This window comes from Streptomyces sp. M-16 (assembly GCF_052114405.1).
Lineage (GTDB): Bacteria > Actinomycetota > Actinomycetes > Streptomycetales > Streptomycetaceae > Streptomyces.
Window position 1 is genome coordinate 1 of sequence record NZ_JBFRER010000081.1, and the last position, 47777, is coordinate 47777.

A 47777-nucleotide genomic window follows, 5' to 3' on the forward strand; every position below is an offset into this window, starting at 1 on the left:
CCCGTAGGCCCGCGCCCGCAGGCCGATGCCCGTCGGCCCGCGCCCGCACGCCCTGCCCCGCCCGGCCGCAGCCGCCCCCCCCCGGGACCCGTCTGACGGGTGATCAGGCGAGTCCCGCGTCCTTCCGGCCGTCCCGAAGTCACCCTCCGAGGGCGGATCTTGACCTGTCTGCCGCGTGTCGAACCGGCGCCTTGATCGTTTCTTCAGCCGTAACCCTCATATCGGCTGCCGAATCGGGAGGAGCGCGGTGACGGCTTGGCAGTACTTCGCCGGGGCGGGTCTGGTGGCGGTGCTCTGCCCCCTGCACGGCCATGTGGCGGTCGCGGGCGACACCGACGGCCACGGGCACGGCCACGGCCACGGGGCGAGGGTGGACGTGTGCGTGCCGGGCGGGCATCCGGAGCCGCCCGTCGTACGCCCGCCCGTCCCGCCGCCGCCCGAGGTGCCGGGGCCGCCCGTGACCGTTCCCTCCGTGCGGGTGACCCTGCCCGGCGTGCAGCGGCCCACCGTGCACCACCCCGGGGAGGCCCCCGGCCTTCCGGGGACGCCCGCGCCCGACGTTGCGGTGCCGGGCGCCCCGGCGCAGCCGCCCCCGGCTCCGCCGGCGCCCGGGCCCGGACCGGAGGCGGTCCCCGCGGCGGCCCCCGCCCCGCCCCCGGTGAGGGCCGCCGCGCCCGCGCACGCCTTCCACGTGCGCCCGTACCGTTCCGCGGCCCTGGAGCGGCGCGGCCCGAACGGCCTGAGYACGATGATGCTCATGGTGGTGGTCACCACCCCGGCCGTGCTCGCGGCCGCCGCGCTGCGCCCCCGCTCCAAGAGCCGCGGCTGACGCACCCCATGCACCCACGCACCCACGAACGGGAGATTTCTCGTGTCCGAATGGCTGGTCCTGGCCATCGCCATGGCGCTCGTCTGCGCCGTCGTCCTCGCCATCACCGCGATCCGGCACCGCCGGGTCGCGGCCGACGAGGACACCAGCGAAACCCCTGACGTCATCGAGTACATGACGATGATGGTCGGCGTGGTCTACGCGATCGTCCTGGGTCTGGCCATCGCGGGAGTCTGGGAGGCGCGCGGCGGCGCGGAGGACAGCGTGCGCCGCGAGGCGCAGTCCCTCTACGAGGTCACCCAGCGCGCCGACGTCTACCCGGCGCCCGTCCGCGACCGGATCCGCGGCGAGGTGGACGCGTACGTCTCCCACACGGTCAACGTGGACTGGCCGCGGCTGGTCTCCGGGCAGGGCGCCTCCGACGAGGGGGCGCAACTGCTCGGGAAGCTGCGCGGCGACGTCACCCACCAGAGCCCCGCCAACGAACTGCAGGCGCAGGCCTACCAGCCGCTGCTCGACCACATCGCGGCCGCCGACGAGGCCCGCCACTCGCGCACCCAGAGCGACGAGTCCACTCTGCCGAGCGTGGTCTGGGTCGGGCTGGTGGTCGGCGGCCTCGTCACCATCGGGCTGATCTTCACCCTGCAGATCCGGCGCTCCGGCCGGGAACTGCTGCTGGCGGGCCTCTTCAGCGCGCTGATCGTGTTCCTGCTCTTCATGGTCTGGAGCTTCGACGCCCCGTACGGGCGGGACGGGACCGATTCCGCCGGGCCCTTCCAGGACCTGTTCCCGGCCGTCACGGTGACCGCCTCCCGCTGAGGGACCCGCACCGGGGGCCCGGTGGGGCTCCCGCCCGGTCCCGGCCCGGTCAGCCCCCGGCCCGGTCAGCCCCCGGCCGGGGCCGCCCGGTGCCGGGCCGCGGCCACCAGCGGGGAGTGCCGCAGGGCGTCGGAGATGCGGACGAGGTCGCGCGGACCGTCGGCCGTCACCAGCACCCGCTCCCCGTCCGTCCCCCCGTCCGCCGTCCCCTCGGGGGCGGCGGAACTCGTCCGGACGGCGGCCGCCACCATCGCCGCGTCCGCGACGGCCCGGGCGGTCTCCTCGTCCGCGCCGGCCGCGCGGGCCCGCTCGTAGGCGGAGTCGCGGTGGCGGCGGTCGAAGCAGGGTCCGAGGCGCAGGAACCCGTCGTGGATGTCGGACTCCCGCTGGATCACCCGGATCTCGGCCGGGGACCACCAGGACATCCGCACGCAGGGACTGCCGCCGGGGGCGGTGCTGCGCACCTCGCGCCACAGCGCGCCCAGGCGCCGGTACGTGGTCCAGGTCTGCCAGCTGTCCGACACCCGCTGGCAGACCAGGGGCAGCACGAAACCCACCGCGCTGACCAGCGCCGCGGCGGAGGCCAGGGGCGGGGCCACGTAGGTGCTCAGGAAGTCCAGGTCGTGACCGGACCAGCGCGCGCAGACCGCGGACAGCTTGGTGGCGTCGTAGGTGAGGCTGATGGAGTACCCGGACACGATGATCACCAGCCCGGTCCGCAGCCAGCCGTGGACCTGGACCGACCAGCGCCAGCACATGGCGACCATGGTCGCGGCGGCCACGCTGTGCGCCAGGAGGTAGGAGACGATCATCAGGCGGACGTACGGGGTGTTGGCGTAGTACGTGTCGAAGTCGCGCAGCCGCTCGACGGACGCCTCGCCGAGGAGGAAGAACACCACGATCGCGACGACCACGACGGAGTAGCCCATGATCAGGCGCGCCGAGGTGCGCCGGATCTCCTGCGGCGGACCGCCGCGCCAGTTGAACATCAGCACCAGGCACGAGGCGCTGAATGCCGTCATCAGGCAGTACACCAGCGGGGCGGAGAAGTTGGGGATCCCGGTCCAGCGGTTGACGGCTTCGATGGTGGGCGGGGCGGCGAAGGTGAACACCGCCGTGGCCAGGACCAGCAGTACGCAGACGGACCTCAGGAGCGGATCGCGCCAGTGCGCGCGCAGGGCCGGCAGCTTGCAGACGAGGGAGACCGCCATCGCGGCTGCCGGGATGTAGTAGTCCTGTCCGTTCAACGGTCGTTCCTGTGCCCCCGGTAGCCGAGGGAGGTTTCGATGCGGCCCGCCAGCTCGTCGCGCTGGGCCGGGGCCCGCAGGCCGGAGGAGCCGGCGAGCCAGGTGCGGCACCTGCTGCCCAGCAGGAGCCCGAAGGTCTCGGCGTCCGTCTCCTCCTGGACGTCGGCACGGGTGCGCGCCGCGACGCTGCGGACCGTCTCGCCGAGGTCGGCGCCGTCGGCCAGGAGCCGGGCGGCGACGGCGGCGCCGTCGACGTGGTGGCTGCAGTGGCCGGCCTTCATGTGCCACAGCTCGTGGCCCAGGATCACCAGCTGGTGGTCGGGCGCGGTGCGTTCCTCGATGACCACAAGATCGCGGTCCGCCATGTCGAGCCAGAGGCCGCTGGCCGTCCCCTGCGGGAAGGCGGCCATGCGGAACTCCACCGGGCGGCCGCGGTGCCGGCTCATGCCCTCGCAGAGGGCGGCGTAGAGGTCCAGGGGCTCCACGGGGGCGGGCAGCTTGATGCCGGCCACCAGCTCCCCGCACAAACGCCGCTGTGCTCTGCCTATGCTCACCGTTCTCCCCGTCGGCGCGGATCCGGATCAGGACTCAAGGATCAGATCCAGACTTTCGACTGGGTCATGATTCGTTCGGTTTGACGCTTTCGAGAAGCATGTCCAGCCATTCGGTCACCTTGTCCCGGTGCTTGTCGCTGGGCAGTTGGGCGGCCCGCCACGCGATGCCGCGTACGCCGTGGTTCTGCAGGAGTCTTGCCAGCGGATCGCCCGCCGAAGCGGTCTCGGCCGGTACGGTCTGCCGCTCGCGGCCCGCGAAGTCCTGGAGCAGCTGCTGCTCGGTCCGCTGGAGCGCGTCGGTGAGGGCGTCGGCGTCGTGGGCGGTGAGGAAGCCCGCGTGCACCCCGAAGAAGCGCTGGATGGCGTCACAGTGCTCCATGGTGGGGCGGCGGTCGCCGTTGATCAGGGCGCCGGCCTGCTGCCGCGACATTCCGGCGCCGTCCGCGATCTCCTGCTGGGTGTAGCGGCGCCCGTTGGGTTTCACCCGGGTCCGCCGGAGCAGGTCCAGGCGCTGGAGGAAACGCGCCTGGAGATCGGGTTCGCCGGCCGGGCGCCCGTCGAGCAGGGTCTTGATCACGTCGGCGGGGACCCCGGAGGCTTCCGAGAGCCGGCGGAGGTCGAAGACCTGGTTCCGGGCGCGGCCCAATTTATTCGCGAGTTCGGCGACCCGCGTGACGGTCGCTGCCAGGGGCGCGTTGGCCACCGCGACGGGAGCCGGGAAGCCGTCTGTCACCAGTGGTTCTCCTAGATCGCGCGAGGTCAGTGGGCACGTGGTCGGCCTCAGGGAATCTATCCGGTTTGTTTTGGGAGAGCTAGAACTTGCCACAGCTGTGGCGGGAATGAGCTGTCGCAAGGCTGGAATTGCCACAATAGTTGACACTCGAATGAAGTCGGTAGCAGGATCGCCACACGGAAATGAAGATCCAGACCGTGAGGAGGGGGAGCTCTCGGTGCCACATCTCGCAGCGGTGGGCCCGTCTGATGGCCTCGTCCGAGCCGGTGAGGAACGCCTGGCGGGCGAGGAGTCCGCCCGTGGCGCAGTGCGGTCGGAGCGACGCAAGGAGATTTTGCGCCAGCGCCGCGAGGAACTGGGCCTGAGCCAGGAAGACCTCGCGTCGCGACTGCGCATCAGTGTGCGGGCGTACGGAAACTGGGAGCGCGGGCTCGTCAAGGAATGGACGGACCGCAAACTCCTCGCCCTGTCCGAGGCCTTGGAGATGAGCGAGCGGCAGTGCTTCTGGCTCTTCCGGGTCATGGTCGACCGGGACCCGCCGCCCACCTGGCGCGCGGCCGAGGAGAACCGGCTGCCGCAGGATCCGGCCCAGCGCGACTACCTGTGCGACTACGCGGCCCTCATGGAGGCCGTCCCCTACCCGTCCTTCCTGGTGGACCACCGGTGGGACGTGGCCCTCACCAATTCTGCCTTCGACCGGCTGTTCCAGTCGGTCAGGCCGCATCCGACGGCCCTGCCGGACGACAACTTCCTGCGCTTCGTGCTCTTCCACCCGGACGCCGCGGCCGTGCTGGAGGACCACGAACCGGCCTGGTGCGTACCGCTGCTGGCGCAGTTCGCCACCGCGCTCGGCGCGGCCCCGGACGACGAGGGGCTGCGGAGCATCCGTCAGGAGGTGGCCCGTGACCCGTTCATGGAGGCCGCCTACCGGTACGGGGTCCCGCACTGGCTGAGCGCCCACGGCGAACTCGCCGCAGAACAGGACGGCGCCGTCCGGACGGTCCGTCACCCGGACCCCGGACAGGGCGTGGTGCGGTGCCGCATGGTGGCGGAATCCAGCCGAATGCTGGAGGGCATGGGACTCACCCGGATCACCCTGGTGCTCTCCGCCCCGCAGGGTCTGCCGACGGGTCCGGTGCGCGGTGTCACCGGCTTCCCGCAGCAGCAGGGGGCCCGCTTGCGGGCCGTGCCGTCGCCGGTGGACTGAACGGGCGGGGGACACTGGTGCCCTGAAGCGTGTGCCGCGGGACCCCCGGCGGGGGTGCCGCCGGGTGGATGCCACGATCCGCGTCATCGCGCGGATGTCACGGATCGTGGCATCCGCCGCGGCGCCGGGGCGGACTTCCGCCCGGCGCGCGGTCGTGGTCCGTGGCACCGGTCGTGACGGCGAAAGGGCGGTAGGGGCGTGCGGTTGACCATCCTCGGCGGGGGCGGATTCCGTGTCCCGCTCGTCTACGGAGCACTCCTGGGGGACCGCGGCGAGGGCCGGGTGTCCCACGTGACGCTGTACGACGAGGATCCCGGCCGGCTCACCGCCGTGGCCCGGGTGCTCGCCGACCAGGCCGCCGCGGCGTCGGGCGCGGCGGACGCCCCGGCCGTCACCGCCACCGGCGACCTCGACGAGGCCCTGCGCGGGGCCGACTTCGTCTTCTCCGCCATCCGGGTCGGCGGACTGGAGGGCCGGGCCGCCGACGAACGGATCGCCCTGGCCGAGGGCGTACTGGGCCAGGAGACGGTCGGCGCCGGCGGGATCGCGTACGGGCTGCGGACCGTTCCCGTGGTGCGCGAGATCGCCCGCAGGATCGCCCGCGCGGCTCCGGAGGCCTGGGTCATCAACTTCACCAACCCCGCCGGGGTGGTCACCGAGGCCATGGCCGAGGTGCTCGGCGACCGCGTCATCGGGATCTGCGACTCCCCGGTCGGGCTCGGCCGCAGGATCGCCCGGCTGCTCGGCGCCCGGCCCCAGGACGCCTGGATCGACTACGTCGGCCTCAACCACCTGGGATGGGTGCGCGGCCTGCGGGTCGGCGGCCGGGACGAGCTGCCCCGGCTGCTGGCCGACGACAAGGCCCTGGAGTCCTTCGAGGAGGGCCGCCTCTTCGGGGCCGACTGGCTGCGCTCCCTCGGCGCGATCCCCAACGAATACCTCCACTACTACTACTTCAACCGGGACACCGTGCGGGCGTACCAGGAGGCCGAGCAGACGCGCGGCGTCTTCCTGCGCGACCAGCAGCGCGCCTTCTACGCCGAGACCGGGCGGCCGGACGCGCCGCCGGGGTCGGCGCTCGCCGCCTGGGACCGGACCCGGGCCGAGCGCGAGGCCACGTACATGGCCGAGAACCGCGAGGTGGCGGGCGTCGGGGAGCGTGAGGAGAGCGACCTGGAGTCCGGCGGCTACGAGAAGGTGGCGCTCGCGCTGATGCGGGCCATCGCCCGGGACGAGCGGGCCACCCTGATCCTCAACGTCCGCAACCGCGGCACCCTGTCGGTGCTCGATGCGGACGCCGTGATCGAGGTGCCCTGCCTGGTCGACGCCAACGGGGCCCACCCGGTCGCCGTGGACCCGCTGCCGCTGCACGCGGTGGGGCTCGTGACCTCGGTGAAGGCCGCCGAGCGGGAGGTGCTCGCCGCCGCGGCGAGCGGTGCGCGGGCCGATGCCGTCAAGGCCTTCGCCCTGCACCCGCTGGTGGACTCGGTGGCCGTGGCCCGGCGGCTGCTGGACGGATACGCGGCGGAGCACCCGGGGCTCGGCTACCTGCGCTGACGCCGGGGCGGGGTCGGCGTCGGGGCCACGGCCGGGGTTCGCGAGCGGGCGGGTCACCCGGACGGTGGCTTGCGGCATGCGGGGGCGGCGGTCCGCTGTGACAGTGCGAGAGTGACCACTGCACCCGCCCCGGCCGGGGCGCCCCCCGTGCTCGACCGGCGGAGGCGCAACGTCGTCTTCGGCACGATCATGCTGGGCGTGCTGCTGGCCGCGCTCGACCAGACGATCGTGGGCACCGCCCTGCCGACCATCGTCGCGGACCTGGGCGGTGCGGCCCACATGTCGTGGGTGGTGACCTCGTACCTGCTCGCGGAGACCGTCGCGACGGTGCTGGTGGGCAAGTTCGGCGACCTCTTCGGACGCAAGCTCGTCTTCCAGGTCTCCGCCGTCGTCTTCATCACCGGCTCCTTCCTGTGCGGCCTGGCCTCCAACATGACCCTGCTCATCCTGTGGCGGGGCGTTCAGGGCGTCGGCGCCGGCGGCCTGATGGTCACCTCCATGGCGTTGATCGCCGACGTGGTGCCGCTGCGCGAACGGGGCAAGTACCAGGGCGCGATCGGTGCCGTCTTCGGCGTCGCGACGGTGATCGGGCCGCTGCTCGGCGGCTTCTTCACCGACCACCTGAGCTGGCGCTGGGCCTTCTACGTCAACGTACCGATCGCGATCCTGGTGGTCGTGGCCGCGGCCCGGACCATCCCCTCGGTGCGGGCCGCCGGGCGGCCCGTCATCGACTACCTCGGCATCGCGCTCGTCGCGGCCGGCGCGAGCGCGCTGATCCTGGCCACCAGCTGGGGCGGGAACGAGTACGCCTGGAACTCGCCGGTCATCATCGGCCTGTTCGTGGGGGGCGCGCTGGCCCTGGCGCTGTTCTGCCTGGTGGAGACGCGGGCCGCCGAACCGATGCTGCCGATGCGGCTGTTCCGCAACCCCGTCTTCACGGTCTGCTCGGTGCTGAGCTTCATCGTCGGCTTCGCCATGCTCGGCGCGATGACCTTCCTGCCCACCTACCTCCAGTACGTGGACGGGGATTCGGCCACCGTCTCCGGCGTACGGACCCTGCCGCTCGTCATCGGCCTGCTCATCGCGTCCGTCTTCAGCGGCAACGTCACCAGCAAGACGGGCCACTACCGGATCTTCCCGATCGTGGGCAGCGCGGTCATGGCCGTCGGCCTGTACCTGCTGTCGCGGATGGGGCCGCAGACCGACGCCTGGCTGGAATCCCTGTACATGTTCGTCCTGGGTGCCGGCATCGGCCTGTGCATGCAGGTGCTCACGATCGCGGTGCAGAACACCGTCGACTACGCCGACCTCGGCACCGCCACGTCCGGCGTCACCTTCTTCCGTACGCTCGGCAGCTGCTTCGGGACCGCGGTCTTCGGGACCATCTACGCCAACAGCCTGAAGCCGGCGCTGAAGGCGGGCGTGGCGGAGGCCGCCCGCGCCACCGGGGCCGGTCCGGCAGCGCTGGCGGCGGCGGCACAGAGCCCGCAGGGGGTGCACGGGCTCGACCCGGCGGCGGCCGGCCCGATCGTCGACGCGTACGCCGAGGCGCTGCAGACGGTGTTCCTGTGGACCGTGCCGGTGGCGCTGGCCGGCTTCGTCGTCGCGCTGTTCCTCAAGGAGGTCCACCTGCGCGACAGCGCGCGGGCCGCGTCCACGGACATGGGCGACGGCTTCGCCTCGCCGGCCACGGCCTCGGGGGATTCGGCCAAACTGCTGGAGCTGGCCGTGGGCCAGATCGTGAGGGGGATGGGACAGGACACGGCGCGGGCGATCGTCGAGGGCTCCGACACGCGGCTGGACATCGCGGGCGCGTGGGCCGTGATGCAGGTGGACCTGCTGACCCGGACGGTCGGCCACGCCGGGCTCGGCCTGATCGCGGCGCGCCGGTCGGTCCCGCCCGAAGTGCTGCTGCCGGTCTTCGACCGGATGACCGAGGAGGGCTACCTGGCCCGGCACAACGGCTACTTCGCGCTGACCTCGGGCGGGGAGCGGGAGGCGGCGGTGATCTCCGCCGCGTGGGCGCAGTGGCTCGGCGACCAGTTGGAGAAGGACCGGGGACGGCCGCGCAGCGCGGAACTGAGGGTGGCGGCCGACGCGATCGCGAAGCGGCTGCTCGCGGAGGACCTGCGCGACGGCAATTTCGCGCCACGGCTGGTCCAGCGGGGGTAGGGCCGGGAACCCGCGGCGGTCGCCGGTCGTCCTTCCCGGCGAGGGGCGTCGCGTACGGCAAGGCGGGGGGTACCGCTCATGGCGATCACACTGGCGGAAGAGGTCGTGCTGCTCTCCCTGGACGGGGCGTCCGGGGCGGCGGGGCAGCGGCAGGCGGCGGGCTGGGCCGCCGCGGGGGGCATACTCCTCGAACTGGTCGTGGCGGAGCGGGTCTCGGTGACCGGCACGTACCTGGAACTGCGCAGTACCGCCCCCACCGGGGTGCGGCTGCTGGACGGCCGGATCCTGATGATCGAGTCCTGGCTGCGGGGCCGCAGCAAGCGGCGGGTGACCGACTGGCTGACGAAGGACCACGCCCGGGCGGTCGGCGCCGCGCTGGACGGCCTCGGCGAGCGGGGCATCGTCGGGTCGGAGGTGCACAAGGTGCTCGGGGTGTTCCCGCAGCGCCGCTACCCGCAGGCCGACGCCACCGCGGAGCGCGAGCTGAGGGACCGGCTCGGAGCCGTGGTCCTGGACGGCGCCGACCCCGACGGGCGTACGGCCGGCCTCATCGCCCTGCTGCACGCGGCCAAGCTGCACCGGCTCGCCTTCCCGGACCGGCCGCCCCGGCTGGTGGCGCCGCGGATGGGGGAGATAGCCGCCGGGCAGTGGGCGGGCGAGGGCGTCCGCGCGGCCATCCGGGACATGCAGGCCGCGGTGGCCGCCGTCACGGTGGTGATGGCCGCCTCCACGGCGGTCTGAGCGGCGGGGTGCCCTAAGGGGTGCTCGGCGGGGCCGTCGGGGCCGGGCCGGTCGGGTAGTCGTACGAGGGTGCGTGCGGCAGCATCGGAAGGTCCGGGCGCCAGCTGCGCAGCACGCCGGCCGTCGGCGGATAGAGGGCGGAGGGGATCGAGGCCGGGGCGAACCACTGCCAACGGGCGATCTTGTGCGGCTCGGTGACGGTGGGGCTGCCCTCGGCGGACCGGGTGAGGGCGGCGGCCGTCAGCCGGGTCAGGCCGGAGTCCGCGTCGATCTGCACCGCCAGCACCTCGATGGACCCGGGCGCGGCCCGCAGGGCGGTTTCCTCGGCGAGCTCCCGCGCGGCGGCCTGCTCGAAGCCCTCCCCGGGATCGACCTTGCCGCCCGGCAGTTCCCACCGGCCGTCGTGCGCCTGACCGAGCAGCAGCCGGCCGTCGGGGCCGAGGACGATCAGCCCGACGCCCACGACGGCGTTGGGTCGGGGGACGGCCCGTACGGCCGGAGCCGTCCCGGCGGCCTGCTCTTCGGTAGCCATGACTCCATTTCCCGGTCGCGCCCGGTCGTTTGTCAAACCCGGCCCGGTCCGTGAGCCGTCGAGGGCATGGAATCGGACAACTGTACGGGTTTCGGTCAGGGGCTGTCCGCGCAGGCTCTGGGCGGTCCGATCGTCGTACGGTCCGTCGGCTCAGGGGGGCGCAATGGCACACGTGCTGGTCATCGGCGGAGGGGTCGCGGGACTGGCGGCCGCACTGCTCGCCGCCCGGCGGGGGCACACCGTCGAGCTGTTCGAGCGGGACACCCGTGCTCCCGGTACCGCCCTGGACCGGGACTTCTTCGGCTGGCGCCGCCCGGCCGTCCCCCAGGCCGCCCAGCCGCACGCCCTGCTCGGCGCCGCCCGCAAGGTGCTGGTCGCCGAACTGCCCGACGTCCACGCGGAGATGCTCCGGCTCGGCGCGCGCGAGCGGCACGAGCTGGACTGGTTCGACGTGCGCCCGCCGGCCCGGCCGGGCGACGAGGACCTGATCATGCTCCAGGCGCGCCGGATCGTGCTGGAGAGCGCCCTGGCCACCGCGCTGAGGTCCGAGCCGGGGGCGGTGGTGCGCTACGGGGAGCCGGTCTCGGGGCTGACGGCCGTATCCGGGTCCGCGGCGACGGCCCTGTCGGGGGCGGTGCGGGCACCGGCGTACGGGACGGGGGCCGGCGCGGGGCTCGCCACGGGGGCCGGGGCCGGGGCGGGGGCGGGAACGGGGATACGGGTGACCGGGGTGACCACGGCCGGCGGCGCGTACGAGGGGGACCTCGTCGTGGACGCCGGCGGGCGGCGGGGCGGCGTCGAACGGTGGCTGGCGGCGGCGGGCTGCCGCCCGGGCACCGTAGAGCGGCACCGTACCGGCCTGGCCTACTTCTGCCGCTGGTACCGGCTGCCCGCCGGGATGGAGGACGGGCCGCGCAGGCCGTGGACGGTGACCGGCGGGGGCTTCGCGGGCTGCGCCGTGTTCCCGGCCGACAACGGCACCTTCGCCGTGACCCTGTTCGTCCACACCGAGGACCCCACCCGCTCGGCGCTGCGCGAGCCGGGCGTCTTCGAGGCCGCGGCCCGGTCCTTTCCGCCCGGCGAGGCCTGGCTGGGGCTGGGCGCCGCTCCGTTGTCGGGGGTCCTGGCCACCGCGGGCCTGGACAACCGGTGGAGCGCCCTCGCGGACGAGAGGGGCCCGGTGGTGAGCGGTCTGGTGCCCGTCGGGGACGCCCTCACGCACACCAACCCGACCCTGGGACAGGGGACCTCCCTCGCCCTGTGGGCCGCGCACCGGGTGGCGCGAACTGTGCACCAGGACGCCGGGTCCGACCGCTTCGCCGCCGAGTACCACGACTGGGCCGTCCGTACGGTCAAGCCCTGGTTCGACTTCCAGGTCGTCGCCGACGCGGCCATCGGGGACCGCTTCGCGACCCGGGCCTCCCGGACCGGAACGGCCCGGGAGGCCGCCGCGCTGTTCGAATGCGCGCTGGAGGACCCGGAGGTGATGCGGGCCCGGGCCAGGGTCCGCCACCTCGTCGACCCGCCCAAGCGGGCCTACGCGCACCCCCTGATCCGGGCCCGCGTCACCCGCTGGCTCGCGGCCCGGCCGGATTACGCCCCGAACGCGGTGGGGCCGGACCGGGCCGAGTGGGAGAAGCTGACGGCCGGCTGACCCTCCGTGCGCGGCCCCTGCGACGCCCCTGCGGCCCTCGCCGCCCCCCTCGCGGCCCCGTGTCCCGCCGCGGCGCCGGGCCGGTCAGCCGCCGGTGCCCAGCACCTCGGCGAGGTCGTAGCCGACGACCTCCTCCAGCTGGGCGTACGTACAGCTCTCAGGGGTGCGGTCGGGCCGCCAGCGGGCGAACTGTGCGGTGTGACGGAAGCGGTCCCCCTCCATGTGGTCGTACTTCACCTCGCAGACCCGCTCGGGGCGCAGGGGGACCCAGGACAGGTCCTTCCTGCCGGTCCACCGGCTCTGCGCGCCCGGCAGCCGGGCGCTTTCGTGCGCCGATTCCTCGGCCCACGCCGCCCAGGGGTGTCCCGCCGGGTCGGGCATGCGCAGGGGGTCCAGCTCCTCGACCAGCTCGGCCCGACGCTTCATCGGGAAGGCCGCGCAGACCCCCACGTGCTGGAGCCCGCCCCGGTCGTCGTACAGGCCCAGGAGCAGCGATCCGACAATCGGACCGCTCTTGTGGAAACGGAAACCCGCGAGGACGACGTCCGCCGTACGCTCGTGCTTGATCTTGAACATCAGGCGGGCGTCGGGCCGGTAGGGGAGGTCGAGGGGTTTCGCGACGACCCCGTCGAGTCCGGCGCCTTCGAACTGCTCGAACCACTCCCGCGCGAGCGCGGGGTCGGTGGTCGCGGGCGCGAGGTGCACGGGGGGCCGAGCGGTGGAAAGGGCGTTGACCAGGGCGGTACGGCGGTCGCCGAGCGGGGTGTCCAGGAGCGACACGTCGTCGAGGGCGAGCAGGTCGAAGGCCACGAAACTGGCCGGGGTGGTCTCGGCGAGCAGTTTCACGCGGGACGCGGCGGGGTGGATCCGCTCCGTGAGCCGCTCGAAGTCGAGCCGCCCGCCCTGCACGATCACGATCTCCCCGTCCACCACGCAACGGGCCGGCAGGTTCTCCTTGAGGGCCGCCACCAGCTCCGGGAAGTACCGGGTCAGGGTCTTTCCCGTGCGGCTGCCGATCTCCAGCTCCTCGCCGTCGCGGTGCACGATGGCGCGGAAACCGTCCCACTTCGCCTCGTACTGCATTCCGGGCGGGATCTTCGCCACGGACTTGGCGAGCATCGGCTTCACGGGGGGCATCACCGGCAGATCCATGTCATCGATTCTGCGGTGGTACGTGCGGACCCGCCCGGTGTGCGCGCCCGGCCGGGCCCGCCTACCGTGGCGCTCATGGGTGCTGCGGGTGGTGCGATCGAGCTCGACGCCGGCGGGCGGGCGGTCCGGCTGTCCAGCCCGGACAAGGTGTACTTCCCGGAGCGCGGCCTCACCAAGAGGGACGTCGCCGAGTACTACCTGGCCGTGGCGGTCGGGATCACCCGTGCGCTGCGCGACCGCCCCACCACCCTGGAGCGGTACCCGGACGGGGTGGAGGGCGAGTCCTTCTTCCAGAAACGCGCCCCCAAGAACCTCCCCGACTGGATCCCGACCGCCCACATCGCCTTCCCCAGCGGGCGCACCGCGGACGAGATCTGCCCGACCGAGCCGGCCGCCGTGCTGTGGGCCGCCAACCTGGGCTGCCTCACCTTCCACCCCTGGCCGGTGCGCCGCGGGGACACCGACCGGCCCGACGAACTGCGCATCGACCTCGATCCGCAGCCCGGCACCGACTACCACCACGCGGTGGCCGCCGCCCACGAACTGCGGGCGCTGCTGGAGGAACTGGGCCTGCGCGGCTGGCCCAAGACCTCCGGCGGGCGGGGGCTGCACGTCTTCGTGCCGATCGCCCCGCGCTGGACCTTCACCGAGGTACGCCGGTGCGCGATCGCCCTGGGGCGGGAGCTGGAACGCCGGATGCCCGACCAGGTCACCACCGCCTGGTGGAAGGAGGAGCGCGGGGAGCGCATCTTCGTCGACTACAACCAGACCGCCCGCGACCGGACCATCGCCTCGGCGTACTCCGTCCGCCCCCGCCCGCACGCCCCGGTTTCCGCGCCGCTGCGCTGGGACGAGGTGGACGACGCGGAACCGCGCGACTTCGACATCGTGACCATGCCGGCGCGCTTCGCGGAACTGGGCGATCTGCACGCCGAGATGGACGAGCACGCCTTCGGTCTGGAGGCCGTGCTGGAACTCGCCGAGCGGGACGAACGCGACCACGGACTGGGCGACATGCCCTACCCGCCGGACCATCCCAAGATGCCGGGCGAGCCCAAGCGGGTGCAGCCGAGCCGGGCGAAGCACGAGGACTGAGCCGTCGGCCCGGCTCGCGCCCGTCGGAGGCCGTCCTCGCCCACCACCCGGACCGGGGCGGCCCGGGCGGACGTCTCGTCGTCGTCCCGCGTCCGGAAGGGACGGCTAGGCTCGGGGCCATGAGGACTTCCGGCGCGCGGCCGCTGCTCTTCCTGGACGTCGACGGGCCCCTGATCCCCTTCGGGGGAGCGGGCCACCCCGCGGCCGCCGCGGCCGGTCATCCCTTGCTGGGCAGGCTCGATCCTGCCCACGGGGCCCTGCTGCTGGCGCTGCCCTGCGAGCTGGTGTGGGCCACGACCTGGGGGGAGGAGGCCAACGAGACCATCGCCCCGCGGATCGGGCTGCCGCGACTGCCGGTGGTCGACTGGCCGGATCCCACGGAGGACGAAGGGCGCGGCGGCGTCCACTGGAAGACCCGTCCGCTCCTCGCCCGCGCGGCGGGGCGCCCCTTCGTCTGGGTGGACGACGAGATCACCGCCGCCGACCGGGCCTGGGCCGCCGACCGTCACCCGGCGCCCGCGCTCCTGCACCGCGTGGATGCCCGCTCGGGCCTCACGCCCGCGGACTTCGACACCCTCGCGCGGTGGCTGACGTGCTGTTGATGAGCTGTTGATCGGACGTCCATCGGGGCGCAGCAGGATCGGCGGCATGTCGATGAACACCACTGCCACCGCCGCCCCCGCCTGGTACGACCTCGCGCTCTGTGCCCAGACGGGCCCGGCCTTCTTCTTCCCGGACCCCGGTTCCTCGCTCCGGGACGCGAAGCGGCTGTGCGGGGCGTGCGAGGGGCGGGTGGCGTGCCTGGAGTACGCCCTGGCCAACGACGAGCGGTTCGGCGTCTGGGGCGGCCTCTCGGAGGCGGAGCGGCAGGCGCTCCGCCCCCGCGGCTGAACGCCGCCCGCGGGCCGGGCCGCGGGGCCCGGCCCAGGACGCGGCGAAGCCCTGGCAGGMGCCTGCCAGGGCCAGCCCGTTCATGAAGAGCCCGAGCTCCTCCTGGGCCTTCTGGCCCTCGGGGCCCAGCCCGTCGATGTCCATGATCTTGAGGAAGCGGATCACGGGGCTCAGCACGTCATCGTGGTGGATCCGCAGGTTGTAGACCCCGCCGATCGCCATCTGCGCGGCCATCCGCTCGAAGCCGGGCATGCCGTGTCCGGGCATCCGGAAGTTGACGACCACGTCCCGTACGGCCTGCATCGTCAGGTCCGGGGCGATCTCGAAGGCGGCGCCCAGCAGGTTGCGGTAGAAGATCATGTGCAGGTTCTCGTCCTGCGCGATGCGCGCCAGCATCCGGTCGCAGACCGGGTCACCGGACTGGTGGCCGGTGTTGCGGTGCGAGATGCGCGTCGCGAGTTCCTGGAAGGCGACGTAGGCCACCGAGTGCAGCATCGAGTGGCTGTTGTCGGACTCGAAGCCCTCCGACATGTGCTGCATCCGGAACGCTTCCAGCTTGTCCGGGTCCACGGCGCGCGAGGCCAGCAGGTAGTCGCGCATCACGATGCCGTGGCGGCCCTCCTCGGCGGTCCAGCGGTGCACCCAGGTGCCCCACGCGCCGTTGCGGCCGAAAAGGCTCGCGATCTCGTGGTGGTAGCTGGGGAGGTTGTCCTCGGTCAGCAGGTTGACGACCAGCGCGATCTTGCCGATGTCGGTGACCTTGGACTGCTGGGGGTCCCAGGCCTCGCCGTCCTCGAAGAAGGCGGGGAAGTTCCGGCCGTCGCTCCACGGGACGTACTCGTGGGGCATCCAGTCCTTGGTGACCTTCAGATGGCGGTTGAGCTCCTTCTCGACCACCTCTTCCAGCGCGTACAGCAGCTTGGCGTCGGTCCACGCCTCCGAGCTGCCGAGGTGGGGAGAGGTGATCGTCACGGGTGCTCCTGGGGACAAAGCGAATTACCTACGGTTCCGTAGCCTACGGAGTCGTAGGTTAAGCGCGACATCAAGGCCAGCCAAGCCCCATGCGTCGGTATGTCCGGTTACGTCCGGTTATTCATGCAGTTTGCGAGGGTCTTGCGGGGCTTCAGAAAGGTGAGATTCACGCCAGAAGGTGATCGGCGGCTTTCGCTTTGACGGTCGGGAGCGGCGCGCGGAGTACTTCGGGCGGACCGGTGACGCGGCTCTCGGACCCCGTGGTTCCGATGCGGGCCGCGCCGTCGCCGTTCCGGCCGGAGCGGAAACGGCTCGCTCTCCTGCCGCGCGAGGCCCCGGCCCGCGCGGGGCCCGCCGCGGTGGCGGTCGTGCGCGGGCCCTTCGCGTCTCCCCGTCGGTCGGGACGGGCGTTCGGGGTCCCGGGACGATGGCGCGGGCGGCGTCGCGCGAGTCGGCGGCGGGCAGTGCCGGCGTGCGCGGGTCGCGGTGGCGCGATGGCTTCATGTGCGAATCGGGCGGCCTCGGACCCTGCGGTGGCCGGCCGGGCCGGCCGGCCGATCGCCACGATGGCGCACGCGAAGGAGGGGCAGGCTCCCGGGAAGCCGCCGACCGTGAACGGAATGTCCGACGCCGCCCGCCGAGCCGGTGCCCCGGCCGGTGCTCACCCGTGCCGGCGTGACTCCCTGACCTCCTCGGCGCAGGTGGGGCGCAGCGCGCCGTCGAGGAGCAGCCATCGCGTGATGCCGATGGACTCCAGGAACGGCACGTCGTGGCTCGCCACCACCAGGGCGCCCTCGTACGCCTCCAGGGCGCCGGCGAGCTGCCGGACGCTGGCCAGGTCGAGGTTGTTCGTCGGCTCGTCCAGCATCAGCAGCCGGGGAGCCGGCTCCGCCAGCAGCAGCGCCGCCAGCGTCGCCCGGAAGCGTTCGCCGCCCGAGAGGGTGCCGGCCGCCCGGTCCGCCCGGGCGCCCCGGAACAGGAAGTGCGCCAGCCGCGCCCGGATCTGGTTGTCCGTGGCCTGCGGGGCGAACCGCGCCACGTTCTGCACGACCGAGCGGTCGTCGTCCAGGACGTCGAGCCGCTGCGGCAGGAAGCGTGCCGGTACGTGCGTGACCGCCTCGCCGGACACCGGAGGCAGCAGCCCCGCGAGGGTCCGCAGCAGGGTGGTCTTGCCCGAGCCGTTGCCGCCGACCAGGGCGATCCGCTCCGGGCCGCGCACCTCCCACTCGCCCGGCGCCGAGGCCCCGTGCGCGAGCCGCAGATCGCTCAGGGTGAGGACCCGACGGCCCGGCGGCACCGCGGTGGCGGGCAGTTCGATGCGGATCTCGGCGTCGTCGCGGACCGCCTCCGCCGCCTGGTCCAGCCGCTCGCGGGCGTCCGCCAGCCGCTCGGTGTGCAGGATCCGGTGCTTGCCGGCCGATTCCTGGGCGGCGCGTTTGCGGGCACCCATGACGATCTTCGGCTCACGCTTGGTGTCGTACATCTTCTGGCCGTACCGCTTGCGCCGCGCCAATTTGAGCTGGGCGTCGGACAGTTCGCGCTTCTGGCGCTGTACGTCGGCCTCGGCGGCCCGGACCGTCCGCTCGGCCGCCTCCTGTTCCGTGGCGAGCATCCGCTCGTACGCGCTGAAGTTGCCGCCGTACCAGTGGACTTCGCCGTCGTGCAGGTCGGCGATCTGGTCGACCCGCTCCAGCAGCTCCCGGTCGTGGCTGACCAGGACCATCACCCCGGACCAGGACTCGACGGCCGCGTACAGGCGCTGCCGGGCCCTCAGGTCCAGGTTGTTGGTCGGTTCGTCGAGCAGCAGCACGTCCGGGCGGGCGAGCAGCAGCGCCGCGAGCCGCAGCAGGACGCACTCGCCGCCCGACAGTTCGCCGACGGTGCGGTCCAGGCCGATCCGGGCGAGCCCGAGCTGGTCGAGCGTGGCCAGGGCCCGCTCCTCCACGTCCCAGTCGTCGCCCACGGCGGCGAAGTTCGCCTCGGTGGCCTCGCCCGCCTCGATGGCGTGCAGTGCCGTGCGGGTGGCGCGGATGCCGAGCGCCTCGTCCACGCGCAGGGCGGTGTCGAGGGTGGCGTCCTGGGGGAGGTGGCCGAGGGTCCCGGCGACGGAGATCCGTCCACCGGACGGGGTCAGTTCGCCGGCGGCGAGCTTCAACAGGGTGGACTTCCCACACCCGTTGAGCCCGACCAGGCCGGTGCGGCCGGGTCCGACGGCCAGCTGGAACCCGTCGAAGACGGGGGTTCCGTCGGGCCAGTCGAAGGACAGGGCGGAGCAGGAGAGAAAGGCAGAGGGGTGACTCATGGAGGCCTCCAGGTTGCGTGAATGGTGAGTGCAACGCGGGGAGACAGCCGACGTGTCGGTCACAGGGATGTGGTGGCGGTCGGTGTCTCGGACCTCAGATGAGCAACGTCCTGCTCCGTTCCGGCGGGGATGGGGCGTTCACGACGGTACGGACGGCCGCGGGCGTCCGCAAACGAATTAGGGCCGCTCCCCGTGGACCGCGCCGTGCGGGCGCGGTCCACGGGCAACGGCCCGGGGTCGAACGGACGGGGAGGATCAGCAGGAGCCCCGCATCAGCTCGTCCAGGCTCTGGTCCATGTCGAGGTACATGTGCTCCAGCCCCGGTGGCACCACGGCGGAGGCCCGTTCCAGGAACCGCTGCAGTTCGGCCGTCAGCATCAGCACGATCGCGACGCCCTCCGGCGCGTGGAACTCCACCGTCGTCCGGTCCCCGTCGTACGGCCGCACGCGCACGTCCCCGCAGCCGGCCGGGTGCTGGAGGCCGGAGGTCAGCAGCTCGCGGGCGAAGGTCCACGAGACCTCGACGCCCTCCAGCGTGGCCGGCGCGGGGAAGGCCATGCGGACGGCGAAGGGATCCGCGCGGTCGTAGCAGAGGGTGACGGGCACGGTCTCGACCTTCGGCGCGGTGGCGACCAGACGGGCCTGCACGGCCTGCTCGATGACAGTGATCAAGGCTCACTCCCTTGCGGCGGATCTGCGGCCGGGCTGTGGGGTGGGACCCGGCAACCGGATAGACGCCGGAATCGGCAAATCCGTGCACGGTGGATGACGTGAGCTGTGTCACCGATTGGCCTGATCTCCCCTGTGTGATCGCACAGAGTGAGGGCAGGAACAGCCCGGACGCAGGGCGATCAGTCGGCGCCGCAGGCCCCGGAGTGATCGCAATAAGGCTGGTTACCGCTCACTCCACAGGCGCAAAGGACCACCCGGGTCTCCCGGTGCGCACGACCGTCCGGGGTGGTCACGCTGAGTTCCCCGCGCAGCACCAACTGGCCGACGGGGGACCGCGTGACGCTGGTCGGCCGGTCCCCCYCCTCCGCCGGGCCCCCGGACAGCAGGTACTGGAGCGCGCCCGACGGGCAGCGCCGGATCACCTCGGCGACCCGCTCGGGCCCGGACCCGTCGGGATCGATCCACGGGCGCCGCCCGGTGTCGAACACCTCGGGCAGGCCGCGGACGCACTCCGCCGCGTGCAGGCACCGCCCGGAGTCGTAGGTGACGGTGACGCTCTTGCCTTCGTAGGCCTTCGGTCCTTTGGAGGGCATGGCCCCACAGTAGGAACCCGCGGCTCCCGACGCACCCTGGACGGCGGATGTGGGGTGCGTTAGCTTCCCGCGCCATGAGACTTCTGGGAGTTGGCATGTGCGCGGCAGCCCTGCTGGTGGGGCTGGCCGTCGCGCCGGCGCAGGCGGACACCGGGGCGGGAGACACCCCCGGTGGCGGATTACGGGGCGCCGGCTGGGCACTGAAGGCGACCGGCAAGGAGGCCCGGTTCCGCGGGCTCGCGGGCGTCAGCCGCAGCACGGCCTGGGTGGCCGGCACCAAGGGGACCGTCCTGCGCACCGGCGACGGCGGCCGCAGCTGGCAGGACGTGTCACCGCCGGGGGCGGTCGCCGAGGGGCTGGAGCTGCGCGACATCGAGGCCTTCGACGCGCGGCGGGCGGTCGCCCTGTCCATCGGCGAGGGCGAGGCCTCGCGGGTGCTGCGCACCGAGGACGGCGGTGCCACCTGGACCGAGACCTTCCGCAACCCCGATCCGGGGGCCTTCTACGACTGCCTCACCTTCTTCGACGCCCGGCACGGACTGGCGATGAGCGACCCGGTGGACGGGAAGTTCCGCATCCTGGCCACGGACGACGGCGGCCGCAGCTGGCGGGTGCTGCCGGACACGGGAATGCCGGCGGCCCTGCCGGGCGAGGCCGCCTTCGCGGCGAGCGGGCAGTGCCTGGTGGCCTCCGGGCCGCGCGACGTCTGGCTGGCCACCGGCGGCGGCCCGGTCGCCCGGGTGCTGCATTCCTCGGACCGGGGGCTGACCTGGCGGGCCGCCGACTCCACCGTCCCGGCCGGCGACCCGGCCCGCGGGGTCTTCGCCCTGGCCTTCCGCGACCGTACGACGGGCCTCGCGGTCGGCGGCGACTACCGCGCCGGCCAGGCTTCGCCGCAGGCCGCCGCCCGCACCGCCGACGCGGGCCGGGGCTGGAGCCGGGCGGCCACCCCGCCGCCCGCCTACCGCTCGGGCGCGGCCTGGTTCCCGTACGGCCGCTCGACCGCGCTGGCGGTGGGCCCGACGGGCACGGACGTCACCACGGACGCGGGCCGCACCTGGCGGACCCTGGACGCGGGCTCCTACGACACCGTCGACTGCACGGCCGACGGCGGCTGCTGGGCGGCGGGGGAGAAGGGGCGGGTGGCCCGGCTGGAGGTGCTCAGGACTCCGGGCCGGTGAGCGGGTCCCCGATGAACAGGTCCATGCCCGGGTAGCGGCCGGCGGTGAACCCGGCTGCCCGGTAGACGGGCTCCCCGTCGGCGCTCGCGTGCAGCTGCACGTGGTGGATGCCCAGGTCGCCGATCCGGTCGACGAGGGCGTCGACGATCCGGCGGCCGTGGCCCCGCCCGCGCGCGGCGGTGTCCGTGACGATCCCGTCGAGGTAGCCGCGCCGTCCGTCGGGCTGTCGGGGGTTCGGCAGGTGGTACGTGACCCAGGCCATCCCGGCGGCCAGCAGGGGCTCGCCCGGCGCACCGCCGACGACCAGGCAGTACATGTCGGACCGGCCGGTCAGCCGCTCCCGGAACCAGCCGTCGGCGGCCTTCCGCCAGGGTGCGTCACCGGGGCCGGGGTCGGTCCCGAGGGAGTCGAGTGCGACGGCGCGCAGGCGTATCAGTTCGGGGATGTCCGCGACCTCGGCGGGACGGGGCTGCATGGCGGTACCTCCGGTGCGTCGGGGAGGGATACGGGAACGAACCGCCCTCACCGGTCGGCGCACGCGCCGGACCGGCCCGCCACCAGCCCCGGGACGGCGGAGGGCCGAGCGGGCGGAGCGGGCCCGGTCCGGGGCCGGCCGGGCGGCCGGGGTCGGGCCGGGTGGGACGGGCGGGTGGGGAGCGTCAGGCGGGCAGGGTCTCGCGGACCGCGGCCAGGTCGGAGGAGGTCTTCGTGGCGATGAACTCGGTGATGCGGTAGGCGCAGACGCCCGCCACCGTGAAGGGGTCCTCGGCCGCGATCTTCTCGACCTCGGCGCGGGAGACGCCCGCGGCCAGGATGATCCCGCCCTCGCGTGGGACCTTGCGGCCCGAGGCGAGGAAGACGCCGGACGCGTAGTAGCCGTCCAGCCAGGCGATGTGGGCGTCGAGCACTTCCTCGACGGATTCGACGGGCGCGGTGTAGGTGAGCTCCATGACGAACATGATCGCCAGGCTACTCTCGCACTCCATGACGACTGTGAAGACCCCCGCCGACGAGGCCGAGGCCCGAGCGATACAGGACGAACTCCGCGACCGGGTCGTGCTGGACGAGCCCGGCCCGCTCCCCGGCCGGGGACTGATCGCCGGAGTGGACGTGGCCTACGACGACGAGCGCGACCTGGTCGCCGCCGCGGCCGTCGTCCTCGACGCCGCCACCCTGGAGCCCGTCGGTGAGGCGACCGCCGTCGGGCACGTGAGCTTCCCGTACGTACCCGGGCTGCTGGCCTTCCGCGAACTGCCGACCGTACTGGCCGCCCTCGACGCCCTCGCGGTCGCCCCGGACCTCGTCGTCTGCGACGGCTACGGCCTCGCCCACCCCCGCGGCTTCGGCCTCGCCTGCCACCTCGGGGTGGTCACCGGGCTGCCGAGCATGGGCGTCGCCAAGAACCCGTTCACCTTCTCCTACGAGGAACCGGGCGCCCGGCGCGGCGACTCCTCCGCGCTCCTGGCACCCGACGGCGCCGTCGTCGGGCGGGCGCTGCGCACCCGGGACGGGGTCAAGCCGGTGTACGTGTCCGTGGGCCACCGGGTCTCGCTGGACAACGCCTGCGCCCACGCCCTCGCCCTGAGCCCCGCGTACCGGATCCCCGAGACCACCCGGCGCGCCGACTCGCTGTGCCGGCGCGCCCTGCGCGAGGCCTCCTGACGACCGGCCGCCGGGCGCCGGACGGGCCCGCACGCTCCGCCGGTCCCGCTCAGGTCCGCCCGGGGGACTGCGCGGCCCCCCCCGGCCGAGGTCCCGGGGCGGGGACGGACGGTGCGTCAGCGCGCGTCGGCCACCCGGAAGCGGATCCCCGCCTTCTGGAGCCGGTCCAGCAGGGCGTCGCCCATCGCCACCGCCGTGGTGAGCTGCCCGGCCCGCTCCGGCAGGGCGTCCTGGGCCAGGCAGAGCGCGGACTCGGCCAGCATCTTGGCGGTCTCCCCGTAGCCGGGGTCCCCGCCCGACACCTCGGTGAAGACCCGCCGCCCGCCGCCCTCGCCGACGAACCGGAGCGTGAACCAGCTGCGCGCGCGGCGCTGCGCGTCGGGCCCGCTGCCCGGCTCCCAGCGGCCCATCAGCCACCGCCGGGCGGCCGGGACCTGCGCCAGGGCCACCGTCGCGCCCATGGCCGCCGTCCCGCCGATGGCGACCGGGAGGTGGCGCACGGAGGCGTAGTGCCGGTAGCGGAAGTCCGGCCCGTACCGCTCCAGGGCCGCCGCCGACCGGGCCACGACGGCCGGGTCCAGGGTGGGCAGCGGCAGGGCCCAGGTCCCGGTCTCCCGGCTGAAGCGCGGGGCGCCCACGGGACCCCGTACCCGGCGGTCCGGCAGCCGCGGCTGGTGCAGTGCGCGGGCGCGGGCGGCGGCCAGGGTCTGCGGGCCCCGGCCCAGCGCGGTCAGGGCGGAGGCGAGCGTACCGCCGGAGAACAGCGCGTTGGAGCGGACGAAGCCGTCCACCCGCAGGGGCACACCGGCGGGCAGCTGCCGCACCGTGAAGTACGCCCCCAGGTCGGCCGGGATCGAGTCGAACCCGCAGGCGTGCACCAGGCGCGCCCCCGTCTCCCGGGCCCGCGCGTCGTGCGCGACGTACATCCGGTCGACGAACTCCGGCTCCCCGGTGAGGTCCACGTAGTCGGTGCCCTCCTCGGCGCAGGCCGCGACCAGCTCGGCCCCGTACCAGATGTACGGGCCCACCGTGGTGGCCAGCACTGCGGTGGAGGCGGCGAGTTCGCGCAGGGCGCCGGTGTCGGCGGCGTCGGCCCGCACCAGCGGCAGGCGGGCGCACGCCGGGTCGAGGGCGGCCAGCCGTTCGCGCAGCCGTTCCAGTTTGCCGAGGTCGCGGCCGGCGAGCGCCCACCGCAGACCGGCCGGGGCGTGCAGCGCGAGGTACTCGGCCGTCAGTGCCCCGACGAACCCGGTGGCGCCGAAGAGGACGATGTCGTAGGCCCGTTGCGGTCGGCTCCGCCGGACGTGCTCGTTCATGAACCGCTCCTCCCAGCTGGTATCGGTGGCTGAGGCTAGCGTGGGGGTCGGCCGCCCGTGCGAGCGGGTGACGGGCCGGTGTGACCGGCGGTGAGGAGGAGCGTCGATGAAGGCTGCGGTGCGCAAGTGGGAGAAGGTGCGCGCGTTTGCCCTCGGGCTGCCCGAGGCGGTGGAGGAGCATCCCTGGGGGCCCGAGGACGGCGTGGTGAAGGTCAACAAGAAGATCTTCGTCTTCCTGGGGAACGCGGACGGCCCCGAGCCGCCCGGCCTGTCCGTGAAGCTGAAGGACGAGGCCCTGCACGGGCACGCGATGACCGCTCCCGGGGCGGCCCCCACCGGGTACGGGCTCGGCAGGGCGGGCTGGGTATCCGTACCGCTGGGGGAGAAGGGGGCTCCGTCGGCCGAGGTGCTGTGCGAATGGGTGGAGGAGAGCTACCGGACCGTCGCCCTCAAGCGGCACGTCAGGGAACTGGCGGCCCGGAGGCCGGAACCGGCCACGCGGGAAATCGACTAAGCGCTTGCTCTTGTGCTGCGTGGAACACGTTCCTAGCATCTCTGGTGTTACATCAGTTGTGTCACACACATGCGCAGGCGCCGCGGACGCGCACACCAGGATGCTGGGGGCTCGATGGCAGTGACAGCAGGCCCGCTCGCGGGAGTACGCGTCGTCGAACTGGCCGGCATCGGACCGGGACCGTTCGCCGCGATGGTCCTCGCCGACCTCGGCGCGGACGTGGTGCGCGTGGACCGGCCCGGCGGCGGCGCCCTGGGCATCGACCCGGCCTTCGACATCACCAACCGGGGCAAGCGCTCCGTCGTGCTCGACCTCAAGTCCCCCGACGGCCCCGCCCGCGTGCTGGAACTGGCCGAACGGGCCGACGTACTGATCGAGGGCTTCCGCCCCGGGGTCGCCGAGCGGCTCGGCGTCGGCCCCGCCGACTGCCACGCCCGCAACCCGAAGCTGGTCTACGGCCGGATGACCGGGTGGGGCCAGGAGGGCCCGCTCGCCCACACCGCCGGGCACGACATCGCGTACATCGCCGTCACCGGCGCCCTCGGCATGATCGGCGACCCGGACGGGCCCCCGGCCGTACCCGCCAACCTGGTCGGCGACTACGCGGGCGGCTCCCTCTACCTCGTCATCGGCGTGCTCGCCGCCCTCCAGCACGCCCGCACCCCCGGGGGCACCGGTCAGGTGGTGGACGCGGCGATCGTCGACGGCACCGCCCACCTCACCGCCATGATCCACGGGATGGTCGCGGCCGGCGGCTGGCAGGACCGGCGCGGAGCCAACCTCCTCGACGGCGGCTGCCCCTTCTACGGCACCTACGAGACCTCCGACGGCGGGTACATGGCGGTCGGCGCGCTGGAGCAGCAGTTCTACGACACCTTCGTGGAACTCCTCGGCATCGGGGACCAGGCCGACGCCCGCAAGGACCCGGCCCGCTGGGGCGCGCTGCGCGAGGCCGTCGCCGCCCGCTTCAGGACCCGTACCCGCGCCGAGTGGACCGAGGTCTTCGAGGGCACCGACGCCTGCGTGGCCCCCGTGCTCTCCCTGCGCGAGGCGCCGCACCACCCGCACCTCGCCGCCCGCGCCACCTTCACCGACTTCGGCGGGATCACCCAGCCCGCCCCGGCGCCCCGGTTCTCCGCGACCCCGGCCGCCGTCACCGCGGGCCCCGCCCGGCCGGGCGCCGACACAGCGGCGGTGGCCCGGGACTGGGACGTGCCGGGCCTGACGGGAACGGCGACGGGAACAGCGACGGAAGCCGGAACCGGAACGGGAAAGGGCGAGGGCGCCTGATGGAACTGTCCATGCTGCTCGACTACGCGGGCGATCCCCGCAGGGCCGCCGACGAGGCCGCGGCGCTGGAGGCGGCCGGGCTCGACGCCGTGTGGGTGGCCGAGGCCTGGGGCTTCGACTCCCCGACCATCATGGGGTACCTTGCGGCCCGCACCGAGCGGATGAAGATCGGCTCGGCCATCCTCAACGTGTACTCCCGCACCCCGGCGCTCATCGCCCAGACCGCCGCGGGACTGGACGCGCTCTCCGGCGGCCGGGCGCTGCTCGGCCTCGGCGCCTCCGGGCCGCAGGTGGTCGAGGGCTGGCACGGCAAGCCGTACGACAGGCCGCTCGGCCGGACCCGGGAGACCGTCGAGCTGTGCCGGCGCGTGTGGCGCCGCGAGACGATCGACCACCACGGCATCACCGACATGCCGCTGCCGGCTCCGATGGGCAGCGGGCTCGGCAAACCCCTGAAGATCCTCACCCGGCCGGTGCGCTCCGCGGTTCCCGTCTACATCGCCTCGCTCGGCCCGGCCAACGTGCGGATGACCGCCGAGATCGCGGACGGCTGGCTGCCCACCCTCTTCATCCCGGAGAAGGCCGCCGCGGTGTGGGGCGGCCCGCTCGCCGAGGGGACGGCCAAGAGGCCGCCGGAACTGGGCCCGCTCCAGACGGTCGCGGGCGGCTTGCTGGCCATCGGCGAGGACGCGGCCGCCGCACGGGACCTCGCCCGCCCGCAGATCGCCCTGTACGTCGGCGGCATGGGCGCGCCCGGAAAGAACTTCTACAACGACCTCGCCGTCGCCTACGGGTACGGCGAGGAGGCCCGCAAGATCCAGGAGCTCTACCTCGCCGGACGCAAGCGCGACGCCGCTGCCGCCGTCCCGGACGAGTTCTGCGAGCTCATGACCCTGTGCGGGCCCGAGGGCTACGTGCGCGAGCGCGTCGAGGCGTTCCGGGAGGCGGGCGTCACCATGCTCAACGTCACGCCCGTCGGCCCCGAGCCCGCCCGGCTGATCGAAACCGTCAAGAGCTGGCTCTAGGGGGACCGGACCGATGCAACGCCGTATCTTCGACGCCGACCACGAGGCGTTCCGCGAGACCGTCCGCACCTTCCTGAACAAGGAGGTGCTGCCGCACTACGACCAGTGGGAGAAGGACGGCATCGTCAGCCGCGAGGCCTGGCGGGCCGCAGGCCGCCAGGGCCTCCTCGGCCTCGCCGTGCCCGAGGAGTACGGGGGCGGCGGCAACCCCGACTTCCGCTACGCGGCCGTGATCGCCGAGGAGTTCACCCGGGCCGGGGCCCCCGGCCTCGCCATCGGCCTGCACAACGACATCATCGGCCCCTACCTCACCTCGCTGGCCACCGAGGAGCAGAAGGGGCGCTGGCTGCCCGGCTTCTGCTCCGGCGAGACCATCACCGCGATCGCGATGACCGAGCCGGGCGCGGGCAGCGACCTCCAGGGGATCCGCACCAGTGCCGAGGACCGGGGCGACCACTGGCTGCTCAACGGCTCCAAGACCTTCATCTCCAACGGCATCCTCGCCGACCTCGTGATCGTGGTCGCCAAGACCACCCCCGAGGGCGGGGCCCACGGCCTGTCCCTGCTGGTCGTCGAGCGGGGCACGGAGGGCTTCGAGCGCGGCCGAAACCTCGACAAGATCGGCCAGAAGGCGCAGGACACCGCCGAACTCTTCTTCCACGACGTGCGCGTCCCCAAGGAGAACCTGCTCGGCGAGGAGAACGGCGCGTTCGTCCACCTGATGACCAACCTCGCGCAGGAACGCATGGGCATCGCGATGGCCGCGATCGCCGCCGCCGAACACCTGCTGGAGATCACCACGCAGTACGTGAAGGAGCGCGAGGCCTTCGGCAGACCCCTCGCCAAGCTCCAGCACATCCGCTTCGAGATAGCGGAGATGGCCACCGAGTGCGCGGTCACCCGGGCCTTCCTCGACCGCTGCATCACCGACCACGCGAACGGCGAACTGGACCACGTCCACGCCTCGATGGCCAAGTGGTGGGCCACGGAACTCCAGAAGCGCGTCGCCGACCGCTGCCTGCAACTGCACGGCGGGTACGGCTACATGAGTGAATACCGGGTCGCCCGTGCCTTCACCGACGGCCGCATCCAGACCATCTACGGCGGCACGACCGAGATCATGAAAGAGATCATCGGCCGCTCCCTCCTCGGCTGACGCCGGACCTTCAGAAAGGCTTGACCAGTGAGCACCGAAGCGTACGTGTACGACGCGATCCGCACGCCGCGCGGCCGCGGCAAGGCCAACGGCGCCCTGCACGGCACCAAGCCGATCGACCTGGTCGTCGGCCTCATCCACGCCCTGCGCGAGCGCAACCCCGGCCTGGACCCCGCCGGCATCGACGACATCGTGCTCGGCGTCGTCGGCCCCGTCGGCGACCAGGGCTCCGACATCGCACGCATCGCGGCCATCGCCGCCGGCCTCCCGGACACCGTGGCGGGCGTCCAGGAGAACCGCTTCTGTGCCTCCGGCCTGGAGGCCGTCAACCTGGCCGCCGCCAAGGTCCGCTCCGGCTGGGAGGACCTGGTCCTCGCGGGCGGCGTGGAGTCCATGTCCCGGGTCCCGATGGCCTCCGACGGCGGCGCCTGGTTCAACGACCCGATGACGAACTGGGACGTCAACTTCGTCCCGCAGGGCATCGGCGCCGACCTGATCGCCACCATCGAGGGCTTCTCCCGCCGGGACGTCGACGAGTACGCCGCCCTCTCCCAGGAGCGCGCCGCGACGGCCATCAAGGACGGCCGCTTCGCCGGGTCTCTCGTGCCGGTCACCGACCGCAACGGCCTGGTGGTCCTGGACCACGACGAGTTCGTCCGCCCGGGAACCACCGCCGACACCCTCGCCAAGCTGAAGCCCTCCTTCGCCGACATCGGCGACCTCGGCGGCTTCGACGCCGTCGCGCTGCAGAAGTACCACTGGGTGGAGAAGATCGACCACGTCCACCACGCGGGCAACTCCTCCGGCATCGTCGACGGCGCCTCCCTCGTCGCCATCGGATCCCGCGAGGCCGGCGAACGCCACGGTCTGCGCCCGCGCGCCCGGATCGTCTCGGCGGCCGTCTCCGGCTCCGAGCCCACCATCATGCTCACCGGCCCCGCCCCGGCCACCCGCAAGGCCCTCGCCAAGGCCGGGCTCACCATCGACGACATCGACCTGGTCGAGATCAACGAGGCCTTCGCCGGCGTCGTGCTGCGCTTCGTCAAGGACATGGGCCTGTCCCTCGACAAGGTCAACGTCAACGGCGGCGCCATCGCGCTCGGCCACCCGCTCGGCGCCACCGGCGCCATGATCCTCGGCACCGTCGTGGACGAACTGGAGCGCCAGGACAAGCGCTACGGGCTCGTCACCCTCTGCGTCGGCGGCGGCATGGGCGTCGCCACCATCGTCGAACGCCTGTAGGCCGTCCCGGCCGCACGGCGCGGCGAAGGCCCGGCCACCGGGCCCGACCGCCGCGCGGTGCGCCCGAGCCGGACCCTCCCGGCCCCCTCCGGGCCCGGCCCCTTCCGCCCGGCCCCGCCGAACCAGACTTCCACGGAGAGACCCACCCCATGACCGAGACCCGCACCATCCGCTGGGAACAGGACGAGACCGGCATCGTCACGCTGGTCCTCGACGACCCGGACCAGTCCGCCAACACCATGAACCAGGCCTTCAAGGACTCCATCGCGGCGATCGCCGACCGCGCCGAGGCCGAGAAGGACTCCATCCGGGGCATCATCTACACCTCCGCGAAGAAGACCTTCTTCGCGGGCGGCGACCTCAAGGACATGATCCGGCTGCGCCCCGAGGACGCCGGCCTCGCGTTCGAGACCGGCACCGCCATCAAGCGCTCGCTGCGCCGGATCGAGACGCTCGGCAAGCCGGTCGTCGCCGCCGTCAACGGCGCCGCCCTCGGGGGCGGTTACGAGATCTGCCTCGCCTCCCACCACCGGATCGCCCTCGACGCGCCCGGCTCCAAGATCGGCCTGCCCGAGGTCACCCTCGGACTGCTCCCGGCCGGCGGCGGCGTCACCCGTACCGTCCGCCTGATGGGCATCGCCGACGCGCTGCTCAAGGTCCTGCTCCAGGGCACCCAGTACACCCCGCAGCGCGCCCTCGACAACGGCCTCGTGCACGAACTGGCCGCCACCCCCGAGGAGATGCTCGCCAAGGCCCGCGCCTTCATCGACGCCAACCCCGAGTCGAAGCAGCCGTGGGACGTGCCCGGCTACAAGATCCCCGGCGGCACCCCGTCCAACCCGCGCTTCGCCGCCAACCTCCCGGCCTTCCCGGCCAACCTCAAGAAGCAGCTGAACGGTGCCCCGTACCCGGCGCCCCGCAACATCCTGGCCTGTGCCGTCGAGGGCGCGCAGGTGGACTTCGAGACCGCGCTGACCATCGAGGCCCGGTACTTCACCGAGCTGGTCACCGGCCAGACCGCCAAGAACATGATCCAGGCGTTCTTCTTCGACCTCCAGGCCGTCAACGCCGGCCGCAGCCGCCCGCAGGGCGTCGCGCCCCGCAAGGTCAACCGGGTCGCCGTCCTCGGCGCCGGCATGATGGGCGCGGGCATCGCCTACTCCTGCGCCCGCGCCGGCATCGAGGTGGTCCTCAAGGACGTCACCCCCGAGGCCGCCGCCAAGGGCAAGGCGTACTCCGAGAAGCTCCTCGACAAGGCGCTCTCCCGGGGCCGCACCACCGAGGCCAAGCGGGCCGAGCTGCTGGCCCGGATCACCCCGACCGCCGACGCCGCCGACCTGGCGGGCTGCGACGCCGTCATCGAGGCCGTCTTCGAGGACACCGCCCTCAAGCACAGGGTGTTCCAGGAGGTCCAGGACGTCATCGCGCCCGACGCGCTGCTCTGCTCCAACACCTCCACCCTGCCGATCTCCGGGCTGGCGGAGGGCGTGGAGCGTCCCGCCGACTTCATCGGCCTGCACTTCTTCTCGCCCGTCGACAAGATGCCCCTGGTCGAGATCATCAAGGGCGAGCGCACCGGCGACGAGGCCATCGCCCGCGCCTTCGACCTGGTCCGCCAGATCAACAAGACCCCGATCGTGGTCAACGACTCGCGCGGCTTCTTCACCTCGCGCGTCATCGGCCAGTTCATCAACGAGGGCGTGGCCATGGTCGGCGAGGGCGTGGAGCCCGCCTCCGTCGAGCAGGCCGCCGCCCAGGCCGGGTACCCGGCCAAGGTGCTCTCGCTGATGGACGAGCTCACCCTCACCCTGCCGCGCAAGATCCGCAACGAGACCCGCAAGGCCTTCGAGGCCGAGGGCCGCACCTGGACCGAACACCCCGCCGACACGGTCATCGACCGGATGGTGGACGAGTTCGGCCGCCCCGGCCGCAGCGGCGGCGGCGGCTTCTACGAGTACGACGAGTCGGGCCGGCGGACCCGGATCTGGCCCGGTCTGCGCGAGCACTTCGCCAAGCCGGACGCCAGCATCCCCTTCGAGGACATGAAGGAGCGGATGCTCTTCGCCGAGGCCCTGGACACCGTCCGCTGCCTCGACGAGGGCGTGCTCACCTCGATCGCCGACGCCAACATCGGCTCCATCATGGGCATCGGCTTCCCGGCCTGGACCGGCGGCGTGATCCAGTACATCAACGGCTACGAGGGCGGCCCGGCGGGCTTCGTCGCCCGCGCCCGCGAGCTGGCCGCCACCTACGGCGAGCGCTTCACCCCGCCCGCCTCCCTCGTGGCCAAGGCCGAACGCGGCGAGACCTACGCCGACTGAGCGCGGCCGCCACGGACGCCCGCCCCGGGCCCGCGCGCGAGGCGGGCCCGGGGCGGGCGACGTAGCGGCCTCAGGGCGGGCGACGTAGCGGCCCCGGGGCCGTGCCGGCGGGGCCTCGGGGCCGTGCCGGCGCCGTCTCAGTGCCCGGGGGCGCCCAGCGCGGCGAACACCCCGCGCCGAGCGGCGCCGTCCGGGTCGGTCCAGCCGGCCAGCACCTGGCCCAGGAGCCCGTTCCCGCCGGCGGCGGGACCGGCGAGCAGCACGCGGGACAGGGTGAGGTCGAAGAGGGGTCCCGGTCCGCCGGCCGGGCCCACCCCGATGACGGTGGCCTCGGCGGAGTCGGTCACCTTCCCGGCCCCGGTCAGGGACCCGGGTACGCCCGCCGGCCCGCCGAGGACCTCGACGGTCGGGTCGGGGGTGTCGCTCTCGCTCTGTGCCTGCGCCGCGGCACGGCCCGCGAGCAGCGCCGCCAGCCGCTCCACCAGGACCGGGTCGTGGGCGCCGTCGTAGACCCAGCGCGTACCCAGCACCCCGTGTTCCAGGGTGCCGACCAGCCCGTCCCCGGCGTCCTGGAGCGGGGCCCCGCGGTAGGTGAGCGGGACCAGGTAGGCGACCGGCCCGTCCCCGGAGGCGTCGGTGACCACCATGAACTCGATGCCCACCTCGCCCTCGGGGTCGTCGAGGCGGAACCCGCCCGCGCGGGCGAGCCGCGAGACGTCCCCGGTGCCCCGGTACCAGGACCTCAAGGGGATCCATTCGGCGAGGAGTTCGAGCTTGGTCGGGGTCAGGGTGGTGCGGTGGATGACTGCCATGGCCGCGAACCTACCCTCCCTCCGGGGCGAACGCCGCACGCAATTCCGCCTTCAGGGAGCGCTGGAACGCCGTCACCAGGGCCTGCACCACCATCGGCTGCATGTGCGCCGACAGCGCCTTCATCGACTCCACCCGCTCCGGATCGCTCTCGCCCTCGGTGAACGGTCCCCACACCTCGTCCCGGAACAGGGCGGTCAGTTCGTGCGCCGCCGTCCGCGCGTGCTCCATCAGCACCGTGCGGGCCGCGAGGATCGTCCCGTGCGCGATCGGCACGTCCAGCAGCGCGACCCCGAGCCGCAACAGCCCCACGTCCACCCGGAACCCCTCGCCCGCCTCCACGAGCACGTTCATCGCGGCGAGCCGGCCCAGGTCGGTGTCCGACAGGCTCCGCCCGGCCCGCTTCTCCAGCTCCGCCCGCGAGAACTCCCGCGCCGCGTCCGGGGCCCAGGTGGCCACCAGTGCCCGGTGGATGGCCAGATCGTGCGCGCTCAGGTCCTCGGGGAGCGCGTCCAGGTAGCGCTGGATCGCCGAGAGGGTCATGCCCTGGTGCTGGAGCTCCTCGATGAGCGCCAGCCGGGACAGGTGCTCCGGTCCGTAGTGGCCCACCCGACGGGGGCCGATCACGGGAGGGGGCAAAAGCCCGCGCGTGCTGTAGAACCGTACGGTGCGGACGGTGACACCGGCCCGGGACGCCAGCTCGTCCACGGTGAGCATCGGCTCGGTCGCCCGGTCGGCCATCGTCCGCTCCTCGCTCTCTGCTCCACAGCTTGGGTTCAACAGTATTGCTGTCGCACCAACGATGTGAAACGGCCAGGAGCTGCCCATGACCACGAACCTGCGACTGCCCGGACGACCCGAAGAACTCACCCTGCCCGCCCTGCTGGTCCGCAACGCCGCCGAGCACGGCGAGCTGCCCGCCCTCTCCTGGCGCGAGGGGGCCGCCGACTGGCGCACCCTCACCTGGAGCGAGGTCCGCCACGAGGTCGCCGTCCTCGCCGCGGGCTACGCGGCCCTCGGCGTCGAGCGCGGCGAACACGTCCTGCTGATGATGGGCAACCGGCCCGAACACTGGCTCAGCGACCTGGCGCTCGTCCACCTCGGCGCCGTCCCCGTCACCGTCTACGGAACATCGGCGCCCGAGCAGATCGCCCACATAGCGCGCCACAGCCGGGCCCGGGTGGCGGTCGTCGAGGGCGCCGGCGAGCTGGCCCGCTGGGAGCCGCTGCTGCGGGACCCCACGGCGCCCCTGGAGCGGCTGGTGGTCGCCGAGGCCGCCGAGGCGGGGCCGCACCCCACGTACGCGTCCGTGCGGGCGGGCGGTGCCCGGCTGCACCGGGCCGACGCCTTCGAGAAGGGCTGGCGCGAGACCCGCCCCGAGGACCCGCTGACGGTCGTCTACACATCGGGCACCACCGGCGACCCCAAGGGCGTGCGGCTGACCCACCGCAACATCCTGCTCCAGTCGGTGCGGCTCGACCGCGACACGGACCTGCCCGAACACGCCGAGCACCTCTGCTACCTGCCTTTCGCGCACATCGCCGAGCGGATCCTCGGCATCTACCTGCCGCTGCTGCGGGCGGCCCACGTCCGGCTGGTCGCCGACCCCACCGCCGTGGCCGCCGCGGTCCGCGAACGCCACCCCGTGCAGTTCTTCGGGGTCCCCCGGGTGTGGGAGAAGCTCGCCGCCGCCGTCAAGGCCGTCCTCGCCGGGCTGCCCGACGAGCAGCAGCGGGCCATCGAGGGGGCCGGCGCCCTGGCGCGCGCCAGGGCCGGCCACCGGGAGCGCGGCGAGGAGGTGCCGGCCGCGCTCGAAGCCGCGTACGCCGAGGCGAAGGAGCGGGTGCTGGACCCGTTGCTCCGCATGGCCGGACTGGACCGGCTCGTGTGGACGGCCAGCGCCACCGCGCCGATGCCGATCGACGTGGTCCGCTTCTGGGCGGGCTGGGGGATCACGATCATGGACGCGTGGGGGCTGACCGAGACCTCCGGCGTGTGCACCGTCAACCGGCGGGACGCCTTCCGGCTGGGCTCGGTCGGCCGCCCCATCGAGGGGCTGGAGCTGAGGATCGCCGAGGACGGGGAGATCCTCACCCGAGGGGCCACCGTCTTCGACGGCTACCTGCGCCCCGACGGGACGGTCGAGAGCGCCCATGACGCCGAGGGCTGGTTCCCCACCGGGGACGTGGGCCGGCTCGACGAGGACGGCTTCCTGTGGCTGACCGACCGCAAGAAGGAACTGATCATCACCTCGACGGGCAAGAACGTCTCCCCGGCCCTGGTGGAGAACACCGTCAAGGAGCACCCGCTGATCGGCCAGGCCCTCGTGCACGGCGACGGCCGCTCCTACCTGGTCGCCCTCCTGGTCCTGGACCCCGAACTGGCCCCGGCCTGGGCGGCCGCCCGGGGGATCGGGACCGGCTCCCTGGCCGAGCTCGCCGAACACCCGGCCGTCCTGGAGGAGACGGCCCGCGCGGTGGCCGCCGCCAACGCCCGCCTCAACCGCACCGAGCAGATCAAGCGGTACCGGCTGCTCGCCGAGGAGTGGGGCCCGCAGACCGGGGAACTGACCCCCTCGCTGAAACTGCGCCGACGGGTGGTCCGGGAGAAGTACGGCCCCCTGATCGAGGAGCTCTACGAGGCCCCGCCCGAGCCCCCGCGGTAGGGCGCGGGGCCCGTGCCGGCGCCCCGGGCGCGCGCCGGCACCGTTCCTGACCGGCTGTCAGTGGCGGGTGCCACGATCGGCCCATGAGCTTCTTCGAAGGGCTGATCGTGCCGGACCCGCCACGGGCGGCCGAACCGGAGGAATGGCACCTCGGTGCCTACGAACCACCCCTGGACGAAGGTCATCCGCCCTCGGACTGGTTCGTCCCGGCCCGGATCCCGCAGACCGTGGTGGTGGGGTCCGGCCCCGACACCCGGATCGTGCTGACCGGGTGGGAGGTGTGGCCCCGGTCCCTGGTGATCGGGGTCGAGGTCTTCCGGCGCCGCGTCGCCCGGGACGGCCTCCGCGGGCCGGGCCACCCCCGGCCCGGCGCCGACGGGCTGCGCTTCGGCCTGCTGCTGGCGGACGGGCGCCGCGTCACCACCCTGGACGGGGCGGCCTGGCCGGCGCCCCCGCCCACGGACGCGGGGCCCAGACCCGTCCTCACCGCGCTCGGCGGTTCCGGCGGCACCTTCCACCAGCAGGTGAACCTGCACCTGTCGCAACTGCCGCCGGACGGCGAGCTGCTCCTGGTGACCGAGTGGCCCGCCGCGGGCGTCCCCGAGACGCGGACCGCCTTCGACGCCACGAGGCTGCGGGCCGCGGCCGCCGAGGCGGTCGAGATCTGGCCCGGACGGCAGCCGCCGGCCGCTGGGGCCGCCGGGGCCGCCGGGTCGGCAGGGTCGGCCGGGGAGTACCGGGGGTTCCCCGAGGTCGAGCCTCCCGCGTCCGAAGCGGACCGCGCCGACTGGCAGGGGATGGGGTACGAGGGCTGGGGCGACCCGGAGCTGATCCGCTCCCGGCTCGCCGGCGGGGCGGACCCTGAGGACGCCGAGGCGCGGCCGCTGCACCGGGTGGCCGGACGGGGCGCCGAGGAGTCGGTCGCCGAACTGGCCCGCCTGGTCACGGACGTCGACGCGGTCGACGGGTCGGGCGAGACCCCGCTGTGGCACGCGGTGGCCCACGGCCGGGCCGACAACGCCGCGGCCCTGCTGGCGGCCGGAGCCGACGCCTGGACGCCCCGCGTCGCGGGACGCTCGCCCGGGAGCCTCGCGCTCACCACCGAGCTGGCCCCGCTCTTCGCGGACCTGCCGGGTGCGGTGCTCCCGGGCCCCGAGCGGGTGGCGGCGCAGCGGGCGGCCGACGAGCAGGCGCGGGTGTTCCGGGGCGTGCACACCGAGGGGCTCGCGGTCGCCTTCGTCGGCGGAGTGGACGAGGAGGAGGTGATCCGCCGCCTGGGCGCGGACCCGGACCCGGACCGCGTCCCGGTCCTGGACCTGGATGCGGAGCCCGGACCGTACGGGACGGGCCCCGACGGCTTCGACCCGTACGGCCCCCGGGCCGATGGGTTCGTCGGGGTGAGCGGGGTGCCGGGCGGCTGTGTCCTGACGCACCCGGCCGGACACCTGGCGTCCTCGGCGTCCGTGCTGGCCGCGGTGTCGCCGGGCGGACGCGCGTACGGGGTCTACTTCAACCCGAAGGGCGGCACCTTCGGGCACCTGTCCGTGGACGGCGGCGCCGCGTACGGCGAGGAGATCGGCATCGTGGCCCGGGAGGACTCGCCGGAGGAGTTCTGGCTGCACCGGTTCTGGCAGTGGGGACCGTACGGGGACATGTACGGGACGGGTTCGCTCGCCTACGCCTGCGACCGGGCGGGCCTGCGCGTCACGGACCCGGGCCCGCTGCTCGGGCCACCACGCCGCTGGGTGGGGATACCCGCGGACGGCCCACTGCACGGCTGAGCGCACGGCCGCCCGGGGAGGGGTGCCCGCGCCGGGGCGGGCACCCGTGGGGCTCCGGTCAGGAGCCGATCAGGGGGTAGCGGTCCGATGATTCCCAACCAAAAACATGTATGACGCCCCATGGGGGCATGACAACGCCCCGACCTGGTCTTTGCGGAGACGGGGGTCGGGGCGTTGCTGAGCCCTGGCGTGGGTGGGGTATGCCGGGTGCTCCGCTCGCCCTGCTGCGGGCAGGGGGGAGCGGTGATCAAGGTGGTTCGGTGGTCGACCGAATCACGTGCAATGTGAAGCTTTCAAGGCCTGAAGCGAACATTCGGTCGATCGAACGAAATCCACCGGACGGGCTACAGGTTCTCCAAAAAGTACGGTACACGGTACAGGCAAACGATCATGAAGCGGCCAGTTTTGAACGGTGCCGCCAGAACGATCCCCAGAGTGGGTGCTTGCCCGCCGGAGACGGGTCGGCAACGCCATCCGCGGGACGCGGCAAGATGCTGATGTCACCACGGAAGAGCTTGCACTGCGGGCGGGGATCGACAGGCAGACCCTCAACCGCATCGAGCAGGGACACGCCTCGCCCCGACTGGACAGCTTGATCCTCATCGCGGACGCGCTTGGGGTTCCCCTCGCGCAGCTCGTGCGCGACTAAGCGGAACCTAACGCCTTCAGTTTCGGCATGGACACACCGTACGTGCCAAACCGGCCAGCGGAAACAGGCCGCGGGGCGTCAGGCGTCACAGTCCAGCCGGTCTCCAGCCGCACTCCAGCGGGAAGCCCCGGCCGACGGGGGGATTGCCGGCCGGGGCTGGATCGGGAGGTCAGGCCTGGGGGATGACGAACCCTCGGGTGGGGGCTGACCGCCTCGGCTGGAGCGGTTCGTCGAGAGCCTTCCCGAAGAGGCCGAAGATCTCCTCGCTGATGTCCTGGCGAGTCTCAGGGTCGGCCCTGTCGAAGATGCCCCACTCCCCGGCAGGGTTCTCGGGATCGAAGGGTGCCACCACCCCCGGCAGGCCGAGCTGCCGTAGGGCGACGTCCATCTTCCGAGCCTCTTCCGGAGTCATGTCCTCACCTTTCCGTCGACGGTGCGAGGGGGAGCTTATCCCCCGTCGCCGCCGCCACCGTGCGTCGCGCACCCGCCGGGGTTGATGGTGCCGCAGCCGCCCGGCACCGGGGTGTGGTTGCAGTTCGCCGCCACGGCGACGAGCGACTTCCCCGGACCCACCCACAGTTCGGCGTCCGGGGTGTACCCGGCCTGCTCGATCAGGGCGATCGTGCGGGTCAGGACGTCGTCGTCGTGGCGGGACGGGTCGGGCCGCTCCGGGTAGTGGTGCACGGTCCGGCCCAGACGGCTGCACAGCGTGGCGTACAGGTGGGTGTGGAGGATGAGGGCGTGCCAGCCCTCGTCGACCTCCCGGGTCGGGGCGATCCGGACCGTGGGAAACAGCGAGGCCGTGCTCACGAACTTGAGGGCCTCACCTACGAGACGGCCAGCCATCTCGGGCTCCATGCCGGGGTTGTCGTCGAGGACGGTGGCGCGGACGTCGTTGAACTGGGCGTCGGTGAGGAGGCCGCGCGGGCTCGCCGCGGGTGCGGGCTGCTCGCCCTTGCCGGCGCTGCACGGCGGGGGCGGGAACGGGCTGGACATAGCTGTCTCTCCTTCGAGGTGAAGTGCAGGATCAGCGGGTGCCGATGACGATGAGGGCGAAGATGCCGAGCGTGATCACCACGTAGGCGACCTGCCGGGCGACTTCGGACGGCGGGCGACGCGGGCTCACGGACTGTCCTCCGAAGCTCCGCACGCCCAGACATCAGCGTCGAGGAGGAGGCCGCCCTCGTGGCCGAGGACGACGCCGCGGTACACCGCCCCGGGACCAATCGGGTCCCCGCAGCTCACGCATGCGTGCCCGCGGGCCTGGGCGGCCGTCAACTCGTCGAAGGCCGGCAAGGGCGTGGTGCCGCACCACGGGGTTGTCACACCGCCTCCAGGGTGGCGGCGGCCGCCGTGAACTCCAGGCCGTTGACGCCCCGGAGGTATGCGGTGAGCGTGCTGCGCTCCCGACCGTCGGCGTAGCCAAGCGTCTCGTGCAGGACCGCCATCAACTCGCCGCGGCGGCCCGTCTTCGGGTCGCGGACCTGGCGGTGCAACAGGGGATGGTCCTCGTGCTCGACCGTACCGCCGGTTTCCTGCACGTCCATGGCTGTGCTTCCTTACCGTCGTCAGCGGGTGGTGAGGTGGCCCAAGTCCTGCGGAAGCAGCGGCCACAGGAGGATGATGGGCTCGCACGCAGATGGGCAGATAGGCCATCGCGTGGCCATGCGTGGCCACGTAGCGGCCACGGCCGGGGATACACGCGATGACACCTCACACTGGGGCCATGGGCCACCGAAACGACTCGCTCCGAGCCGCCCGCCTACGGGCTGGGTGGCGCAGCATGGAGGCCGCCGCGGCCGCACTCCAAGCCCACGGGCAGCGGCTCCTCGACGACCCCCACTTCACCGTCGCGGCCCGCACCTGGCGCCGGTGGGAGGGAGGCGCCCCCGGCTGGCCGCCGGAGGACACCGCGCTCGTGCTCCACGATGCGTTGGGCCGGTGGCCGGAGGAGCTGGGGTTCACGGCGCCCGCCGGCTGGATCCGCCCCGAGGCACACCAAGAGGAAGACGTGAACCGCAGGACCTTCGTCAACGTCACCGCGGCCGCGCTCCTGCCCGGCCCCGTCACCACCCAGCACGTCGATCCCGCCCTGATCGACTACTTCCAACAGCAGTTGGAAGGGCACTACCGCGCTGACATGTTCCTCGGCCCCCACGACCTCATCGGCACCGTCAGCGCCCAGTACCAGCTCATCGACAAGCTCGTCCGCTCGGCGAAGGGCGAGACCCGCCGAGGCCTCCTCCGGGTCGGGGCCGCCTACGCTGCGCTCGTCGGCTGGCTCTACCAGGACGCAGGGGACCTTGGCGCCGCGGCGTTCTGGCGGGGGATAACGCAGGAGATCGCGGCCCGGTCCCGGGACCCGCACCTCGTCGGCTACTCCCTCGTGAACTTGGCGCAGGTCCGTACCGACCTCGGCGACGGGCACGGCGTCATCGACCTGTGCGAGACCGCGCTCGACGACGGCCGGCTGTTCCCCAAGGTCCGCGTGATGGCGATGCAGCAGCAGGCCCACGGCGCCAGCCTTACCGGCGACCGGACCGCCGTCGACCGGCTCATCGACACCGCAGACGGACTCCTCTCCCGCGTGGACGACGACCTCCCCTGGGGCAACGCGTGCCGCCGGACGCCCGGCTACCTGGAGGTGCAGCGCGCCACCTGCTACGGCCGGCTCGGCCTCGGCCGTGAAGCCGAATCCCTCTGGTCGCAGGTTCTCGACGCGGTCCCCGCGACCGCCCGCCGGGACCGCGGGGTGTACCTCGCCCGGCATGCGACCGCAGCGGCGGGGGCCCGGCAACCGGAACAGGCCGTCGAGATCGCCCGCGCGGCAGCAGAGATCGCAGCCGAGACCCGGTCAGCCCGGATGCTGCGTGAACTGGCCACCCTGGAGCGGGCCATGCGCCCGTGGCAGGATGCGCCCGTAGGCCGGGACCTCGCCGAGATCCTGGCGCCTGTGAACGAGGGGGCATGAGCATGGGTGTACCGCAGCCGATGACGCACGAGGAGATCGCCGAGCACCTGGCCGGGCTGCCGGGCTGGGCCCAGGAGGGTGAGGCGATCACCCGCACCTACCCGATCCGGTACCACGCAGCGGTGGCTGCGATCGTGACGATCGCCGACCGGTCCCGGCGGATCCAGCACCATGCCGACCTCGACCTCCGCATCGACCACCTGCGCGCGTCGATCACGACGCACGACGCGGGGAACCGGCTGACGCGCGCGGACTTCGACCTGGCGCACCGCATCGACGCGATCGTGGCCGCGCACCAGGCGCTCCCGCTGGACTGAGCCCGGACGCACGAAATCGCCCCCTCCCGCCCGTAGGCGAGAGGGGGCATGCTGCTGTTCAGGAGACGCCGTACCACTGGCTGGCCCACCCGGTGTTGATGATGCTCGTCGACTGCTGCGTCAGGTCGAGCGTGGACGGGAGACTGGTCTGACCGGTCCCGATGTTCGAGTACCGCAGCCGCGGCGGCACCAGCCCGCAGTTGACCGTGATCCCGGCGCCGGTGGCTTTGAAGGTCAACACGTTCGTCGACCACGAGCCGTTGAGCAGCATCGCGATGAAGTACTTGCCCGGCGGCGCAGTAAACGGGGCCGATAGCGGAACCGACTTGCCCGTCGCGCCAGACATCAAGTCCGTGGAGATGTCTGCCGTGACCCCTCTGAGGGTGCCCGCGGAGTCGTAGACGCCGAGGAAACAGTTCGCCAGGGTGGCCGCGCCGTCGACTCCGGCAAGCCCGAACCAGACCCTCGACCACGTGATGCTCTTCCGGATCTGGATCTTCACCAGCGTGATCCGCCCGGCCACGCCACCCGAGGACTGAGCGGTGACATGCCCGGCGTCGTTCGGGTCGCCGGTCCAGGCGAGGAGGCCCTGATCAGAGGGCAGTGCAAGCGGCTGAGACAGGCCAATCCCGGACGCCGCCGGGCCCGTGCCGCTGACCTTGATGACCTGGAGGACCGAGCCCGCCCTCAAGTTCACGGCCGCCGCGTTGGACGTCTGCTGTGCCCATCGCAGCCGGAGCAGCCCTGGCGTGGCGCCGGTGGCCACGATGCCGGTCGGCATCGCGATGATCCCGGCCAGCGTCGCGGAGGAGGCCATCACGCCGATGTCGCTGTTGCTGCCGAACTGCCGGGCCGCAACCTTCACCTGCGCCGAACCGTCCGGCACCGTCGTCCCCAACGTGCCCGCGTACGGCGCCCACCCGCCCGTCGCGCCGGAAGGCACGGTGAACGTGATGCTCGCATCCGCGGCCTCCGGGCCGTCGAACAGCAGCGTCGCGTTGAACTTGTAGACCGAGTTCGCCTCCAGGGGCGCGACAAGGCGCCCGTCGTCGGACACTGTCGTGACCGACGTCCGYGGCTCGTCGGCACCCTTGACCACCGTCTGTGTCAGTGCGGACAGGGCGGCCACCGCGCTGGACGCCGCGCCAGCAGCGTCCGCGCCGATCGACGCCGCCGTGATCGGATCCGTGCCGCCCGTCGTGTGCGTGCCCGCGTGAGGGATCGGGGTCCGGGCGTTGACCGTGCTCGGGTCATCGGACCGCAGGGCTACCGTCGGACCCGCGCCAGCAGCGCCGAGCGGCGGCTGAGGACCCGTCGCCCCAGTGGCCCCGGTGGCGCCGGCCGGTCCCGTCGGGCCGGTCGCACCCGCGGGCCCAGCGGCACCCGCAGGACCCGTAGCCCCCGTGGGGCCAGCGGGACCGGCGGTCCCCGCCGCGCCGGCCGCCCCGCGCACGTATCCCGGTAGCCCGGGTCGTCCACGATGAGGGCCAGGATGCTGATCGGCGTCATATCGCCGGTGGGCGCTTCGAACGTCCGGGCCCGGCCCGGGACGCCGCTGACGACCTCCTGGAGCCGGTAGTAGCGGCCCGTCACCGGCTCGATCCCAGCCGCGTCCGTCGGCACCAGCGCGATCGACCACGCCCCGCCCGTCACCGGGACGGTGTGGTCCGGGCTGACAAGGAGCTGGTCGCCGCCCGCGTCGGTCCACCGGCGGGGCAGCGCCGTGATGGTGATGGTCGTGGCCGGTCCGGCGCCAGTGAAAATGTCGGTGACCGTCCCGTGGACGGTGCGCTGCGCGGGCAGCGGCATGACGGCCTCCTACGGCTTGTCGGCGCGCTGGGCGCGGATAACCGTCCAGGTGCGCTGCACCATCAGCCCGGCGATGGCCAGGACCATCGCGGTACGCAGCGCCCGCAGCACGGCGGCGGCGCAACCTGTCGGCCACATGATGATCAGCACGGTGTACAGGCACAGCCCGCCGAGCGCCCCCGCCGGCAGCATCAGTTCGGCTACGTCTGGCACCCTCGCCGCGTGTCAGACGGAGAGGGGTATGTGCAGCGGCCTCATTCGGTGCGGCGAGTGTGGCGGCTACCCCGTGAACGACAAGGTTCGCGACAACTCCTGCTACGCCTACCAATGTGGTGCCCGTGCCCGGCATGCGGTTGAGCACGAAACCGTATGGATCCGACGCTCCGTCGTTGAGGCTCGCGTCCACGGATGGCTCGTCGAAGTACGTGACGAGATCGACGCCATCGCCGTAGGCGCCGTCGTCCTTCCGGCCCCGCGCCGGGCCCCGGACGCGGGAGCCAGCCGCGCTGTGCCGGAGGCTCAGCTGGGCAAGCTGGCGGCTGCCATCGACCGTGCTACGACGGGGCACGTGATGGGCGACATTCCGAGCGGCTCGTACCTGCGGACGAGGGATGCGCTGGCGACTGAGTGGGCCGAGGTGCAGCGCGAACTGGACGCGTTGCCGAAGGAGTCGACGGCGTCCACGGGCCCAGCCCCCTTCCGTGACGTGGTGCAGGGGCTGCTTGACGAGTGGGACACGCTGAGTGTGGCTGCGAAGCGGGTGATCCTGGCGTCGCTCATCCGGCGGGTGGAGATTTGTCCGCAGAAGATCGTGCGGATGGTGCCGGTGTGGGCTCCGGCGGACGAGATGCCCGTGACGGAGCCCGTTTCCAGCTGATGTGGCCTGCCTGAACTTACGGGGCCACGTACCCCGTTACAGGATAATGGTCGGAGAGGTTGGTGTAGGTGTAGGAGGTGCCCCAGCTGGAGACGGTCCAGGGGGCCGACTGCTCCTTGACCACGTTGTTGTTCCAGTTCGCCGGGCGGGCGTTGCCCTTGCGGTACAGGACGTAGTCCAGGTCCTCGCGGGGGTCCGTCGGGTAGCGGTAGTTCGCGATCGAGTTGAGCGCCGTGTCGAATGAGTACGGGTGGCCCGTACGGCTGTCGGCGCCGGCCAGGTCGGCGTTGGCGAGCATGCTCGCGTACTCGGGGCTGCGCGAGTCGACGTTCATGTCGCCCGTCACTATCACCTGCTCGGCCGCCGGGATGTTCTTGGCGTCCAGGAAGGAGTCGATGGCGCGGAACTGCCGGGCGCGCATCTCCGCCGCCTCGCCCGCGCCGCAGCCCGGGTCGGTGGACTGCGCGTGGGTGCCGACCACGTGCACCTTGGTCCCGTTGACGTCCAGCACCACGTAGGCGAAGCCCTTGTTGGACCACCAGTCGGCGCCGCAGGCGTCCTTGTAGACCACCTGCTCCTTGCGGACGATCGGCCACTTGCTCAGGACCGTGACGCCGCCGTCCTCCGGGGTGGTGGAGGAGTAGGAGCCGCCCGTCGCGTCCCATCCGCTCTTGCTGCGGCCCACGACCGGCGTCTGGTACGGGTACTGCGCGGCGGCGTTCGCCTTCAGCGCGTCCGAGGCGCCGTTGTCGAAGGCCTCCTGGAGGACCACCACGTCGTGGCCCTGGAAGAAGGAGGCCTTGGGGATCTCCGAAGCCCGGTGGTCCTGGCCCCAGTTCGGGTACAGGTTCTTGCTCATCAGGAACGTGTTGTACGTCAGGACGCTGAGCCGGGGGGTCGCGCCGGTCTCGGCGGCGGTGGCCGCGGGGGCGGTGGTGAGGGCCAGCGTGCCGGCGGCGATCGCCGCGACGGCCGTGGCGGCGGCCCGGGTGCGGCGGTGCGAGGTGTGCAGCATGGAGGTCTCCGTCATTCCTGCGGGGGAAGATCGACGCCGTCATCCAAGCAGCCGCGGTTACTTCGGGGTAACACCTGTGACAAGACTTTCTGTCCGGGCCACGACAACGTGGGGCCGGGTGCGGGCGGGCGGGCCGCCGGCCCCGCGACGGCGATACTGGAGGGAGAACCACGCGCGAACACCGGGGGAACACGGATGACCACACACACCGGGGGAACGGCGGCGGACCGCCGGAGCGACCCCGAGCCGCCCCCGCCCGGCGGGGTGCTGTGGACCACCGCCGGGGACATCCGGTCCCTGCTGACCCTCCCCGCCGCCTTCACCCTCCAGGTCGCCCACCCGGCCGTCGGCGCCGGCGTCGACCAGTACTCCGTCTTCCGCACCGACCCCTGGGGACGCGGCGAACGCTCCCTGCGCTCCGTCCAGCTGTGGGTGTACGGCGGGGACGAGGCCGCAGCGGAGGGCCGCCGGGTGCGCCGGCTGCACAAGGAGATCCAGGGCACCGACACCCGGGGGCGCCGCTACCACTCCCTCGACCCGGCCTGCTACGCCTGGGTGCACGCCACCGGCTTCCCCGTGGCCCTGCACTCCGGGCGGTACCTGTTCCGCCGCATCACCCCCGCCCAGGAGCGCCTGCTCTACCGCGAGTGGCTCCAGGTGGGCCGGATCCTCGGGCTCCGCGACCGGGACATGCCGCAGACGGTCGAGGAGTTCTGGCCGTACTACCGGCGGATGCTGGCCGAGGAGATCGAGCCCACCAAGGTGGCCCGCGAACTGCTCGCCACCGACGCGGACCTGCCCCGCCCCGAGGTCGCCTCCCCGGTCGCCGGGCTGCTGCTGCGGGTCTCCTGGCCGCTGCTGCGGACCGCGTACCTGCGCTTCCGGGCCTTCGTCACCGTCGGGTTCATGCCACCCGACGCGCGGGCCGTCCTCGGCCTGGAGTGGACCCCCGCCCAGGAGCGCCGGCTCCGGCGGATGGGCACGGCCCTGCGGATCCTCGTACCGCTGCTGCCCGAGCGGCTGCGCTACCTGCCGCTCGCCCGCGCCGCCCGCGCCGCCCGCGCACGACGGCGCGCCGGCACCCGCTGAAGGGCACCGGCGCGCGCGTCCGCGGGGCGGATCAGTGCGCGTGGAGGTTGTTCGTCGCGGCGATCTTCTTCCAGGACTTCGGCTCCGCGGCGGGCTTGGCCGGGGCCTGCGCGCGGGCGCCCGCGCCCTTGGCGGCCGCGGCCGGCGGGGCGAAGGCGGGCTTGCCCGGGGTGTACAGCCAGGTCTCGAAGAGCTGGGCGAGCGGCTTGCCCGAGATCTTCTCCGCGTACCGGACGAAGTCCCCGACCTTGGCGTTCCCGTAGGCGCGCTCGGTCGGCCAGCCCTTGAGGATCTGGAAGAACTTCTCGTCGCCGATCTCGTTGCGCAGCGCCTGGATCGCGATGGCGCCGCGGTCGTACACCGCCCCGTGGAACTGGTTCTCCGCACCCGGGTCACCCGGCTTGACCTGCCAGAACGGGTCCTCGGCCGGACGGGAGGCGTACGTCCAGTCGGCGAGCTCCTGTGCGGTGCCCTCGCCCTCCTTCTCCGACCACAGCCACTGGCTGTAGCGGGCGAAGCCCTCGTTGACCCAGATGTCCTTCCAGTTGTCGACCGACACGCTGTCGCCGTACCACTGGTGGGCCAGCTCGTGCACGACCACCGAGACGTTCGCCCCGTTGGCGAACTGGCGCGGGCTGTAGAACGGCCGCGTCTGCGTCTCCAGCGCGAAACCGGAGGGCACGTTCGGGACGTAGCCGCCGAGCGCGTTGAACGGGTACGGGCCGAAGACCCCCTCCAGCCACTCCGCGACCTCGGTGGTCCGCTCCACGCTCGCGCGCGCCGCGCCCGCGTTGTCGCCGAGGTCCTTGCTGTAGGCGTTCAGGACGGGCAGACCGCTCGCGGTCTTGTCGGTGGTGATGTCGAACTTGCCGACCGCGAGGGTGGCCAGGTAGGTGGCCTGCGGCTTGTTGGAGCGCCAGTTGTAGCGGGTCCAGCCCAGCCTGGAACTCTGCGACTGGAGCACGCCGTTGCTGATGGCCTGGGTGCCGTCCGGGACGTTGACCGACACGTCGAAGGTGGCCTTGTCCAGCGGGTGGTCGTTGCTCGGGAACCACCAGGCCGCCGAGTCGGGCTCCTGCGCCGCGATGCCGCCGTCCGGGGTGCGCTGCCAGGCGGACCAGCCGTCGACCTTGTACTCCGAGGGCTTGCCGGAGTACTTGACGACGACGGAGGCCTCCTTGCCCTTCTGCAGCGGCTGGGCCGGGGTGACCTCCAGCTCCTGGGTCCCGGAGGTGGCGAACTTCGCCTTGACGCCGTTGACGCGGATCTCGCTGACCTTGAGGCCGAAGTCGAGGTTGAAGCGGGACAGGTCCTGCTTGGCGGTGGCCAGGAGGGTGGCCGTGCCCTCCAGGAGATCGGTCTTGGGCTGGTACTGCAGGCGCAGGTCGTAGTGGGAGACGTCGTACCCGCCGTTCCCGCTGGCCGGGTAGTAGGGGTCGCCGATACCCGGGGCGCCCGGACCGGCGCCGGCCGCCGACGCCGGGATCACCAGCAGCAGGGAGGCGGCGAGCACGCTCGGGGCGATGACTTTGCGGCGCACGAAGAGCTCCAAGGGGTAGGGGAGGCAGATCGGTTCGGGTCTGGTCGTCCGACCGTATTCACCCCTGGCCGCTCAGGTCATGTCCATGGCCCCTGCTGTCACACGATCGCCATCCGGCCGCAAGGAAGCCGCGGCCGGTGGCCCGGCCGGACGGGCACCGGTACATCGAAATCCGGACACGCTGGGGCCTCCGCCGCACGGGTGACGGGAGCTCGTCGAACGGTCCGGCGCGGCCCCGGTGGTGCGGGCCGGCGCGGAGGCGCGCGCACCAGGCCGCCCCGGCCGGCGGAGGTGGCCCGGGGGTGGCCCGGGGGCGACTTCCGGTCGGCCGGCCGCTCCTGTCGCACCGTCACCGGCCGGGAACATATTGGCCGGATTTCGGCAGTCGACCCCTGTCGTGAGCGAACCGGTTCCCGGCGCGCTCCCGGCACGGCGGGCCGGGCTGCCGGCAGACCCGGCGTCAGGTGGACCCACCCCGCCGCCCGCCCGGTGCTGCCGGACCGGCCCCCGCGGACTGCGCGCCGGCCGGCGGCCGAGCATCGCCGACGCAGGCGTACGCGGGTACCCGACCCCTGGGCGGTGCCCGACGCCCCCCGGCGGGTACCCGACCTCCGGGCGGTGCCTGGACCCTGGGTGGTGCCCGGACCCCGGGCCGTGCCGGGGCGGTGCCCGCCCACCCGGGGCGCCCGGGCGGGTCCGGATGGTGCCCGGGCGGGGGCCCGGAGCCCGGGCGGGGCCCGAGCTCCGGGTGGTGCCCGGACCCCGGGCCGTGCCGGGGCGGTGCCCGCCCACCCGGGGCGCCCGGGCGGTGCCCGGACCCCGGGC

Annotated in this window: 46 protein-coding genes and 1 pseudogene; 25 read left to right on the top strand and 22 right to left on the bottom strand. The window is 73.2% G+C overall.

The features are described 5' to 3' along the window. Positions 1 to 247 precede the first annotated feature (247 nt). Together AB4039_RS29065 and AB4039_RS29070 are read left to right on the top strand one after the other, a co-directional pair. A complete protein-coding gene (locus tag AB4039_RS29065) occupies positions 248 to 829 on the top strand; it encodes a hypothetical protein (protein WP_442272179.1) in 582 nt (193 codons plus the stop codon). Between the two features lie 42 nt (positions 830 to 871). Further along, positions 872 to 1648: a bestrophin-like domain gene (locus AB4039_RS29070; protein WP_266843769.1), complete on the top strand. Its 777-nt coding sequence runs from the start codon at positions 872 to 874 to the stop codon at positions 1646 to 1648. A gap of 65 nt (positions 1649 to 1713) precedes the next feature. Here the strand turns inward: AB4039_RS29070 and AB4039_RS29075 are convergent, their stop codons facing one another. The 3 genes from AB4039_RS29075 to AB4039_RS29085 form a co-directional block, all read right to left on the bottom strand. Further along, positions 1714 to 2895 carry an MAB_1171c family putative transporter gene (locus tag AB4039_RS29075; protein WP_266843770.1) on the bottom strand — a complete coding sequence of 394 codons (1182 nt, stop codon included), beginning with the start codon at positions 2893 to 2895 and terminating at the stop codon, positions 1714 to 1716. Then, positions 2892 to 3449 carry a toxin-antitoxin system, toxin component gene (locus AB4039_RS29080; RefSeq protein WP_266843771.1) on the bottom strand — a complete coding sequence of 186 codons (558 nt, stop codon included), beginning with the start codon at positions 3447 to 3449 and terminating at the stop codon, positions 2892 to 2894. The genes AB4039_RS29075 and AB4039_RS29080 overlap by 4 nt, the downstream gene beginning before the upstream one ends. Positions 3450 to 3513: 64 nt before the next feature. Then, complete coding sequence (locus tag AB4039_RS29085; protein ID WP_266843773.1) at positions 3514 to 4182, bottom strand: helix-turn-helix domain-containing protein; 669 nt, start codon at positions 4180 to 4182, stop codon at positions 3514 to 3516. A gap of 334 nt (positions 4183 to 4516) precedes the next feature. Between AB4039_RS29085 and AB4039_RS29090 the strand changes: the two genes are divergently transcribed. From AB4039_RS29090 to AB4039_RS29105, 4 genes are all read left to right on the top strand, one after another. Then, a complete protein-coding gene (locus AB4039_RS29090; RefSeq protein ID WP_266843775.1) occupies positions 4517 to 5389 on the top strand; it encodes an MmyB family transcriptional regulator in 873 nt (290 codons plus the stop codon). A 198-nt stretch (positions 5390 to 5587) separates the two neighbouring features. Beyond that, positions 5588 to 6946: a 6-phospho-beta-glucosidase gene (locus tag AB4039_RS29095; protein ID WP_442272180.1), complete on the top strand. Its 1359-nt coding sequence runs from the start codon at positions 5588 to 5590 to the stop codon at positions 6944 to 6946. A gap of 111 nt (positions 6947 to 7057) precedes the next feature. Beyond that, positions 7058 to 9118, top strand: coding sequence for an MDR family MFS transporter (locus AB4039_RS29100; protein ID WP_442272181.1), 2061 nt, complete (start codon positions 7058 to 7060; stop codon positions 9116 to 9118). A 78-nt stretch (positions 9119 to 9196) separates the two neighbouring features. Further along, a complete protein-coding gene (locus AB4039_RS29105; RefSeq protein WP_442272182.1) occupies positions 9197 to 9859 on the top strand; it encodes a GOLPH3/VPS74 family protein in 663 nt (220 codons plus the stop codon). A 13-nt stretch (positions 9860 to 9872) separates the two neighbouring features. Here the strand turns inward: AB4039_RS29105 and AB4039_RS29110 are convergent, their stop codons facing one another. After that, a complete protein-coding gene (locus AB4039_RS29110) occupies positions 9873 to 10391 on the bottom strand; it encodes an NUDIX domain-containing protein (RefSeq protein WP_266843781.1) in 519 nt (172 codons plus the stop codon). A 163-nt stretch (positions 10392 to 10554) separates the two neighbouring features. Between AB4039_RS29110 and AB4039_RS29115 the strand changes: the two genes are divergently transcribed. Next, entirely contained in the window at positions 10555 to 12045 is a 1491-nt protein-coding gene (locus tag AB4039_RS29115) for an NAD(P)/FAD-dependent oxidoreductase (RefSeq protein ID WP_442272183.1), read from the top strand. An 84-nt stretch (positions 12046 to 12129) separates the two neighbouring features. Here AB4039_RS29115 and AB4039_RS29120 read toward each other — a convergent pair whose 3' ends face one another. Beyond that, entirely contained in the window at positions 12130 to 13197 is a 1068-nt protein-coding gene (locus AB4039_RS29120; protein WP_266843785.1) for an ATP-dependent DNA ligase, read from the bottom strand. A 75-nt stretch (positions 13198 to 13272) separates the two neighbouring features. Here AB4039_RS29120 and ligD point away from each other — a divergent pair, with 75 nt between their 5' ends. The 3 genes from ligD (at position 13273) to AB4039_RS29135 (ending at position 15183) form a co-directional block, all read left to right on the top strand. Then, positions 13273 to 14292: a non-homologous end-joining DNA ligase gene (gene ligD, locus AB4039_RS29125; RefSeq protein WP_442272184.1), complete on the top strand. Its 1020-nt coding sequence runs from the start codon at positions 13273 to 13275 to the stop codon at positions 14290 to 14292. A gap of 119 nt (positions 14293 to 14411) precedes the next feature. Continuing rightward, entirely contained in the window at positions 14412 to 14894 is a 483-nt protein-coding gene (locus AB4039_RS29130) for an HAD domain-containing protein (protein WP_442272185.1), read from the top strand. Between the two features lie 46 nt (positions 14895 to 14940). After that, entirely contained in the window at positions 14941 to 15183 is a 243-nt protein-coding gene (locus tag AB4039_RS29135; RefSeq protein WP_266843789.1) for a WhiB family transcriptional regulator, read from the top strand. A 72-nt stretch (positions 15184 to 15255) separates the two neighbouring features. Here the strand turns inward: AB4039_RS29135 and AB4039_RS29140 are convergent. The 4 genes and pseudogenes from AB4039_RS29140 to AB4039_RS29155 form a co-directional block, all read right to left on the bottom strand. After that, positions 15256 to 16155: pseudogene (locus tag AB4039_RS29140) on the bottom strand (acyl-ACP desaturase); the annotation flags it as partial. A 661-nt stretch (positions 16156 to 16816) separates the two neighbouring features. Beyond that, the gene (locus AB4039_RS29145) at positions 16817 to 18457 is read right to left on the bottom strand and encodes an ABC-F family ATP-binding cassette domain-containing protein (RefSeq protein WP_266843791.1); all 1641 of its coding nucleotides are present in this window, start codon (positions 18455 to 18457) and stop codon (positions 16817 to 16819) included. A gap of 255 nt (positions 18458 to 18712) precedes the next feature. Beyond that, positions 18713 to 19129 (bottom strand): SsgA family sporulation/cell division regulator, encoded by a 417-nt coding sequence (locus tag AB4039_RS29150; RefSeq protein ID WP_266843793.1) that lies wholly within the window; start codon positions 19127 to 19129, stop codon positions 18713 to 18715. Between the two features lie 179 nt (positions 19130 to 19308). Next, positions 19309 to 19722 carry a (4Fe-4S)-binding protein gene (locus AB4039_RS29155; RefSeq protein WP_442272186.1) on the bottom strand — a complete coding sequence of 138 codons (414 nt, stop codon included), beginning with the start codon at positions 19720 to 19722 and terminating at the stop codon, positions 19309 to 19311. Between the two features lie 95 nt (positions 19723 to 19817). On the opposite strand from AB4039_RS29155, the gene AB4039_RS29160 reads away from it, so the two are divergent. Continuing rightward, positions 19818 to 20903 carry a WD40/YVTN/BNR-like repeat-containing protein gene (locus tag AB4039_RS29160; RefSeq protein ID WP_442272187.1) on the top strand — a complete coding sequence of 362 codons (1086 nt, stop codon included), beginning with the start codon at positions 19818 to 19820 and terminating at the stop codon, positions 20901 to 20903. Here AB4039_RS29160 and AB4039_RS29165 read toward each other — a convergent pair. Further along, entirely contained in the window at positions 20884 to 21378 is a 495-nt protein-coding gene (locus AB4039_RS29165) for a GNAT family N-acetyltransferase (RefSeq protein ID WP_442272188.1), read from the bottom strand. The two genes, AB4039_RS29160 and AB4039_RS29165, sit on opposite strands and share 20 nt — an antisense overlap. Positions 21379 to 21562: 184 nt before the next feature. Further along, the gene (locus AB4039_RS29170) at positions 21563 to 21862 is read right to left on the bottom strand and encodes a YciI family protein (protein ID WP_266844153.1); all 300 of its coding nucleotides are present in this window, start codon (positions 21860 to 21862) and stop codon (positions 21563 to 21565) included. Between the two features lie 25 nt (positions 21863 to 21887). On the opposite strand from AB4039_RS29170, the gene AB4039_RS29175 reads away from it, so the two are divergent. Then, on the top strand, positions 21888 to 22565 hold the full coding sequence (locus AB4039_RS29175; protein WP_442272189.1) for an endonuclease V: 678 nt from the start codon (positions 21888 to 21890) through the stop codon (positions 22563 to 22565). Between the two features lie 116 nt (positions 22566 to 22681). Here AB4039_RS29175 and AB4039_RS29180 read toward each other — a convergent pair whose 3' ends face one another. Further along, positions 22682 to 23881 carry a saccharopine dehydrogenase family protein gene (locus AB4039_RS29180; protein ID WP_442272190.1) on the bottom strand — a complete coding sequence of 400 codons (1200 nt, stop codon included), beginning with the start codon at positions 23879 to 23881 and terminating at the stop codon, positions 22682 to 22684. A 106-nt stretch (positions 23882 to 23987) separates the two neighbouring features. Between AB4039_RS29180 and AB4039_RS29185 the strand changes: the two genes are divergently transcribed. The 6 genes from AB4039_RS29185 (at position 23988) to AB4039_RS29210 (ending at position 31429) form a co-directional block, all read left to right on the top strand. Continuing rightward, entirely contained in the window at positions 23988 to 24395 is a 408-nt protein-coding gene (locus AB4039_RS29185; protein WP_442272191.1) for an MmcQ/YjbR family DNA-binding protein, read from the top strand. A gap of 114 nt (positions 24396 to 24509) precedes the next feature. Beyond that, positions 24510 to 25685, top strand: a complete 1176-nt coding sequence (locus tag AB4039_RS29190; RefSeq protein WP_442272192.1) for a CaiB/BaiF CoA transferase family protein — start codon at positions 24510 to 24512, stop codon at positions 25683 to 25685. Further along, on the top strand, positions 25685 to 26710 hold the full coding sequence (locus AB4039_RS29195) for an LLM class F420-dependent oxidoreductase (RefSeq protein WP_266843803.1): 1026 nt from the start codon (positions 25685 to 25687) through the stop codon (positions 26708 to 26710). The genes AB4039_RS29190 and AB4039_RS29195 overlap by 1 nt, the downstream gene beginning before the upstream one ends. A gap of 13 nt (positions 26711 to 26723) precedes the next feature. Continuing rightward, positions 26724 to 27866, top strand: coding sequence for an acyl-CoA dehydrogenase family protein (locus AB4039_RS29200; protein ID WP_266843804.1), 1143 nt, complete (start codon positions 26724 to 26726; stop codon positions 27864 to 27866). A 27-nt stretch (positions 27867 to 27893) separates the two neighbouring features. Continuing rightward, on the top strand, positions 27894 to 29108 hold the full coding sequence (locus AB4039_RS29205) for an acetyl-CoA C-acetyltransferase (RefSeq protein WP_266843805.1): 1215 nt from the start codon (positions 27894 to 27896) through the stop codon (positions 29106 to 29108). Positions 29109 to 29257: 149 nt separating this feature from the next. After that, positions 29258 to 31429, top strand: a complete 2172-nt coding sequence (locus tag AB4039_RS29210) for a 3-hydroxyacyl-CoA dehydrogenase NAD-binding domain-containing protein (RefSeq protein ID WP_266843806.1) — start codon at positions 29258 to 29260, stop codon at positions 31427 to 31429. 137 nt (positions 31430 to 31566) lie between these two features. Here AB4039_RS29210 and AB4039_RS29215 read toward each other — a convergent pair whose 3' ends face one another. Next, positions 31567 to 32241 (bottom strand): maltokinase N-terminal cap-like domain-containing protein, encoded by a 675-nt coding sequence (locus AB4039_RS29215; protein ID WP_442272193.1) that lies wholly within the window; start codon positions 32239 to 32241, stop codon positions 31567 to 31569. A gap of 10 nt (positions 32242 to 32251) precedes the next feature. Next, on the bottom strand, positions 32252 to 32980 hold the full coding sequence (locus AB4039_RS29220; protein WP_442272194.1) for a MerR family transcriptional regulator: 729 nt from the start codon (positions 32978 to 32980) through the stop codon (positions 32252 to 32254). An 85-nt stretch (positions 32981 to 33065) separates the two neighbouring features. On the opposite strand from AB4039_RS29220, the gene AB4039_RS29225 reads away from it, so the two are divergent. From AB4039_RS29225 to AB4039_RS29235, 3 genes are all read left to right on the top strand, one after another. Beyond that, positions 33066 to 34904: an AMP-dependent synthetase/ligase gene (locus AB4039_RS29225; protein ID WP_442272195.1), complete on the top strand. Its 1839-nt coding sequence runs from the start codon at positions 33066 to 33068 to the stop codon at positions 34902 to 34904. 83 nt (positions 34905 to 34987) lie between these two features. Then, a complete protein-coding gene (locus tag AB4039_RS29230) occupies positions 34988 to 36685 on the top strand; it encodes an ankyrin repeat domain-containing protein (protein WP_442272196.1) in 1698 nt (565 codons plus the stop codon). Between the two features lie 439 nt (positions 36686 to 37124). Then, the gene (locus tag AB4039_RS29235) at positions 37125 to 37334 is read left to right on the top strand and encodes a helix-turn-helix domain-containing protein (protein ID WP_442272197.1); all 210 of its coding nucleotides are present in this window, start codon (positions 37125 to 37127) and stop codon (positions 37332 to 37334) included. 169 nt (positions 37335 to 37503) lie between these two features. On the opposite strand, the gene AB4039_RS29240 is transcribed toward AB4039_RS29235, so the two are convergent. The 3 genes from AB4039_RS29240 to AB4039_RS29250 form a co-directional block, all read right to left on the bottom strand. Next, complete coding sequence (locus AB4039_RS29240; RefSeq protein ID WP_266843813.1) at positions 37504 to 37746, bottom strand: hypothetical protein; 243 nt, start codon at positions 37744 to 37746, stop codon at positions 37504 to 37506. Positions 37747 to 37781: 35 nt separating this feature from the next. Next, positions 37782 to 38330: a glycine-rich domain-containing protein gene (locus tag AB4039_RS29245; RefSeq protein ID WP_442272198.1), complete on the bottom strand. Its 549-nt coding sequence runs from the start codon at positions 38328 to 38330 to the stop codon at positions 37782 to 37784. A 326-nt stretch (positions 38331 to 38656) separates the two neighbouring features. Next, positions 38657 to 38881 carry a hypothetical protein gene (locus tag AB4039_RS29250; protein WP_266843815.1) on the bottom strand — a complete coding sequence of 75 codons (225 nt, stop codon included), beginning with the start codon at positions 38879 to 38881 and terminating at the stop codon, positions 38657 to 38659. Positions 38882 to 39060: 179 nt separating this feature from the next. Here AB4039_RS29250 and AB4039_RS29255 point away from each other — a divergent pair, with 179 nt between their 5' ends. After that, positions 39061 to 40305: a Twin-arginine translocation pathway signal gene (locus AB4039_RS29255; RefSeq protein WP_442272199.1), complete on the top strand. Its 1245-nt coding sequence runs from the start codon at positions 39061 to 39063 to the stop codon at positions 40303 to 40305. Further along, entirely contained in the window at positions 40302 to 40622 is a 321-nt protein-coding gene (locus tag AB4039_RS29260; protein ID WP_442272200.1) for a 4a-hydroxytetrahydrobiopterin dehydratase, read from the top strand. The genes AB4039_RS29255 and AB4039_RS29260 overlap by 4 nt, the downstream gene beginning before the upstream one ends. 58 nt (positions 40623 to 40680) lie before the next feature. On the opposite strand, the gene AB4039_RS29265 is transcribed toward AB4039_RS29260, so the two are convergent. The 3 genes from AB4039_RS29265 to AB4039_RS29275 all read right to left on the bottom strand — a co-directional run bounded on the left by AB4039_RS29265 (position 40681) and on the right by AB4039_RS29275 (position 42644). Then, positions 40681 to 41751, bottom strand: coding sequence for a hypothetical protein (locus tag AB4039_RS29265; RefSeq protein WP_442272201.1), 1071 nt, complete (start codon positions 41749 to 41751; stop codon positions 40681 to 40683). Positions 41752 to 41888: 137 nt separating this feature from the next. Beyond that, complete coding sequence (locus AB4039_RS29270) at positions 41889 to 42431, bottom strand: hypothetical protein (protein ID WP_442272202.1); 543 nt, start codon at positions 42429 to 42431, stop codon at positions 41889 to 41891. 9 nt (positions 42432 to 42440) lie between these two features. Further along, positions 42441 to 42644, bottom strand: coding sequence for a hypothetical protein (locus AB4039_RS29275; RefSeq protein WP_442272203.1), 204 nt, complete (start codon positions 42642 to 42644; stop codon positions 42441 to 42443). Between the two features lie 73 nt (positions 42645 to 42717). Here AB4039_RS29275 and AB4039_RS29280 point away from each other — a divergent pair, with 73 nt between their 5' ends. After that, the gene (locus tag AB4039_RS29280) at positions 42718 to 43308 is read left to right on the top strand and encodes a hypothetical protein (RefSeq protein ID WP_442272204.1); all 591 of its coding nucleotides are present in this window, start codon (positions 42718 to 42720) and stop codon (positions 43306 to 43308) included. Between the two features lie 16 nt (positions 43309 to 43324). Here the strand turns inward: AB4039_RS29280 and sph are convergent, their stop codons facing one another. Further along, the gene (gene sph, locus AB4039_RS29285; protein ID WP_442272205.1) at positions 43325 to 44323 is read right to left on the bottom strand and encodes a sphingomyelin phosphodiesterase; all 999 of its coding nucleotides are present in this window, start codon (positions 44321 to 44323) and stop codon (positions 43325 to 43327) included. Between the two features lie 195 nt (positions 44324 to 44518). Here sph and AB4039_RS29290 point away from each other — a divergent pair, with 195 nt between their 5' ends. Then, positions 44519 to 45412 carry an oxygenase MpaB family protein gene (locus AB4039_RS29290; RefSeq protein WP_266843819.1) on the top strand — a complete coding sequence of 298 codons (894 nt, stop codon included), beginning with the start codon at positions 44519 to 44521 and terminating at the stop codon, positions 45410 to 45412. 31 nt (positions 45413 to 45443) lie between these two features. Here the strand turns inward: AB4039_RS29290 and AB4039_RS29295 are convergent, their stop codons facing one another. After that, the gene (locus tag AB4039_RS29295) at positions 45444 to 46952 is read right to left on the bottom strand and encodes a M1 family metallopeptidase (RefSeq protein ID WP_266843820.1); all 1509 of its coding nucleotides are present in this window, start codon (positions 46950 to 46952) and stop codon (positions 45444 to 45446) included. Positions 46953 to 47777: the final 825 nt, after the last annotated feature.

What these genes read in the sequence shown, in the direction of transcription:
- AB4039_RS29240 (WP_266843813.1), bottom strand. Translation starts at nt 37,746, where the DNA reads ATGACTCCGGAAGAGGCTCGGAAGATGGACGTCGCCCTACGGCAGCTC.
- AB4039_RS29145 (WP_266843791.1), bottom strand. Translation starts at nt 18,457, where the DNA reads ATGAGTCACCCCTCTGCCTTTCTCTCCTGCTCCGCCCTGTCCTTCGAC.
- AB4039_RS29290 (WP_266843819.1), top strand. Translation starts at nt 44,519, where the DNA reads ATGACCACACACACCGGGGGAACGGCGGCGGACCGCCGGAGCGACCCC.
- AB4039_RS29165 (WP_442272188.1), bottom strand. Translation starts at nt 21,378, where the DNA reads ATGCAGCCCCGTCCCGCCGAGGTCGCGGACATCCCCGAACTGATACGC.
- AB4039_RS29180 (WP_442272190.1), bottom strand. Translation starts at nt 23,881, where the DNA reads ATGAACGAGCACGTCCGGCGGAGCCGACCGCAACGGGCCTACGACATC.
- AB4039_RS29225 (WP_442272195.1), top strand. Translation starts at nt 33,066, where the DNA reads ATGACCACGAACCTGCGACTGCCCGGACGACCCGAAGAACTCACCCTG.
- AB4039_RS29255 (WP_442272199.1), top strand. Translation starts at nt 39,061, where the DNA reads ATGGGCCACCGAAACGACTCGCTCCGAGCCGCCCGCCTACGGGCTGGG.
- AB4039_RS29230 (WP_442272196.1), top strand. Translation starts at nt 34,988, where the DNA reads ATGAGCTTCTTCGAAGGGCTGATCGTGCCGGACCCGCCACGGGCGGCC.
- AB4039_RS29270 (WP_442272202.1), bottom strand. Translation starts at nt 42,431, where the DNA reads ATGCCGCTGCCCGCGCAGCGCACCGTCCACGGGACGGTCACCGACATT.
- AB4039_RS29260 (WP_442272200.1), top strand. Translation starts at nt 40,302, where the DNA reads ATGAGCATGGGTGTACCGCAGCCGATGACGCACGAGGAGATCGCCGAG.
- AB4039_RS29220 (WP_442272194.1), bottom strand. Translation starts at nt 32,980, where the DNA reads ATGGCCGACCGGGCGACCGAGCCGATGCTCACCGTGGACGAGCTGGCG.
- AB4039_RS29135 (WP_266843789.1), top strand. Translation starts at nt 14,941, where the DNA reads ATGTCGATGAACACCACTGCCACCGCCGCCCCCGCCTGGTACGACCTC.
- AB4039_RS29210 (WP_266843806.1), top strand. Translation starts at nt 29,258, where the DNA reads ATGACCGAGACCCGCACCATCCGCTGGGAACAGGACGAGACCGGCATC.
- AB4039_RS29170 (WP_266844153.1), bottom strand. Translation starts at nt 21,862, where the DNA reads ATGTTCGTCATGGAGCTCACCTACACCGCGCCCGTCGAATCCGTCGAG.
- AB4039_RS29115 (WP_442272183.1), top strand. Translation starts at nt 10,555, where the DNA reads ATGGCACACGTGCTGGTCATCGGCGGAGGGGTCGCGGGACTGGCGGCC.
- AB4039_RS29200 (WP_266843804.1), top strand. Translation starts at nt 26,724, where the DNA reads ATGCAACGCCGTATCTTCGACGCCGACCACGAGGCGTTCCGCGAGACC.
- AB4039_RS29120 (WP_266843785.1), bottom strand. Translation starts at nt 13,197, where the DNA reads ATGGATCTGCCGGTGATGCCCCCCGTGAAGCCGATGCTCGCCAAGTCC.
- AB4039_RS29130 (WP_442272185.1), top strand. Translation starts at nt 14,412, where the DNA reads ATGAGGACTTCCGGCGCGCGGCCGCTGCTCTTCCTGGACGTCGACGGG.
- AB4039_RS29175 (WP_442272189.1), top strand. Translation starts at nt 21,888, where the DNA reads ATGACGACTGTGAAGACCCCCGCCGACGAGGCCGAGGCCCGAGCGATA.
- AB4039_RS29215 (WP_442272193.1), bottom strand. Translation starts at nt 32,241, where the DNA reads ATGGCAGTCATCCACCGCACCACCCTGACCCCGACCAAGCTCGAACTC.
- sph (WP_442272205.1), bottom strand. Translation starts at nt 44,323, where the DNA reads ATGCTGCACACCTCGCACCGCCGCACCCGGGCCGCCGCCACGGCCGTC.
- AB4039_RS29190 (WP_442272192.1), top strand. Translation starts at nt 24,510, where the DNA reads ATGGCAGTGACAGCAGGCCCGCTCGCGGGAGTACGCGTCGTCGAACTG.
- AB4039_RS29110 (WP_266843781.1), bottom strand. Translation starts at nt 10,391, where the DNA reads ATGGCTACCGAAGAGCAGGCCGCCGGGACGGCTCCGGCCGTACGGGCC.
- AB4039_RS29250 (WP_266843815.1), bottom strand. Translation starts at nt 38,881, where the DNA reads ATGGACGTGCAGGAAACCGGCGGTACGGTCGAGCACGAGGACCATCCC.
- ligD (WP_442272184.1), top strand. Translation starts at nt 13,273, where the DNA reads ATGGGTGCTGCGGGTGGTGCGATCGAGCTCGACGCCGGCGGGCGGGCG.
- AB4039_RS29185 (WP_442272191.1), top strand. Translation starts at nt 23,988, where the DNA reads ATGAAGGCTGCGGTGCGCAAGTGGGAGAAGGTGCGCGCGTTTGCCCTC.
- AB4039_RS29105 (WP_442272182.1), top strand. Translation starts at nt 9,197, where the DNA reads ATGGCGATCACACTGGCGGAAGAGGTCGTGCTGCTCTCCCTGGACGGG.
- AB4039_RS29245 (WP_442272198.1), bottom strand. Translation starts at nt 38,330, where the DNA reads ATGTCCAGCCCGTTCCCGCCCCCGCCGTGCAGCGCCGGCAAGGGCGAG.
- AB4039_RS29195 (WP_266843803.1), top strand. Translation starts at nt 25,685, where the DNA reads ATGGAACTGTCCATGCTGCTCGACTACGCGGGCGATCCCCGCAGGGCC.
- AB4039_RS29160 (WP_442272187.1), top strand. Translation starts at nt 19,818, where the DNA reads ATGTGCGCGGCAGCCCTGCTGGTGGGGCTGGCCGTCGCGCCGGCGCAG.